We start from the raw sequence: 54,845 nt of genomic DNA on the forward strand, positions 1-54,845 counted from the left end.
GGCTGTGAGGTTGAGTTGGCGCTCAACGGTTTAACCCGTGCCTTCAGCCCCCGCAAGCCCTCCAGACTTTCCCCGATAAATATTCCGGACAGTAGTGCGCGTTCGCGGGAATGACGAGGGTGAGGATTGGAGCGCGGGATAAAGGTTCGCGAGCAAGCTCGCGCCTACAGGAAGGACATGCCCGGCAGGAATGAAAAACGCCGTTTCCCCTGCTGGAAGAAACGGCGTTTTCAGATGAACGACAAGAGGCTTACTTGAGGCTCTTCAGGTCCCGCTGGGCCAGTTGGGCGGCGGAGCTGCCCGGGTACTGGGCGACCACCTGCTGGAGGATGCCACGGGCCTTGTCGTTGTTGCCCAGGCGGCGCTCCACATCGGCCAGCTTGTACAGTGAGTCCGGCACCTTGGGGCTGCTCGGATAGGCCTGGCTGACCTTGGCGAAGGCCTGGCCGGCGCCCTGCAGGTCACCCTTGGCCAGGTTCACCTCGCCCAGCCAGTACTGCGCGTTGCCGGCGTACTGGCTGCTGGGGTACTTGCGCAGGAAGGCGCCGAAGGCCTGGCTGGCCTTGTCGAAGTCCTTGGCCTTGATCAGGTCGAAAGCCGCGTCGTAGTAGAGCTTCTCTTTCGCCGGATCGCCCGGCTCGCTGCTCGCGGGCTGGGCCTGTTGCTGCTGGGCGGCAGCGGCGCCGGCCGCTGCGCCCGCACCGGCGGCGCTGCCGTCGGTGGAGGGGTTCTGGGCTGCCGGAGCGGAGGAAAGGCGGCGGTCGAGGTCCTGGTAACGCTCGAGGCTTTCCTGCTTCAGCTGCTGGATCTGGTTCTGCTGTTCTTCGAGGGTGCCGCGCAGGCGGGCGATCTCGTCCTGCATCTGCTGCAGTTGCAGGAACAGCTGGGCTTGCCCGGAGACGGGAGCGGCCGAAGCCGCCCCGCCACCGGCATAAGCACCATCAGCACCTGCGGTGCCGTACCCCGCGGGCGGCGCGCTGGCGTAGCCGCCATCGTTACCATCCACCACCGGAACCGCGGCCGCCGCCATCAGCGGCAGGCCGCAGACCATCAAGGTCAGGAGTCGCAGGCGCATAGGGTCTTACTTCTTCAGCTCAACGCGACGGTTCTGAGCCCAGGACTGTTCGTCGTGGCCGGTGGCAACCGGACGCTCTTTACCGTAGGAAACCAGTTCCAGCTGAGCCGGGGACACGCCCTGCAGTACCAGGTAGCGCTGAACGGCCTTGGCGCGACGCTCACCCAGAGCCATGTTGTACTCGCGGGTGCCGCGTTCGTCGGTGTGGCCTTCCAGGACGACGTGCTGGCCGCTGCCTTTCAGGTCTTTGGCGTGTACGTCCAGAGCGCGCATGGCTTCCGGCTTCAGGTCGGAGCTGTCGTACTCGAAGTAGAAGGTGGTGATCGCACGCAGAGCGGCTTCGTCGCTCAGGCTGCCGTCAACGGCACCGCTGTTGGCGCCGTAGCCAGCGTTCGGGTCAACGCCGCCATTGGCGCCTTCACCAGTAGCATCGCCTTTCTTGGACGAGCAACCTACGGCTACGGCCATGGCGAGGGCGATAACGGCAAATTTGCCGAATTTCAGCATTTCCATCATGTAACTCCTAATGAACCCCAGTGTATAAGTTTGGAACAGTTGGCAACCGTCAGTTCAGGTAAGGGGACCAGGATGGCTCGCGCACGTCGCCCTGAGCGGTGGGTAGCGGTAACCGAACACGTCCGTTGATGCTGGCGAGCATCAACACGCCCCGGTCCTGCTGGCGGGTGGCGTATATTAGCATCGTGCCATTTGGCGCAACAGTGGGCGAATCGTTCAGCGTGGTGTTCGAAAGCACCCGCAGATTGCCGCGTTGCAGGTCCTGGGCGGCGATCTGGAAGTTGGTGAAACCTTCCTGGCGGTGGACCATCACCAGGGTCTTCTCGTCGGCCGAGAGTTTCGGGTTGGCGTTGTAGTTGCCGGTGAAGGTCACGCGGTCGGTGGCGCCGCTGTTGACGTTCATCTTGTAGATCTGCGGCTTGCCGCCGCGGTCCGAGGTGAAGTACAGGGTCGAGCCGTCCTTGCCCCAGAAGGGTTCGGTGTCGATGGCCGCGTTGTTGGTCAGGCGGCGCAGCTGGCGCGAGCCCAGGTCCATCAGGTAGATCTCCGGGTTGCCGTCGCGCGACAGCACCAGGGCCAGACGGTTGCCGTCCGGGGAGAACGCCGGGGCGCCGTTGAGGCCTTCGAAGTTGGTCAGTTGCTCGCGGCGGCCGGTATCCACGTACTGCATGAAGATGCGCGGGCGCTTCTGCTCGAAGGACACGTAGGCAATGCGCCGGCCGTCCGGCGAGAAGCGCGGCGAGAGGATCGGCTCGCGCGACTGCAGCAGGGTCACCGGGCGGGCGCCGTCGTAGTCGGCGCGCTGCAGGGTGAAGCGGGTGTTGTCGGCGGAGAAGCGCTCGGCGGTCACGTAGAGCAGCTTGGTGGAGAAGGCGCCCTTGATGCCGGTGAGCTTCTCGAACGACTGGTCGGCGATGAAGTGCGACATGTCGCGCAGCTGCTCGACGCTGCCGCCGACGCTGCCGGTGACGATCTGCTGCTGGGTGGCGACGTTGAACAGGCCGTACTGCACCTGCAGGCGGCCGCCGGCCGGGGTGATGTTGCCGATCAGCACGTATTGCGCGCCCAGGGCCTGCCAGTCGCGGTAGATCACCTCGCTGGCCTGGGCCGGCAGGCTGATCATGTTCTGCCGCGGGATCGGCTCGAAGTAGCCGGAGTTGCGCAGGTCGTTGCCGATGATGTTGGCCATGTCGTCGGGCAGGACGTTGCCGCCCTGCCAGCCGAAGGGCACCACGGCGATCGGCACGGCGCGATCGGCGCCGCTGGTCACCAGAATGTTCTTCTCATCTGCCATCGCCACGCCTGCCACGCAGAGCAGGGCGACGAGCAATCCTCTGAAAATCTTGATCACAGCGTGAGGTCCTCAGGCGTGAAGGTCATCTTGAAGGAACGGTAGGGATTGAAGTCCTTGGGACTCAGGCCCTGCATTTCAGTAATGCGACCGACGTTCCTCACGGCGTTCACCGCGGAACTGTCGAACGCCTTGTCGCCGCTGGAGCGGACGACGGTCGCATTGGTGATGGTGCCATCGGGCAGCATGTTGATCTGCACGGTAACACTCATGCCGTTACGGGCCGATGGCGGACGCGACCAGCCCTCGGATACCCGGGAGCGGATCAGGTCGTCGAAGTTGCCTGCCACCTCGTTGCCCTGTTCGTCGGCCAGGGCCTGCTGCCGCTGCGTGTCGTCGGACAGCAGTTCGGCCAGGGCCTGGGCCTTCTTGTCTTCCTGAGCCTTCTTCGCTGCAGCTTGGGCCGCGGCCTTCTTCTTCGCGGCGTCAGCGGCCGCCTTCTTCTTGGCGTCCTCCGCGGCGGCGAGTTTCTTGGCCTGCTCCGCAGCTTTCTTCCTGGCCTCTTCGGCGGCCTTCTTCTTGGCCTCCTCCGCGGCTTGTTTCTTGGCTTCTTCCTCGGCTTGCTTCTTGGCCTCTTCCTCGGCCTTCTTCTTGGCGATGTCGGCCTGCTGCTTCTGCGCCGCAGCCTTGGCCTCGGCCGCCTTCTTGGCGGCGTCCGCGGCCTTCTTCGCCTCGGCGGCCTTGGCTGCTTCCGCAGCTTTCTCGGCCTCCGAAGCCTTTCGAGCATCATCGGCTTTCTTTTGTTCCGCAGCTTTCGCTTCGGCTATGGCTTGCTGCTCGACCTTCTTTTGCTCCAGCTGTTCCTGCTCGTACTGCTTGGCAGAGGTCTTCTTCGCCTCCCCGGCGATCTTCTGGTTGGTCTGCTGCGTGGCCTGGCTCTTGGACTTGAGCTGGTAGAGCGTAGCCTGGACGATCGGACGCGCAGGCGGCAGCTCGGGCGTCATGGCCCAGCTGACGAAGAGCATCGCGAAAATCAGGACGTGCAGCGCTACCGCCAGTACGACCGGCCAGAAGTAGCTTTCCGATGGAGAGCGTTCGAGTTGGTGCATATCAGCTTCCGGGCGCCTCGGTGATCAGCCCGACGTTACCCACACCGGCCTTCTGCAACCCGCCCATGACAGCCATGACGGAGCCGTAGTCGACAGCCTTGTCGCCACGCACGAAGACCTGCACTTTCTTACCCTGACGGCTGTTCTCGGCCATGATGCCGGTGGCTGCGCTCACCAGCTGGTCGAGATTGATCGCGGTCTGACTGCCCTTGCCCTGGTCGGGATCGACTTCCGAACCCATGTTCCAGTAGTAGGTCTTGTCGGCCTTGATCGATATGGTCAGCACCCGCGAATCGTTGTCCTGCGGGAGCACTTCGCTGGAAACCTTGGGCAGGTCGACCTTGACCCCCTGGTTCAGCATCGGTGCGGTCACCATGAAAATGACCAGCAGTACCAGCATCACGTCGATGTATGGCACCACGTTCATTTCCGCGACCGGCTTGCGTTTATGACGGACCCTTGCCATGTCGGCTTACCTCTCTGGTCAATCGTCGCTGGCGTGGACTTTGCGGTGCAGGATGGCCTGGAACTCGTCGGCGAAGGTGTAGTAGCGGCCGATCAGCATTTCCGAACGCGCGGCGAAGCGGTTGTAGGCGATGACCGCGGGGATCGCTGCGAACAGGCCGATGGCGGTGGCGACCAGGGCCTCGGCGATGCCGGGGGCGACGGTGGCCAGGGTGGCCTGCTGCACGGCGGCCAGGCCGCGGAAGGAGTTCATGATGCCCCAGACGGTGCCGAACAGGCCGATGTACGGGCTGGTGGAACCGACGGTGGCGAGGAACGGCAGGCTGGTTTCCAGCTTCTCTTCCTCACGGGAGATGGCCACGCGCATGGAACGGGCCACGCCTTCCATCACCGCGTCCGGGTCGACGCCGGGCTGCTGGCGCAGGCGCGAGAATTCCTTGAAGCCGGCGCGGAAGATCTGCTCCACGCCCGAGTCCGGGTCGGGGTTGCTGCCGGCCTGGCGATACAGCTTGGACAGGTCGATGCCCGACCAGAAGCGTTCTTCGAAGCCATCCAGGGCTTTCTTGGCTGAGCGCATCATGTTGCTGCGCTGGAAGATCATGATCCAAGAAGTGACCGAGGCGGCCACCAGGGTGAGCATGACCAGCTGCACCACGATACTGGCGTTGCTGATCAGGCTCCACATGGAGGTATGGTCGACGACGTTCGGTTCCACGTTATTCTCCTGCTGAAAGGGTGTCCGGAGTGCCGGCAAATGCCGCACGCAACGCTTCGGGGATGGCGCGGGGCTTGAGGTTGTCGGCCCGCACGCACGCCACCAGGAAGCGGCCCTCGCATAACAGGGCCGAATCCGACGCTCGACGAACCTGTTGACGGAACCGCAGGCTCGCACGGTTCAACTCCTCGACCTCGGCGCTGACGACCAGTTCGTCGTCCAGGCGAGCCGGCGCGTGGTAGCGCGCTTCGGCCGAATGAACGACGAAAAGCAGGTTCTCACCTGCCAGCTGGGATTGGGCGAAGCCCAAAGCCCGCAGCCGCTCGGTGCGAGCCCGCTCCATGAACTTGAGGTAGTTGACGTAGTAGACGATGCCGCCTGCATCGGTGTCCTCGTAATAGACCCGGAATCGATGCTCGAACGGCTGACCCCCGTGTTGCGCGCGCATACTCTAGAACCAAGTTGGGGCTTTGCCAATCGGCAATCAGCCACAAATGCAATTAATTACCATCTTCAGGGGAGAAAAGATCCGGCATCGCCCCCTCGCCCATCCGCTTCGGCAACTTCAGGCCGAAATGCAGGTATGCATGCCGGGTGACCACCCGTCCCCGCGGCGTGCGCATGATATAGCCTTGCTGGATCAAATAGGGCTCCAGCACGTCCTCGATCGTATGTTTTTCTTCGCCGATGGCCGCGGCGATGTTGTCCAGCCCCACCGGCCCGCCGTCGAACTTGTCGATCATGGTCAGCAGTAGACGCCGGTCCTGGTGGTCGAAGCCACGTTCGTCGACGTCCAGCAGGTTCAGCGCCTTGTCCGCCACCTCGCTGCTGATCGCCCCGCTGGCGCGCACTTCGGCGAAATCGCGCACGCGGCGCAGCAGGCGGTTGGCGATGCGCGGCGTGCCACGGGCGCGGCGGGCGATCTCGAAGGCGCCGGCCGGGTCCATGTCCAAGCCGAGGATGCCGGCCGAACGGGCGACGATGGTCGCCAGGTCGTCGACGCTGTAGAACTCCAGGCGCTGGACGATGCCGAAGCGGTCGCGCAGCGGGTTGGTCAGCATGCCGGCGCGAGTGGTCGCGCCGACCAGGGTGAAGGGCGGCAGGTCGAGCTTGATGGAGCGCGCCGCCGGCCCTTCGCCGATCATGATGTCGAGCTGGAAGTCTTCCATCGCCGGGTACAGCACTTCTTCGACGATGGGCGAGAGGCGATGGATCTCGTCGACGAAGAGCACGTCGCCCGGCTCGAGATTCGTCAGCAGCGCGGCGAGATCGCCCGGGCGCTCCAGCACCGGGCCGGAGGTGCTCTTGATGGCCACGCCCATCTCCTGGGCGATGATGTTCGCCAGGGTGGTCTTGCCCAGGCCCGGTGGGCCGAAGATCAGCGTGTGGTCCAGGGCCTCCTTGCGGCCGCGGGCGGCGCTGATGAACAGCTCCATCTGCTCGCGCACGCTGGGCTGGCCGATGTAGTCGGACAGGCTCAGCGGGCGGATGGCGCGGTCCAGCTGCTCCTCGCGCTCGCGAGGGCCGGCGGTGGCGGCCGAGATCAGGCGATCGGTCTCGATCATGCGCGGCTACCTAGACCATGCCCTTGAGCGAGCGGCGGATGAGTTCTTCGCTGGACAAATCTTTTTCCTCCACGGCGGCCACGGCGCGGCTCGCCTCCTGGGGCTTGAAGCCTAGCGCGATCAGCGCGCTGACGGCATCGGCCTCGGCGCTTGAGACTGTTGCGGCCAGTTTCGGTTCCGCCACCAGGGGGGCGATGGTCGGCATGTTCTCCCAGGCCTTGAAGCGGTCCTTGAGCTCCACCAGCAGGCGCTCGGCGGTCTTCTTGCCGACCCCGGGGATCTTCACCAGGGTGGAAGTATCCTGCGCCTGCACGCAACGCACCAGCTCATCCACTTCCAGGCCCGACATCAGGGCCAGGGCCAGCTTGGGGCCGACGCCGTTGAGGCGGATCAGTTCGCGGAACAGCTCGCGCTCGCGCTTTTCGGCGAAGCCGTAGAGCAGGTGGGCATCTTCGCGCACCACCAGGTGCGTGTGCAGGGTCACCGGTTCGCCGAGGGCGGGCAGGCGATAAAGAGTGGTCATCGGCACTTCCAGCTCGTAGCCGATGCCATTGACGTCGAGGATCAGGTGCGGCGGCTGCTTTTCCGCCAGGGTGCCACGCAGGCGTCCAATCACGGCTCAGGGTCCTTGCAGGTTGTCGGTCAAAGGCGCAGGCGCCCGCCGCGGCGGCGCGCGGTGGACAGGCCATGGGGCACCAGGCTCTGCCGGGTGTGGGCGTGGCACAGGGCGATGGCCAGGGCGTCGGAGGCGTCGATCTGCGGTTTCTGCGTCAGTTTCAGCAGGTGCATGACCATCATCTGGACCTGCAGCTTGTCGGCCCCGCCGGTGCCGGCGATGGCCTGCTTGACCTGGCTGGCGGTGTATTCGGCGATCTCCAGCCCCTCCTCCGCCGCCGCGACTATGGCCGCGCCGCGGGCCTGGCCGAGCTTGAGCGCGGAGTCGGCGTTGCGCGCCATGAACACCTGCTCGATGCCCATCATGCTCGGGTGGTAGGTCTGGATGACCTCGCGCACGCCGCGGAAGACGATCTGCAGGCGTTCGTGCAGGGCGCCGCTGCCGGTGCGGATGCAGCCGGAGGCGACATATTCGCAGCCGCGGCCGGTGTCCCTCACCACGCCGAAGCCGGTGATGCGCGAGCCGGGGTCGATGCCTAGGATCAGGGTCATGTGCCGGATACCAAAAGCCGGAAGCCGGAGCGGTCGAATCCGACGGCTCCGGCTTCCGGCGCGAGGCCCATGTCGGGGATGGCGTCAGCCAAGCTGCGCCATCACCTCTTCGGGGATGTCCGCGTTGGAGTAGACGTTCTGCACGTCGTCCAGGTCCTCGAGCATGTCGATCAGCTTGAGCACCTTCTGCGCGGTCTCCAGGTCCAGGGTCGCGGTGGTCGAGGGGATCATCGAGATCTCCGCTTCCTCGCCCTTGAAGCCGGCGGCGGTCAGCGCCTCGTTCACCGCGATGAAGTCGGCGAAGCTGGTGAAGACGTCGATGGAACCGTCGTCATTGGTCACCACGTCGTCGGCGCCGGCCTCCAGGGCCGCTTCCATCAGGGCATCCTCGTCGACGCCGGGGGCGAAGCTGATCTGCCCCTTGCGGTCGAACATGTAGGCCACCGAGCCATCGGTGCCGAGGTTGCCGCCGCACTTGCTGAAGGCATGGCGCACTTCCGCCGCGGTGCGGTTGCGGTTGTCGGTCATGGCCTCGACGATGATCGCCACGCCGCTGGGCGCGTAACCTTCGTAGGTCAGTTCTTCCATGTTGTCCGCGTCGTTCGAGCCGGCGCCACGGGCGATGGCGCGATCGATGGTGTCGCGGGTCATGTTGGCGGTCAGCGCCTTGTCCACGGCCAGGCGCAGACGTGGGTTGTCAGCCGGGTTGCCGCCGCCCTGCTTGGCGGCGACCGTCAGTTCGCGGATCAGCTTGGTGAAGATCTTCCCGCGCTTGGCGTCCTGACGCTCCTTGCGGTGCTTGATGTTGGCCCATTTGGAATGACCAGCCATAACTCACTCCGTCTAGCTTGTTGCGGCGGCGGCGCAGGCTGTGCGCCGCCGCGGTTCATCTGGAATTACTCGGCGGCCTTCTGCTGCTCGCGCAGGCGGATGTGCAGCTCGCGCAGGGCCTTGCCGTCCACGGTGCCCGGAGCCTGGGTCATGACGTCGCCGGCGCTCTGGGTTTTCGGGAAGGCGATCACTTCGCGGATCGACGCGGCGCCGGTCATCAGCATCACCAGGCGGTCCAGGCCGAAGGCCAGGCCACCGTGCGGCGGGGCACCGTACTTGAGGGCGTCGAGGAGGAAGCCGAACTTCTCTTCCTGCTCCGCATCGTCGATGCCCAGCACGCGGAACACCGCCTGCTGCATGGCCTTGTCGTGGATACGGATGGAACCGCCGCCCAGCTCGGTGCCGTTGAGCACCATGTCGTAGGCGCGGGACAGCGCAGCGGCCGGGTTGGCCTCCAGCTCTTGCGGGCTGCACTTGGGCGAGGTGAACGGGTGGTGCAGCGAAGTCAGGCTGCCGTCGTCGTTCTCTTCGAACATCGGGAAGTCCACGACCCACATCGGCGCCCACTCCTTGGTGAGCAGCTTGAGGTCATGGCCCACCTTGATGCGCAGCGCGCCCAGGGCGTCGCAGACGACCTTGGCCTTGTCGGCGCCGAAGAACACGATGTCGCCATCGACCGCACCGACGCGATCGAGGATCACGTTCAGGTTCGGCTCGGCGATGTTCTTGACGATCGGCGACTGCAGGCCTTCCACGCCCTTGGCGCGTTCGTTGACCTTGATGTAGGCCAGGCCCTTGGCGCCGTAGATGCCGACGAACTTGGTGTAGTCGTCGATCTGCTTGCGCGGCATGCTCGCCCCGCCCGGAACGCGCAGGGCGGCGACGCGGCCCTTGGGATCGTTGGCCGGGCCGGAGAAGACCTTGAACTCGACATCCTTCAGCTGGTCGGCGACGTCGACCAGTTCCAGCGGGATGCGCAGGTCCGGCTTGTCCGAACCGTAGCGGCGCATGGCTTCTTCGAAGGGCATGTGCGGGAATTCGTCGAACTCCACGTCCAGCACTTCCTTGAACAGCTGGCGCACCATCTTCTCGGTGATGGCGATGATGTCGCTCTCGTCGAGGAAGCTGGTCTCGATGTCGATCTGGGTGAATTCCGGCTGGCGGTCGGCGCGCAGGTCCTCGTCGCGGAAGCACTTGGCGATCTGGTAGTAGCGGTCGAAGCCGGCGACCATCAGCAGTTGCTTGAACAGCTGCGGCGACTGCGGCAGGGCGAAGAAGTGGCCCGGGTAGGTGCGGCTGGGCACCAGGTAGTCGCGCGCGCCCTCGGGGGTCGGGCGGCCGAGGATCGGCGTCTCGACATCGAGGAAGCCGTTGTCGTCCAGGTAGCGGCGGATGCTGCTGGTGATGCGCGCGCGCAGCTTCAGCTTGGCGGCCATTTCCGGACGGCGCAGGTCGATGAAGCGGTAGCGCAGGCGGGTTTCCTCGCCCACATCGGAATATTCGTCCAGCGGGAACGGCGGAGTCTCAGCCTGGTTCAGCACGTCCAACTCGTAGCCCAGCACCTCGATGGCGCCGGAGGCCATGTTGGCGTTGCGCGCGCCTTCCGGACGCATGCGCACCTTGCCGGTGACCTTGACCACGTACTCGCTGCGCACGCGGTCGGCCTTGGCGAAGGTCTCGGCGCGATCCGGGTCGAACACCACCTGAGCCAGGCCTTCGCGGTCACGGATGTCGAGGAAGATCACCCCGCCGTGGTCGCGGCGGCGGTGCACCCAACCGCAAAGCGTGACTTCCTGGCCGTCCAGGCTCTCGTTCAATTGGCCGCAATAGTGGCTGCGCATCATGGTGTGTTTCGCTTCTCGCAAGTCTTGGATTCGAGGGAACCGCTCATTCGCCGGCGGCACAGGCGCCCGAGCCGCAGCCCGTGGCGGGGCAGGCGGACTCGGCGGACGCCAGGTTCTTCTTCGCGCCGGTCTTGAAGTCGGTTTCGTACCAGCCGCCGCCGCTCAGGCGGAAGCCGGGGGCGGAGACCATCTTCTTCAATTCCGGGGCCTGGCAGGCCGGGCAATCGACCAGCGGCGCATCGCTGAGCTTCCGCATGGCTTCCAGCTGATGGCCGCAGGAACGGCATTGGTATTCGTAAATCGGCATCGGGACACCTTGGCTGCTACATGGCCGCGGGCCCGCATCCCGCGGCAAAGGCGCGGATTATAGCCTGAAAAAACCATGACTTGCAGCCGCCCTCCAGCGGCCCCCGCGGCGGGCAGTCGATAGAAATCCACTATCGGAAGCTTTGATTCAAACCAAAAGGCTCCCGTCAAAGCCCGTGCTAGCCTGACCGGGAATTTTCATCAAGAGGAAGACGCCATGGAAATCGACATCGGCATCGCCGAACAGGACCGCGCCGCCATCGCCGAAGGGCTCTCGCGCCTGCTGGCCGATACCTACACCCTCTACCTGAAGACCCACAACTTCCACTGGAACGTCACCGGGCCGATGTTCAACACCCTGCACCTGATGTTCGAGGGGCAGTACACCGAGCTGGCCCTGGCGGTGGACAGCATCGCCGAGCGCATCCGCGCCCTCGGCTTCCCGGCGCCGGGCACCTACGCCGCCTACGCCCGCCTCTCCTCTATAAAGGAAGAGCAGGACGTGCCGGACGCCCAGGAAATGATCCGCCTGCTGGTCCAGGGCCAGGAAGCCGTGGTGCGCACCGCGCGCAGCATCTTCCCGCTGGCCGACAAGGCAGCCGACGAGCCCACCGCCGACCTGCTGACGCAGCGTATGCAGGTCCACGAGAAGACCGCGTGGATGCTGCGCAGCCTGCTCGCCCACTGACACCTCCCCGCCGGGCCCGGCATCATGCCGGGTCCCCCTCTGCTCGCCCAGGCGCTAAGCGGTTGATTTGAGAAGGCTATCGGTTTGCTGTTAAATACCGCCCGTGCGCCTCGCGCATAGGCCGCCGGCTTCTTTCAGGTCATTTTCATCGCTGCGAACCAGACCGCACGACCGGCTGCTTCTCTTTACGCTTATCGCTCAAGGTGAATCCATAACCATGCTGAAAATCGTCCACCTGCTGACGGGCGTTGCCGCCCTCGTGCTGTCATTCGCACCCTCGCTGCGCACCGATGCCATCCCCTACCTGCAGAACCCCGACGCCGTCTACCTGGCCCTGCTCGGCCTGACCGCCCTGCTGCTCACCCCCGCCAGCCAGCGGGTGCAACAGCTGCAGAGCCTGGTATCGGCGCTGATCGCCCTGGCCGTGGTCCTGCAGATTCTCATCCTGCTGGCGCCGCTGCCGTCCATCGGCGACCAGCCGGCCATCGTCCTGCCCCTGCTGATCCTGGCCGTCGCCGTGGTCCTGCAACTCGCCAGCGGCCTGCAGAAGCGCCCCAGCGCCGGCGCAGCCCCCGAAGCCCCGATCAGCGACGAGAACCGCGAGACCGGCACCGTGAAGTGGTTCAACACTTCCAAGGGCTTCGGCTTCATCTCCCGCGATACCGGCGAGGACATCTTCGTGCACTTCCGGGCCATCCGTGGCGAAGGCCACCGCATCCTCATCGAAGGCCAGCGCGTGGAGTTCTCCGTGGTGCAACGCGACAAGGGCCTGCAGGCGGAGGATGTGATCGCCGCCCTGCCCGGCCGCCGCTGAGGAACGAGCCGAAGCGCCGATCGGCGCAATGCCGGTTGCTTGAGACAGATGCCGTTTCCCTCCATGGGGAAACGGCATTTTTCATTTTTGGCTCAAGAGCGCCCTCTCCCAACCCCCGGCTGCGCGCCCTGCCTGGAAGGGAGAGCGGGCTGTTCGTGCCACCGGAGTGTCCGGCGTGGCCGGGGAGTCCAATCGCGGACAAGTCCTACGCCCGCGCTTCCCTGTAACCGTAGGAGCAACTGCCTTGCAAGCCGCGCCGGGGTGCTCTTCGTAGGATGGGTTGAGCTTGCGAACCCCATGCGGTCATGGCGATGGGTATCGCTTCGCTCAACACCATCCTACGGGTCTTGTGCTTGCCGGAGGGTGTAGGAGCGGACTCTGTCCGCGATTCGGCGGATAACGCCGTAGGCGTTATGCGCCCTACGGATTTCCAGAGAAACCTCCGCGCACGCCGAAACGCCCCTTCAGAAGGCCGAGCGAAACCCGCGCTCGCGGAAATGACGAGGGCAGGAGGATGGCGCCAAACCAAGAAGCCGCTCAGAACAACCCCCCTCTCCCTTCGGGAGAGGGGCCTCTTAAACGCCACCGGCAGACACCAGCCCCGTAAACGACGCTGCCTCTACCACCACCACTCAATAATGCGGCGGCGGCACATCATCCTCAGCAATACCGACCTGCCCCTGCAGGTCTTCCAGGCGCTTGAGCAGCACCTGCATCTGCAGGCGCAGGCGCTCGATCAACCGCTCCTGCTCATAGACCACGTCGCTCAGCGTCTGCAGAGCGTCATCCTGGAACGCCAGACGGCTCTCCAGATCGGTTACCCGTTCCTCCAGGCTCATGGCATTCACTCCTCGAAACGAAAGGCGTCGCCCAGGGCCATGCGCAGCTTGCCGCGCACCGCCAGCAACTCCTCGGGCGTGTAGGGGCGCGCCGGATGCCGGCCCCAGACGGGGCCCGGCCAGGCCGCGTCGTCGCGGCGCCGCACGATGACGTGCATGTGCAATTGGCTGACCACGTTGCCCAGGTTGGCGACGTTCATCTTGTCGGCCTTGAAGGTGTCCTTGAGCACTTCCGCCAGATGGGTCGCCTCGCGCCACAGCTCCTGCTGCTCGTCCGGCGCCAGTTGGAAGATCTCGCTGACATCGTCGCGGCGCGGCACGAGGATGAGCCAGGGATATTGCGCATCGTTCATCAGCAGCAGGCGGCTCAGGGGAAAGTCGCCCAGCGCGATGGTGTCCTGCTGCAGGCGGGAATCCAAGACGAACATCTGACTTCTCCTGTTCGACCAGTCTTGAAATAGAAGCTTAGCCCCCTCGGGGGAGCGCTGGGCGCGGAGGATACTAGAGGCAGGCGGGGAACGGCAGCCGTCCCGCGGCGGCGCGGCACCCTATTCGTGCACTGCGCCAAATCGGGGCACTTTCCGACAACAGGGAAGCAGGGGCATCTGCTGCCTACGGAAAGGAACCTGGCAGGAAAACCCCGGCTTCTCGAACGAACCTGCAACCCCGGGCGAGCACCAAGGGAGTAAGGCAAGCCGCAAATATTCTCGCAACATCTTGAAATCTGCGCGCCAACGGCATACACCGTGCAGCATCCGGGACGATGGCGAAACCTTCGAGGGGACGAATCGGGTTTTGAGCACGGATGTTGCTAGATGCTCGCCACCGGGAAGAACAAACAAAAGCGCGGATCGCAACTGAGCAAAAAACAACCAGAAGATACGCGACATCACCAAGGGGAAATAAAAGAAACGAGTGTCAAGTGGTCGCGTAACCAGATTCTCAAGATGAGACCTACTTGGAAGCGACACTTGTCATACATGTTTGCGACAGTGCCATAAAGAAACCGTTTGAAGTTTCCGGCAACTATCGCCAAGACAACACGCGTGCTATAAGTTAGCGCCGACAAGAAGAACGAGCCGTCACCGCGGCACATAGTGATGGCAAATAATTTCAAAACCAAAGGAGCAATCACGATGAAAGTGATGAAGTGGAGCGCCATTGCCCTGGCGATTTCTGCAGCCACCTCGCAACTGGCCATGGCCGAAGCCTTCGTCAGCGACCAAGCGGAATCCAAAGGCTTTGTCGAAGACAGCAGCCTGAACTTCCTGGTTCGCAACTACTACTTCAACCGCAACAAGAAAGATGGCGCCGCTGACGCCCGTGACTGGACCCAAGGTTTCTGGGCCAACTACAACTCCGGCTTCACTCAGGGTACTGTCGGTTTCGGCGTTGACGCCTTCGGCTACCTGGGCCTGAAACTGGATGGCGGCAGCGGTTATGGCGCCACCGGCAACCTGCCGGTCCACGACGACGGCGACAAGGCCGACGACTACGGCAAAGCCGGTGCAGCCGTCAAAGTCCGCGTATCCAAGACCGAGCTGAAATTCGGCGACATGCAGCCCACCGCACCGGTATTCGCCGTTGGCGGTACCCGCCTGCTGCCGCAGACCGCTACTGGCTTCAGCCTGATGAGCAGCGAGATCGCAGGTCTGGACGTCGAGGCAGGTCACTACTATTCCGGCACTGGCCAGACCACCACCAACCGCGATGGTGACATCTGGGCCACCTATGCCGGCATCGACGCCAGCTCCGCCGATTTCGTCGGCGGCAAGTACGCCTTCAACGACAACTTCAGCGCATCGCTGTACGGCGCCAAGCTGGAAGACATCTGGAAGCAGTACTACGTCAACCTGAACTACACCCTGCCGATCGCCGACTCCCAGTCCCTGGGCTTCGACTTCAACTACTACAACACCAAGGATGAAGGCAGCGCGAAAGCTGGCGACATCAGCAACAACACCTTCTCCCTGGCCGCCGCCTACACCCTGAGTGCCCACACCTTCACCCTGGCCTTCCAGAAGGTGAACGGCAACACTCCGTTCGACTACATCGGTATCGGTGACAACAACGAAGCGGCGGACTCGATCTTCCTCGCCAACTCCGTCCAATACTCCGACTTCAACGGCCCGGGCGAAAAATCCTGGCAGGCTCGTTACGACCTGAACATGGCCGAGTACGGCGTACCTGGCCTGACCTTCATGGCTCGCTACATCAACGGTAAGGACATCGACGGCACCAAGATCGATCCGACCAGCGCCTACGCTGCCTACGGCTACGGCGAAGATGGCAAGCACCACGAAACCAACGTGGAAGCCAAGTACGTCGTCCAGAGCGGCCCGGCGAAGGACCTGTCCTTCCGCATCCGCCAAGCCTGGCACCGCGCCAACTCCGACCAGGCCGAAGGCGATATCGACGAGTTCCGCCTGATCGTCGACTACCCGCTGTCCGTTCTGTAACCGGAACGACCGCAGGTCAAGGAAAGCCCGGCCCCGCGCCGGGCTTTTCCTTTTCCGCGTTCCGCGGCATCCGGCTCCCCCGGCCGCGCCCTGTACGGCGCCAGGCACGCACCGTACAATGCCCGCCTACCTCTGTCTCGCAATCGAATAACGGCCAACCATGCGTACCAGTCAGTACCTGCTGTCCACCCTGAAAGAAACCCCTGCCGATGCCGTGGTGATCAGCCACCAGTTGCTGCTGCGCGCCGGCATGATCCGCAAGCTGGCCTCGGGTCTCTACACCTGGCTGCCGATGGGCCTGCGGGTGCTGCGCAAGGCCGAGACCATCGTCCGCGAAGAAATGAACGCCGCCGGCGCCCTGGAAGTGCTGATGCCGGCCGTGCAGCCCGCCGAGCTGTGGCAGGAATCCGGCCGCTGGCAGCAGTACGGCCCCGAGCTGCTGCGCCTGAAGGACCGCCACGACCGCGAGTTCTGCGTCGGCCCGACCCATGAAGAGGTCATCACCGACCTGGCGCGCAACGAGCTGTCCAGCTACAAGCAGCTGCCGATCAACTTCTACCAGATCCAGACCAAGTTCCGTGACGAGATCCGTCCGCGCTTCGGCCTGATGCGCGGCCGCGAGTTCATCATGAAGGACGCCTACTCCTTCCACATGAACCAGGAGTCGCTGCAGCAGACCTACGACGGCATGTACACGGCCTATTGCAAGATCTTCACCCGCCTGGGCCTGGATTTCCGTCCCGTGCAGGCCGACAACGGCTCCATCGGCGGCAGCGGCTCCCACGAATTCCACGTGCTGGCCAACTCCGGCGAGGACGACATCGTCTTCAGCGACAGCTCCGACTACGCCGCCAACATCGAGAAGGCCGAGGCCGTACCGCGTGAAACCGCGCGCGGCGCCGCCACCGAGGAACTGCGCCTGGTCGATACCCCGGACACCAAGACCATCGCCGACCTGGTGGAGAAGTTCGGCCTGCCCATCGAGAAGACCATCAAGACCCTGGTGGTGCGCGGCGCCGAGGAAGGCAAGCTGGTCGCCCTGGTGGTCCGCGGCGACCACGAGCTGAACGAGATCAAGGCCGCCAACCAGCCCCTGGTCGCCAGCCCCCTGCAGATGGCCAGCGAAGCCGAGATCAAGGCCGCCATCGGCGCTGCCCCCGGCTCCCTCGGCCCGCTGAACCTGCCGCTGCCCTGCATCGTCGACCGCTCGGTGGCCCTGATGAGCGACTTCGCCATCGGCGCCAACCTCGACGACAAGCACTACTTCGGCGTGAACTGGGAACGCGACCTGCCGCTGCCGGAAGTCGCCGACCTGCGCAACGTCGTCGCCGGCGACCCCAGCCCCGACGGCAAGGGCACCCTGGTGATCCGCCGCGGCATCGAGGTCGGCCACATCTTCCAGCTCGGCACCAAGTACAGCGAGGCGATGGGCCTTTCCGTGCTCAGCGAACAGGGCAAGCCGGTCACCCTGATCATGGGCTGCTACGGCATCGGCGTATCCCGCGTGGTCGCCGCCGCCATCGAGCAGAACAACGACGAGCGCGGCATCCTCTGGCCGGCCGCCCTGGCGCCTTTCCAGGTCGCCATCGTGCCGCTGAAGTACGAGACCGAAAGCGTGCGCGAGGCCACCGACAAGCTCTACGCCGAGCTGACCGCCGCCGGCTACGAAGTGCTGCTGGACGACCGCGACAAGAAGACCAGCCCCGGCGTGAAGTTCGCCGACATGGAGCTGATCGGCATCCCGCACCGCATCGTGGTCAGCGACCGCGGCCTGGGCGAAGGCACCCTGGAGTACAAGGGCCGTCGCGACAGCGAGTCGCAGAACATCGCCGTGGCCGACGTGATGAGCTTCCTCAAGGCGAAGATCGGCAACTGAGCAGCGCGATGTCCCGAAGCACTACCCGCCTCAAGGTTGCCGCCCTGTGCGGCAGCCTTGTCTTGAGCGGCTGCGCCAACCAGATGTCGCAGCGCAGCGAACACGAGGAGCGCGTCGAGCGCAAGCTGCTCGACCACAGCCTGCAGATCGACGTCGGCGAGCCCGGCGTCCTGCAGCTGCCGCAGCGCCGCGTCCGCGTGCAGGAGCAGAAGACCTTCGAAGTCACCACCTTCGAGGTCACCCGCCGCTACGACCGCTACACGCCCTACCAGGGCTGGCGCGAGTTCTACGAAGTGCCGCTGGGTGCGCTGACCTTCGTCGCCGGCATCGGCGCCAACGTGGTCAACGTGTTCGCCCTGGGCAACCTGCCGGAAAGCGTCACCCGCGGCTGGATCAGCTACGGCATCGACGGCATGAACCCGTTCATGAACGTGCAATCCAACGGCCGCGCCGAGCAGAACCTGGCCAACATCGACGAACAGCGGCGCAACAGGCACACCGAGTACTCCAGCCTGCCCTGGGCCGAGCGCCCGGTGCAGGTGAGCGTCGGCAAGGAGACCCAGGAACTGCTGACCGACCGTCACGGCATCCTGCGCCTGAACCTGCTGGACAGCCCCTTCAGCGACGACGCCGTGTACCGCGCCGGCCGCCTGCAGCTGAGCGTGCGCGATGCCCAGGACAGCGCCCACGCCGAGGCCAGCCTGCTGGTCAGCCCGACGCTGCGGGGCAAGCTGCACGAAGCTCATGCGCTGATCTACGACGACCTCGAAGGCGAGGACGTGCAGCACTGGGTGCACCGCGTCAAGCGCCTGTCCGACCTCGGCCTGGAAGAGGAAGCCAGCGAGCTGGAACAGAGCCTGATCGAACTGACGCGCAACGATCCGGAGCTGCAGAAGGAATTCCTCCAGCGCCTGCTGAGCGACGCCGGCCGCCTGGCCGCGGACCCCGGCGCCAGCAACTGAGCCCGGGCCGACACCGCCGGGGCTCAGCGCCGCACGATGAAGCCGGTGATGCCCTGGGCCGGCATGTCCTGCAACGCCACGTCCGTCACCAGGGCCTTCTCCGGGCCCTGGTGCAGCCACTCGCGCAGCGCGTGGACGGCGCTCTCCTCCCCTTCCATCAGCACCTCGACCCGCCCATCGGGCAGGTTGCGCACCCAGCCGTCGACGCCCAGCCGGTCGGCCTGCTCCTGGGTACCCTGGCGGTAGTAGACGCCCTGCACGCGCCCACTGACGAAGCCGTGCATGCAGATTCTCGCCATCAGCGTTTCTCCCCTTGCAGGGCCAGCAGGCGCGCCTGTACGCCGCTGGCCGTCTGTTCGCCCAGCATGCGCTCGCGCACCTGGCCCTTGGCGTCGACGATGTAGGTCACCGGCAACGCCTCGCTGCGCGGCAGCTTGAAGCGCGGCGCCGGGTCGTCGGCCAGCACCGTGTAGCGGATCCCCAGGTCTTGCGCGGCCTTGCTCAGCTCGGCGTCACGCAGGCCATCGTAGTTGACCCCCAGCACCCGCACGCCCTTGTCCCGGCTGTCCTCCGCCAGGCGGTTGAACTCGGGCACTTCCTTGCGGCAAGGCACGCACCAGTCGGCCCAGTAATTGATGACTAGCCACTGGCCATCTAGGCTTGCTGTAGGTACCTTCTTTCCATGCTGATCGACGCCGTAATCCGCCGAGCAGCCGGCCAGGATCAGGCCGGCCAATAGTCCACTGACAAAACGGAGCCGTACTCCCATGCCTTCAGTCCTCGTGTATGCGGGGTGGTCATGATGCTCTCTGCCCTGCGCCTGGAAGTGCCGGACATTCTCGAAGACAACGGCGACGCGGCGAGCAACCTGTCGGCAGGACTGCTGCAGGCCCGGCGGCTGCCTCTGCACGAAGGCCTGCAGCACTGCCTGGGCGTCCTCTTCAGGCTCAACCGTTGCGCACTGACCTTACTGGAAAGGCAGCGCGCGCTGCAAAGCCTCGCCGAAGAATATCGCCATTACACCCGGCTGATCCGCGCCGAGAAAACGCCGCCGGCTCTCTTCGTGCACCTGTGCGGCGAACTGGCCGCCGGCTTCAAGCGCCTGCTGCTGCAGATACTCAACGGCCACAAGCCCTCGCGCCCGCACCTGGCGTGGTGCCTGTACATGGCCGAGCACTTCCTCGCCCAGGCCCTGCTGCGCCATTACCAGCAGTACCAGCAGCCGCCGGGCTCGCTGTGGCGCGACAGCCACCTGCTGTACTGGATAGGCGAATACCAGCAGTGCCTGGACGAACCCATCGCCGCCGCCTTCGAACCCACCCCGGCCGGCACCCTGCGGGGCCTGTACCAGCAATCCCTGCTGCTGGCGCTGAGCAACCCCTTCCACCTCACCGAAGGCGAGGCGCCGCACCTGTTCAGCGCCCTCGCACCGCTGGCCGGCCTGGCCCGGCTGCAGGACTGGGACGACGAGGAAGAGGAGCAGGAAGGCTACCTGGTCGACCTCGGCGACGACCGCCCCTGCCTGGGCTTCGACCAGAAGCCCGAGGCACCGCCCGAACGCCTGCGCCGCCTGGAACTGGGCGCGCTGCTGATCGCCCTGCACGACCCGGCGCCGCTGCGCCCGGCGGCCGAGAGCCTGCTGCTGGAACGTGTCCGCCCGCACTGGCTGGGCCACCAGCCGCGCCGTCATACGCGCGCCGAGAAGCATGCGAGCTGCCAACTGGTGATCGGCCTGACGGCCATCCAGGCCCACCTGCTGGCCAGCGCCGCCGGCAGCTGCGAGGCGCAGATGGCCGACGCCAGCCCCGGCGGGGCGCGCATCGTCTGCCAGGGCAGCCAGGCACAGCGCCTGCCGGTCGGGCAACTGCTGCTGATCCTCGACAAGCCGGGCTCGCCGATCCTGGCGATGGTGCGCTGGCGTCACCTCAACGGCGACGGCCTGCACCTGGGCCTGCGCTTCCTCAAGGGCCTGCCACGGCCGGCCTGGCTGCGCCGCACGCCTGACGCACAGCGGCACCCGGCGGTCCTGCAGAGCACCCCGGAACCGGGCAACGGCTGGTACCACGGCATCTGGCTGCCCCAGGGGCAATTCGTCGAGGGCGAGAATCTCTGGCTGCAACTGGCCAGCTTCGACAACCAGACCATCCTCCCGCTGCCCGCGGCCAACCTGGTCACGCCCCTGGTCAGCCGGCATCCGCTGCGGCTGGGCTGATGATGTCATTTGGGAAACAGGTCACAGCCAGGATCGCTAACACGCACGTTTTGTGGGCCTGTTGCTCCCTATAATGCGGGGCTTGCGGAAGTTTTCCTTCCGCCAGGCCCTACATCCTGTCAGAACACGCAGGCGCCAAGTACGCCGGCCGAACCCATTCACGGAAGCGACAGACATATGCAGCCCACGGATCAGATCGTCAGCCGGGTGCCCGAACACATAGTGGCCAATGCCAGGCCCCTCGGTACCAGCAACGGTGGGCGGGCTTGCGACTACAACGTCGCCGCCTGGCTGCTGGTGCCGGGCATGGCCCAGTTGCCGGTGACGCTGCTGGCCAGCTACGGCGACGGCGAGCGGCAGCACGAGGTGGTGATCGACCACGGCACCCTCAATGCCAGCGGACGCATACTGCTGTCCGGCATCGCGCGGCTGCCGTATCGCTACAGGATCGACAATCTGCAGATCAGACTGCGTTCGGCGGTGGGACTTTCGCGCCTGACGGTGGAAGAACTCTTCGTCCAGGCGGTGGAACAGATCGCCAGCGACCAGCGGATCAACGCCGGCCAGCTGTCGTAGCGCTCAACCCAACTGGCGGGCGGGTTCGCCGACGGGCTCGGCGGTGCTGGCAGCCCGCTCGTCGAGCGCGGCATGCACGCTGGGCAGCAGCGACTCGGGCCAGCTGCTGAACTGCAGACCGGTGATTCTATTCAGCCGCTCCAGGGCGCTCTGCGGGTCGCGCTGGTGCAGGTGTACAACTTTGTTCAGGTCTTTGTTCATGAAGATGCGGGCCTTCTCGGAACTTCTGGGGAACACCACTGTCCTGAACCGGCTATAGCCAGAAGCGTGCCAAACTTTCGAGGCCCGCGATTCCACGCATTTTCATCTTCGCCCGGCCGCTTCCAGCATTCCGTTTCGCCGCAAACTGACCTTTTACGTCACCTGGAATGTGACGGACTCAACCATTCTGCGAGACTGCCGCCGAACAGCACCTCCCGCTCCGCCTGGTAGCGCTGCAGGGCCTCGCGCAGGGGCGGGTACCAGTCCTCCGCGAGGTTGTCCGGCAGCGTCTCCAGGCACGGCAGCGGCCAGGGGCAGCGGTTCAGCAGGCGATGCAGGCTGTAGCTGCCCAGGTCGCGGCACAGCACCCAGGTATCGTCGCTGCCGCCCGAGCGGCAGACTATCTGCTCGCGTTCGAGGAAGGCCAGCAGCTCCTCCCATTCGTCCTCCGGCAGCATCCAGCCGGCGCGGTGCAGGTGCGCCAGGCGCGTCGCCTCGCCCTGGCGCTGGCGCTCGTAGAACACCCGCAGCACGCCCAGCAGCACCAGCAGCCGCGGCAACGCCCTGCGCCGCCACAGGCGCGTCGAGGACAGGTTGCAGACCAGTTCGGCGCCGAACAGCACGATCAGCCAGGACAGGTAGATCCACAGCAGGAACAGCGGCACCGTGGCGAAGGCGCCGTAGATCAGCTTGTAGCCGGGGAACAGGCCGACGTAGAGGCCGAACAGCGACTTGGCCGCCTCGAACAGGAAAGCCGTCAGGGCGCCGCCGGCCAGGGCATGCAGCGGCGGCACGCGGGCGTTGGGCACCGCGGCGTAGATGAGGGTGAAGGCCGCCACGCTGAACAGCAGCGGCATGAACTTCAGCAGCATGCCGGCGCCGGGCAGCGCATGGGGCCCGGACAGCAGCGACAGCGAAGTGACGTAGGTCGACACCGCGAAGCCGGCGCCCAGCAGCAGCGGCCCCAGGCTGAGGATCGCCCAGTACAACAGGAAGCGCGTCACTCCGCGGCGCGGCTTGCGCACCCGCCAGATCTCGTTGAACACCCGCTCGATGGTCACCAGCATGCTGAACGCGGTGACCGCCAGGAAGGCCACCCCCAGCCAGGTCAGGTGGCGCGCCTGGACGATGAAGGCGCGCAGGTAGGTCTCCACCGCCTCGCCGGTGGACGGCACGAAGTTGTGGAAGATGAACAGCTGGATGCGCTCGCCCATGCCTTCGAAGGTGGGAATGGCCGAGACGATGGCGAAGGTCACGGTCATCATCGGCACTACGGCGAACAGCGTGGTGTAGGTCAGCGCGGCGGCGTGGCTGCTGACGCGGTCGGCATGGAAACGCTGGAGCAGATAACGCCAGAACTCGATCAGGTTCCGCAAGCGCGGGTGCATGCTGTGTCCTTAAGTCGCAGGGCCGCCGGCCCGACCGAACGCCGATGGTTCAGCCAACCCTCGGGAGGCGGTTAGAATAGCCGCCACTTTAACGGCCCAGCGAGCCCATGGATATGAGCCAACTGACACTTTTCCACAACCCGCGCTGCTCCAAGTCCCGCGGCGCCCTCGAACTGCTCGAGGCGCGCGGCCTGGCCCCGACCATTGTGCGCTACCTGGAAACGCCGCCCAGCGCCGCCGAACTGCAGGCGCTGCTCGGCAAGCTGGGCATCAGCGCGCGCCAGCTGCTGCGCACCGGCGAGGAGGAATACAAAGCCCTCGGCCTGGCTGACCCGCAGCTCAGCGACGCCCAGCTGATCGAGGCCATGGCCGCCCATCCGAAGCTGATCGAACGGCCCATCCTGGTGGCCGGCGACAAGGCGGTGATCGGCCGGCCGCCGGAGAAGGTGCTGGAGATCCTGCCTTGAGCGCGCCCTACATCCTGGTGCTCTACTACAGCCGCCACGGCGCCACCGCCGAGATGGCCCGGCAGATCGCCCGCGGCATCGAGCAGGGCGGCCTGGAGGCACGCCTGCGCACGGTGCCGGCGGTGTCCACCGAGTGCGAGGCGGTGGCCCCGGACCTGCCCGAGGAAGGCGCGCTCTATGCCACCCTCGATGACCTCAAGGACTGCGCCGGCCTGGCCATGGGCAGCCCGACGCGCTTCGGCAACATGGCCGCGCCTCTGAAGTACTTCCTCGACGGCACCAGCAGCCTGTGGCTGACCGGCGCCCTGGTCGGCAAGCCGGCGGCAGTGTTCACCTCCACCGCCAGCCTGCACGGCGGCCAGGAGACCACCCAGCTGTCCATGCTGCTACCGCTGCTGCACCACGGCATGCTGGTCACCGGCATCCCCTACAGCGAACCGGCCCTGCTGGAGACCCGCGGCGGCGGCACGCCCTATGGCGCCAGCCACTTCGCCGGCGCCGACGGCAAGCGCGCCCTGGACGAACACGAGATCACCCTGTGCCGCGCGCTGGGCAAGCGCCTGGCCGAGGTCGCCGGCAAACTGGAGCGCTGAATGGCCCGCAAGAAGAAACCCCTGCCCTCCCTCGAGCACCTGCGCCCGCGCCTGGCCGCGAGCCGCGCGGTGAGCCTGGGCAGCCTGCTGGGCCTGGTCCTGCTGATCCTCACCTGGGGCCTGCTGTTCACCGACGCCCGCGGCGCCCCGGATTGGGTGCCGAAGGTGTGGACCGCGCTCAAGCTGCTGCCGCTGCTGATCATCGCCCCGGGCATGCTGATCGGCAGCGCCCGCGGCCACGCCTGGGCCTGCTACGTGGTCAACCTGTACTTCATCACCGGCGTGCTCAACACCTTCGAGCCGGGCCAGCGCATCTACGGCTGGGCCGAGGTGCTGCTCAGCGTGAGCCTGTTCTGCGCGGCGCTGCTGTACACCCGCTGGCGCTTCCAGTACGAGCGCAAGCTGGCGGGGGAGGATTAGACCCTGTAGGAGCGCGCCCTGCGCGCGATTCGCGGGCAGGGCCCGCTCCTACACCTTCCGGCAAAAAAACCCGTAGGATGGTGTTGAGCGAAGCGATACCCATCACCGCGGCCGCATGGGTTTCGCAAGCTCAACCCATCCTACAAAGAGCATCTCGGCGCAGTCGGCAAGACAGTTGCTCCTACAGGTGACCTCGGAGGCGGACGCATCGGAGCGAGCTTGCTCGCGAACAGATTCCGCTGCGGGGCCCATTCGCGAGCAAGCTCGCTCCTACGAAAAGCACCTCGGCGCAACGTCGTAGGGCGAAGAGCATACGGCTCCGGATAACTTGCAGCTTATGGCTTGCGGCTTGCAGCTCCCCCGAAGGGGCCTACCAACCCAGGGTTTCCTTGAGGAAGGGGATGGTCAGCTTGCGCTGGGCCTGCAGCGAGGCCTTGTCCAGTTCGTCCAGCAGGTCGAAGAGGAATTCCATGCTGCGCGCGCCGCGGGTGAGGATGAAGCGCCCGACTTCGTCGGTGAGGTGCAGGCCGCGGCGCGAGGCGCGCAGTTGCAGGGCGCGGAGTTTTTCCTCGTCGGTCAGCGGGTGCAGCTGGAAGATCAGCGAGAGGGTCAGCCGCGACTTCAGATCGGGCAGCTTGACCGGCAATTCGCGCGGCGGCATCGAGGCCGCCAGCAGCAGGCGGCGGCCGGCGTCGCGCAGGCGGTTGAACAGGTGGAACAGCGCCTCTTCCCACTCCGGCAGGCCGGCCAGGGCCTCGATGTCGTCGAGGCAGACCAGTTCCAGTTGTTCCAGATCGTCGAAGATCGCCGGGCCGTATTGCACCAGCTCGGCCATCGGCAGGTACACCGAGGTCTCGCCGTACTGCTCGAAGCGCAGGCAGGCCGCCTGCAGCAGGTGGCTGCGCCCCACGCCCTCGACGCCCCACAGGTAGATGAGGCTCTCCGCCCAGCCGGCGTCGCAGTCGCACAGCCGCTCGACATACCCCAGCGCCGCGGCATTGGTGCCGGGGTAGAAGTTGGCGAAGGTGGCATCGTCGCGCAGACGGATGCCCAGGGGTAGCTGCATAGGTTGTTTCATGCCGGGCGGGGCTTTTCTTCGAAAACGCTTACAGTGAAGCCATACGGATCAAAAGTGTAACCAAATCATCATTTTGGCGCATCCGAAAAGGCGCCGGAGGCGCAGCATACTGCGAATCCGGCGCCAGGCCCACCCGCGGCGTGACTACCAGCGGAAGCGCATGACGTTGCTCGGCGCCGCGGGCTGCGCCGGCAGCGGCTGGCCATTGGCGTCCAGCGCCGGCTGGGCCGGCTCAGTCGGGGCCTCCTGCAGGTGCGCCAGGCCCAGTTGGGCGCGCAGTTGGTCGGGGCTGGCGTTGAGGCGGTATTGCAGGTTGTCGCCCTGGGCCAGGACCAGCTTCGCGCCCATCGGGTCGAGCAGCTTCTGCAGCTGGGCATAGCGTTCGAGGTTGGCGCCCTGCACCTGCAGGGTCAGGGCGCTGGCCGCGCCCGGCGCGCCGACGAAGCGCGGCGCCAGGCGCTGGCTGACCGCCAGCATCACGGCATCGGCCAGGGCGTCCGGGCTGTCGCCCTGAACCTGGCCCTGCTCGCGGGAGTCGCCCAGCCACAGGCGCCATTGCGCCTGCCACTTGCCGCCGTCTTCCTTGGCGTCGACCGCCAGCAGGCCGTCGGCGGAATAGCGCTCGGAGGCGGCGCGCAGCGCGTCGGGCTGCGCGGCGGTGATGTTCTGCGCGGTGCCCACGCCCTGCTCGGAGAGGTCGGCCATCGGCAGCAACAGCGGCAGGCCGCGGCGTTGGGCGGCGCGGTTGAGCGGCGCGGCGCCTTCCTGGCTGTCGCCCACCAGGCTGCTGCCGGCGGCGCTTTCGTTCAGCCACCAGGCCAGCAGGCTCGGACGGTTGGCGCCCCAGACCGGCAGGCCGGCCTGGCGCAGGGCGTTGTTCACCGAGGCGGGGTCGAAGTCCACCACCAGGGCCAGCGGCGGGCCGTTCTCGTAGCCGTACTGGCTGATCAGTTGCTGCGGGTCCTTGAAGTAGCCGGCCAGCGCGCCGCTCTGGGCGGCGCGGGCATCGCCGGTCAGGCGCAGCACCAGGGTCTGCAGCGCGCGGGACAGGCCGGCGCTGCGCTCGTCCGGCTGCTGCGAGGCCACCGGCTCGTGCACCTGGTAGAGGTTGCCCAGCGCGGCGGCGAAGGACGGCAGGCTGAGCAACGACAGGCAGAGGATCAACAGGCGGGCGGTAAATCGCATGACAGGCTCTCGACGAACGGAATAAGGAAGGGAACGGCACCTGGCAAGCCCCTCCGGAAGACCTATACCTTAAACAGCCCTCCGGTCAGCGGCAACAGCGCGAGATGGCCGCTGCCGGGCAAGCCTGATAAAATCCCGCGCCTCCCGCGAGGTCGCCGCGAATCCTTCGCGCCGCGGCCGGCAGACGAATCACTCCTTTCTACAGGCCTGGATACATGAGCAGCAAGCAACCCTCGTTGAGCTACAAGGACGCCGGTGTGGACATCGACGCCGGCGAAGCCCTCGTCGAACGCATCAAAGGCGTCGCCAAGCGCACCGCGCGTCCTGAAGTCATGGGCGGCCTGGGCGGCTTCGGCGCGCTCTGCGAGATCCCGGCCGGCTACAAGCAGCCGGTGCTGGTTTCCGGCACCGACGGCGTCGGCACCAAGCTGCGCCTGGCGCTGAACCTGAACAAGCACGACAGCATCGGCCAGGACCTGGTCGCCATGTGCGTCAACGACCTGGTGGTCTGCGGCGCCGAGCCGCTGTTCTTCCTCGACTACTACGCCACCGGCAAGCTCAACGTCGACGTCGCCGCCACCGTGGTGACCGGCATCGGCGCCGGCTGCGAACTGGCCGGCTGCTCGCTGGTCGGCGGTGAAACCGCCGAGATGCCCGGCATGTACGAGGGCGAGGACTACGACCTGGCCGGCTTCTGCGTCGGCGTGGTGGAGAAGGCCGAGATCATCGACGGCTCGAAGGTGGTCGCCGGCGACGCCCTGGTCGCCCTGCCCTCCTCCGGCCCGCACTCCAACGGCTACTCGCTGATCCGCAAGATCATCGAAGTCTCCGGCGCCGACATCGAAGCCACCCAGCTCGACGGCAAGCCCCTGGCCGACCTGCTGATGGCGCCGACGCGCATCTACGTCAAGCCGCTGCTGCAGCTGATCGAGCAGACCGGCGCGGTCAAGGCCATGGCCCACATCACCGGCGGCGGCCTGCTGGACAACATCCCGCGCGTACTGCCGGACAACGCCCAGGCCGTGATCGACGTGGCCAGCTGGCAGCGCCCGGCGGTATTCGACTGGCTGCAGGAGAAGGGCAATGTCGACGAGCACGAGATGCACCGCGTGCTGAACTGCGGCGTGGGCATGGTCATCTGCGTCGCCCAGGACCAGGTCGAGGCCACCCTCGCCTCCCTGCGCGCCTCCGGCGAGCAGCCCTGGGTCATCGGCCGCATCGACGCCTGCGCAGCGGACGCCGAACGCGTGGTGCTGAACAACCTGAAAGGCCACTGATGTCCCGTCCTTGCAATGTCGTGGTGCTGATTTCCGGCTCCGGCAGCAACCTGCAAGCACTGATCGACAGCCTGGCCGACGGCGCCACGCCGGCCACCATCCGCGCGGTGATTTCCAACCGCGCGGACGCCTACGGCCTGCAGCGCGCCGCCGCCGCGGGCATCGCCACCGAGGTCCTGGACCACAAGGGCTTCGCCGACCGCGAAGCCTTCGACGCCGAGCTGATCCGCCGCATCGACGCCCACGCCCCGGACCTGGTGGTCCTGGCCGGCTTCATGCGCATCCTCAGCTCGGCCTTCGTGCGCCACTACCACGGCCGCCTGCTGAACATCCACCCCTCGCTGCTACCCAAGTACAAGGGCCTGCACACCCACCAGCGGGCGCTGGAGGCCGGTGACGCCGAGCATGGCTGCTCGGTGCATTTCGTCACCGAGGAACTCGACGGCGGCCCTCTGGTCGTACAGGCGGCAATCCCGGTAGAGTCGCAAGACACGCCGGAGACGCTCGCCGCGCGGGTGCACGTGCAGGAGCACCTGATCTACCCGCTGGCCATGCGCTGGTTCGCCGAAGGCCGTTTGCGCCTGGGCGAGCGAGGCGCCATGCTGGATGGCCAGGCGTTGCCGGCCACCGGCTACCCGTTCCGAACCTAGGAGATTCGCGATGCGTAGAGTCCTGCTGTTCCTGATGGCCCTGCTGACGTTGCCGGCGTATGCCGCCTCGTTCCAGATCAAGCCGTTCGAGGCCAGCTACACCGCGGACTGGAAGCAGATGCCGCTGAGCGGGACCGCTTCCCGCAGCCTCAAGCAAGGCGACGGCGGCAACTGGGAACTCGACTTCCAGGCCTCCATGCTGCTCGCCAGCCTGAAGGAGAGCAGTTCCTTCAAGGTCGAAGGCGATACCTACCTGCCGCAGACCTACCACTGGGCCCGCGAGGGCCTGGGCAAGAACAAGTCCACCGACCTGCAGTTCGACTGGGCGCAGAAACAGGTCACCGGCAGCGACCGCGGCGACGCCGTGCGCCTGCCGCTGAACCGCGGCCAGCTCGACAAGTCCACCTACCAGTTGGTGCTGCAGCACGACGTCGCCGTCGGCAAGAAGAGCATGAGCTATCAGGTGATCGAGGGTACCGACACCGATACCTACGACTTCCGCGTGCTCGGCGAGGAGAAGGTCGCCACCCAGGCCGGCCAGATCGACGCCATCAAGGTCGAACGCGTGCGCGACCCGACCAAGAGCAACCGCAAGACCGTCCTCTGGTTCGCCAAGGACTGGGACTACCTGCTGGTGCGCCTGTACCAGCAGGAGACCGACGGCAAGGAGTACCAGATCATGCTCAAGGACGGCACCGTCGACGGCAGGCAGGTCAAGGGCTCGTAACCTCGGGCAGCATGAAAAAAGCCGGGCATCCGCCCGGCTTTTTCGTTTCCGCAGCTGTCACCACATGAGATCGTCGGGCACCACATAGTCCTTGTACGGATCGTCCTCGTCCGGCTCGCCGCTGGGCTCGTTGAGCAGCACCACGCGGCGCTCGTCGCGTTCCTGGACGCGCAGCGCGGCATCGCGCGGGACTATCTCGTAGCGCCCGTCGTAGCTGACGATGGCCAGGCTGCCGCGGCTGAGCTTGTCGCGGATCAGGGCGTTCACCGCGATGCGCTTGACCTTCTTGGCGTCGACGAAGTTGTAGTAGTCGTCGCCCTCCATCCTGGGCAGGCGGGTGCCTTCGATCAGTTGCTTGATCTGCGCGGCGCGGGCCTTCTTCTCGGCTTTCTCCTGCTGCTGGCGGTTCAGCTCCTGGTCGCGGGCCTGCTTCTCGGCCTGGGCCTGCAACGCGGCCTGGCGCTGGCTGTCGTCCTTCTCGGCCTGGCCTTTGTGCTCCAGGCGCTGCTGTTTCTGCTTCTGCTTGCTGGCCTGCTTGGCCTGCTTTTCGTTGACCAGCCCGGCTTTCAGCAACTGGTCACGCAATGACATGCTCATTGGCTAACGACTCTCCGACAGCCTGCGAATATGACGCAGGACAATTCTGACGTGGCGGAAAATTCAGCGGCGACGCGCGCTGAGGGTATAATCCTCGGGCCTGTGTCGGCGTTGCGCAAGTGGCCGGCCGTTTTTCAGCCAAACAGGGCGGACTCGCCATCCCATGATCAAGCTCCTCGTCCTCGCGATCCTCGCCATCTTCCTCATCGCCATTCTCTACGTGCACCTGCGCGGCAAGGTGCGCCTGCCGTTCCTGCGCCAGGTGGTCAACCACTCGGCCTGGTTCGCTCCGTACAACTCGCTGATGTACCTGAACTCCAGCGTACCCTCCAAGCCCTACCTGGACCGTGAGCGCTTCCCGGAACTCGACAAGCTGCGCGACAACTGGCAGATGATCCGCGAAGAAGCCGAGCAGCTGTTCGACGAGGGCTACATCCGCGATGCCCTGAACAACAACGAGGCGGGCTTCGGCTCCTTCTTCAAGAAGGGCTGGACGCGCTTCTACCTGACCTGGTACGACGGCCCCCTGCCCTCCGCGCAGCGCCTGTGCCCGAAGACCGTGGAGCTGGTCAGCAGCATCCCCAACGTCAAGGGCGCGATGTTCACCCGCCTGCCGCCGAACAGCCACCTGAACAAGCACCGCGACCCCTACGCCGGCTCCCTGCGCTACCACCTGGGCCTGGCCACGCCGAACTCGGACAGTTGCCGCATCTTCGTCGACGGCCAACCCTACGCCTGGCGCGACGGCGAGGACGTGATGTTCGACGAGACCTTCGTGCACTGGGTGAAGAACGAGACGGACGAATCGCGCCTGATCCTCTTCTGCGACGTCGAGCGTCCGCTCAAGTCGCCGCTGCTGACGCGCATCAACCGCCGCGTCAGCGCCTTCCTCGGCCGCGCCACCGCGCCGCAGAACGTCGAGGGCGAGCGCGTCGGCGGGATCAACCAGGCCTACTCGGTGCTGATTCGTATCGGCAACGGCGTGGGTGGGCAGGTGAAGAAGTTCAAGCGGCGCTATCCCAAGGCCTACCGCATCGGTCGGCCGATTCTGGCGGTGCTGTTGCTGGTGTTGCTGATTCGCTGGATGTTCACGTAGGAGGTGCCGGCGCGCTTCGCGGATGAGATCCTACGGTTCCAGGAAGCACGGGTTTTCGTAGGATGGCGTTGAGCGAAGCGATACCCATCACCACGGCAGCATGGGTTTCGCAAGCTCAACCCATCCTACGAAGAGCGCCTCGGCGCAAGACAGTTGCTCCTACAGGAAGCCCCGGCGAACCGGGGCTTTTTTCGTAACGCCGACCTAACTAACCACACCCCAGCGGATTCTTCTCCTCCCGCTTGGCCTCGCCCCAGAGCGCATCCAGCTCTTCCAGGCTGCATTCCTCGGCCTTACGGCCCTGGTCGCGCAGGGCGGTCTCGATGTAGCGGAAGCGCCTTTCGAACTTGCCATTCGCCGCGCGCAGGGCGGTTTCCGGGTCGACCTTCAGGTGCCGGGCCAGGTTGACCACCACGAACAGCAGGTCGCCGATCTCCTCTGCCTGGGCTTCGGCGTCGCCGTCGGCCATGGCTTCCAGCACTTCGTCCAGCTCTTCGCGCAGCTTGTCCACCACCGGCAGGGCTTCCGGCCAGTCGAAGCCGACCTGGGCGGCGCGCTTCTGCAGCTTGGCCGCGCGGCTCAGGGCCGGCAACGCCACCGGCACGTCGTCCAGCAGCGACAGTTGCACCGGCTCGGCGGCCTTGGCCGCGCGCTCCTCGGCCTTGAGTTCTTCCCAGCGCTGCTTCACCGCCGCTTCCGCCAGCTTCGCCGCGTCGGGTTCGCCGTACAGGTCGCCGTCGGGGAACACATGGGGATGGCGGCGGACCAGCTTGGCGGTGATGCCGTGGACCACCGCGTCGAAGTCGAAGCGCTGCTCCTCGCGGGCCAGCTGGGCGTAGTAGACCACCTGGAACAACAGGTCGCCGGCCTCCTCGCGCAGGTGGTCGAAGTCGCCGCGCTCGATGGCGTCGGCGACCTCGTAGGCCTCCTCGATGGTGTAGGGGGCGATGCTCGCGTAGTCCTGCTTGAGGTCCCAGGGGCAGCCGTGCTGCGGGTCGCGCAGGCGCGCCATGAGGTACAGCAGGTCGTCGAGCTTATACATCCTTGCCACCCGCGCGGTCGCGCCGCGCCTCGATGATGTTGGGCAACTGCGAGATGCGCGCCAGCAGGCGGCCCAGGGAATCCAGGCCGGGGATCTCGATGGTCAGGCGCATGGTCGCGGTGTTGTCGTCCTTGTCCGAGCGGGTGTTCACCGCCAGCACGTTGATGCGTTCGTTGAGCAGTACCTGGGACACATCGCGCAGCAGGCCGGAACGGTCGTAGGCGCGGATGACGATGTCCACCGGGTAGGTCTGCACCGGCACCGGGCCCCAGCTCACCTGGATCATCCGCTCCGGCTCGCGGCCGGCCAGTTGCAGCACGGTGGCGCAATCCTGGCGGTGGATGGTGACGCCGCGGCCGAGGGTGATGTAGCCGACGATCGGGTCGCCCGGCAGTGGCTGGCAGCAGCCGGCCATCTGCGTCAGCAGGTTGCCCACGCCCTGGATCTGGATGTCGCCGCGCTTGCCGTGGCCGAGGCGGCTGGGCTTGCGCGGGATGAGTTCGAGCTGCTCGTTGCCGCGCTCCGGCTCCACCAGGGCCTGGGCGTAGTTGACCACGTGGGCCAGGCGCAGGTCGCCGGCGCCTAGGGCCGCAAACAGGTCCTCGCCGGTCTTGTAGTTGGCCTTCTCGGCCAGCTTCTCGAAGTCCACCGGCGGCAGCGCCAGGCGCCCCAGTTCGCGTTCGAGCATGGCCTTGCCGGCGGCGACGTTCTGGTCGCGGGCCTGCAGCTTGAACCAGTGGACGATCTTCGCCCGCGCCCGCGAGGTGGTGACGTAGCCGAGGTTCTGGTTCAGCCAGTCGCGGCTCGGGCCGCTGTGCTTGCCGGTGATGATTTCCACCTGCTCGCCGGTCTGCAGGCTGTAGTTCAGCGGCACGATGCGCCCGTTGATCTTGGCGCCGCGGCAGTTGTGGCCCACCTCGGTGTGCACGCGGTAGGCGAAGTCCAGCGGCGTGGAACCCTTGGGCAGGTCGATGGCGTGGCCGTCGGGGGTGAACACGTACACCCGGTCCGGCTCGATGTCCACGCGCAGCTGTTCGGCCAGGCCGCCGATGTCGCCCAGCTCCTCGTGCCACTCCAGGACCTGGCGCAGCCAGGAGATCTTCTCCTCGTAGTGGTTGGAGCCGGACTTGACGTCGGTGCCCTTGTAGCGCCAGTGCGCGCACACGCCCAGCTCGGCTTCCTCGTGCATGGCGTGGGTGCGGATCTGCACTTCCAGCACCTTGCCCTCGGGGCCGATCACCGCGGTGTGCAGCGAGCGGTAGCCGTTTTCCTTGGGGTTGGCGATGTAGTCGTCGAATTCCTTGGGGATGTGCCGCCACAGGGTGTGCACGATGCCCAGTGCGGTATAGCAGTCGCGCATCTCCGGGACCAGCACGCGCACCGCGCGCACGTCGTAGATCTGGCTGAAGTCCAGGCCCTTGCGCTGCATCTTCCGCCAGATCGAGTAGATGTGCTTGGCGCGGCCGGACAGGTCGGCCTTGATGCCGGTGGCGGCCAGGGCGTCCTTGAGCTGCTGCATCACGGTGGCGATGTACTGCTCGCGGTCCAGGCGGCGCTCGTGCAGCAGCTTGGCGATCTGCTTGTACTGGTCGGGCTCCAGGTAGCGGAAGGACAGGTCCTCCAGCTCCCACTTGATGTGGCCGATGCCCAGGCGGTGCGCCAGCGGCGCATAGATGTCGAACACCTCGCGGGCGACGCGCATGCGCTTCTCCTCGTCGGCGTTCTTCACCGCGCGGATGGCGCAGGTGCGCTCGGCCAGCTTGATCAGCGCGACGCGCACGTCGTCGACCATGGCCACCAGCATCTTGCGCAGGTTCTCAATCTGCGCCTGGGTGCCGAGCACCATGGACTGCCGCGGGTTGAGGCTGGCGCTGATCGCCGCCATGCGCAGCACGCCCTCGATCAGCTTGGCCACCACCGGGCCGAAGCGCTGCTGCACTTCCTCCAGCTTGACCTTGCCCTCGCGGACGCCACGGTAGATCACCGCGGCCACCAGCGACTCCTGGTCCAGCTTGAGGTCGGCGAGGATCTCGGCGATCTCAAGGCCGGTCTGGAAGCTCGAAGTGCCATCGGCCCAGGCGGCTTCCACCTGGCTGACCGCCTTGTTCTCGGCCTCGCGGGCGAACTCGCAGGCCTCCAGCAGGACCTTGCGATCCAGCACCGGGACCAGGGTCTGGACGTGGTCCAGCCAGGCCTCGAGGTTGATGCTGCCGTCGGTGTTGACCGGCTGGTGCGCTCTCACCTGTACCATCTTGTCTACCCTTCCCCACGGTGTGCCGTGGCACACCGCTCGACTGCGCCGGCCTTTCTGGCGTGGGCCGGTCGGATTGCGCAGGTCGTCCTAACCTGCCTCGAACAGAGCCATCGCCTCCACATGCGCCGTCTGCGGGAACATGTCGAGGATTCCGGCACGCTTCAGGCGATAGCCCTGACGGGCCAGTTCGCCGGCGTCGCGCGCCAGGGTCGCCGGGTTGCAGGACACATAGAGTACCCGCTCGGCGCCCAGTTCACGCATGCCCCGCGCCATCTCGAACGCGCCGTCACGCGGCGGGTCGAGCAGCACGGCGGAAAACCCCTTGGCCGCGTCCCCGGCGAACCAGCGCGCCGCGGACAGCGGCTGCGCCAGGTCGGCCTGGTGGAACACGGCGTTGTCCAGGCCATTGGCCCGGGCGTTGGCCGCGGCGCGCGCGACCATGCTTTGCACGCCTTCCACGCCCACCACGCAGGCGGCGCTTCGGGCCAGCGGCAGGGCGAAATTGCCCAGGCCACAGAACAGGTCTAGCACCCGTTCCGCCGGTGCGGGGGCCAACCAGTCCAGCGCCTGCGCGACCATGGCCGCGTTGACCGGCTCGTTGACCTGGACGAAGTCCCCCGGCCGGTAGGCCAGGGTCAGGTCCCAGGCGTCCAGGCGGTAGCCCAGGCGCCCTTCGCCGTCGGCCGGCGTCGGTTCGCCGTCGCCCTGCAGCCACAGCAGCACATCCCGTGCCGAACAGAAGGCCCGGAGGCGTTCGAGGTCGGCGGCGGGCAGAGGTTCGGTGTGGCGCAGCAGCAAGGCGCAGGCGGTGCCGTGGAACAGCTCGACGTGGCCGATGGCCCGCGGCCGCTGGAAGCCCTGCAGCATCGCCGGCAACGCGCGGGCCAGCGCCTGCAGTTCGGGCACCAGCACCAGGCAATCGTCGAAGGCGACGATGGCCTGGCTGGCGGCGGCGCGGAACCCCACCTCCAGGCGCTGGGCCTTGGCATCCCAGCGCACGGCGATGCGGGCCCGGCGGCGGTAGCCGAATTCGGGGCCGGCCAGGGGCGCTGCCCACTCTTCCGGGACGATGTCGCCGAAGCGCTGCAGCTGCTCGGCCAGGGTGCGCTGCTTGAGCGCCAATTGTCCGGCGTGGGGCAGGTGCTGCAGGGTGCAGCCGCCGCACTTGCCGGCCACCGTGCAGGGCTCGGCGCGGCGCTCCGGCGCGGCGGTCAGGATGCGTTCGCCGCGGGCGTCCACCACCTGGCTGCGCGCGGCCAGCACGCGGGCCTCGACCTCTTCCCCGGGCAGCGCGCCGGCGACGAACCAGGTGCGCCCTTCCAGGTGCGCGATGCCGCGGCCGTCATGGGCCAGGCGCTCGATGCGCAGGCGCTGCTTCTTGCCCACCGGCACGCCGGCGTTGCGGGCGCCGCCGCTGGGCTGGAAGCGCAGGCCGCTTCTGTGCTTGGCCATGTCAGCTGGGGTCGTAGATTCCGGAGGACAGGTAGCGGTCGCCGCGGTCGCAGATGATCGCCACCAGCACCGCGTTCTCCAGTTCGCGGGACAGGCGCAGCATGGCCGCCACCGCACCGCCGGAGGACACGCCGCAGAAGATGCCTTCCTCGCGGGCCAGCCGGCGCATCACGTCCTCGGCCTCGCTCTGGTGCATGTCCACCACGCGGTCGACGCGGCTAGCGTCGAAGATCTTCGGCAGGTATTCCTGCGGCCAGCGGCGGATGCCGGGGATGGACGAGCCTTCCATCGGCTGCAGGCCGACGATCTGCACCGCCGGGTTCTGCTCCTTGAGGTAGCGCGACACGCCCATGATGGTGCCGGTGGTGCCCATGGAGCTGACGAAGTGGGTGATCTCGCCGTTGGTCTGGCGCCAGATCTCCGGGCCGGTGCCCTGGTAGTGGGCCACCGGGTTGTCGCCGTTGGCGAACTGGTCCAGCACCTTGCCCTTGCCTTCGCGCTGCATCTGGTCGGCCAGGTCGCGGGCGCCTTCCATGCCCTGCTCCTTGCTCACCAGGATCAGCTCGGCGCCGTAGGCGGTCATGGCCGCCTTGCGTTCGGCGGTGGAGTTGTCCGGCATGATCAGGATCATGCGGTAGCCCTTGATCGCCGCGGCCATCGCCAGGGCGATGCCGGTGTTGCCGGAGGTGGCCTCGATCAGGGTGTCGCCGGGGCGGATGTCGCCACGCAGCTCCGCGCGGGTGATCATCGACAGCGCCGGGCGGTCCTTCACGGAGCCGGCCGGGTTGTTGCCTTCGAGTTTCACCAGCAGGGTGTTGGAGGTTTCCCCGGGCAGGCGCTGCAGGCGCACCAGCGGAGTATTGCCGATGCACTCGGCGATGGTGGGGTACTGCACGGTCATGGAGTCGCTCGTCGTCAGCAAGGCCAATCTGGATAGCGGCCTATGATACCGGTAAACCGCCGCCGGCCATATCGGCAAGCGCAGCGAGTGGCATCGGCGGCGGCATCCGCATCTGCCTCGCCGTCCCGGATTCCTTGCTCGGAGACCGGAACATCCGCGTAGGAAATCTCCGCAATTAACATGCTGCCACAATGCGTTCCAGCCCCCATGAGCCGGGCGCTGCAGTGCGATTTCAGGCCTCTGCGGACATATGCAGTAACTTTCATGAAGATGAAAATGATTTGCGTTACCGACAGGCTCCGCCGCCATCACGAGCAGTCAGGAGCCTACCGATGTCCATTCCTCTTTCCCGCACTTCCCTGGCCGGCGCCATCGCCCTGGCCATGGCCGGCCAGGCCCAGGGCAACGACACCCTGAGCCTGGGCGACACCGTGGTCACCGCCGCCGGCTACGAACAGAAGGTCACAGAAGCGCCGGCCAGCATCAGCGTGCTGACCCGCGAGGAACTGCAAGAGAAGCGCTACAGCAACCTGGCCGAGGCCCTGGAAGACGTCGAAGGCGTCGACATCGGCCAGAGCACCGGCAAGACCGGCGGCCTGAACATCAGCATCCGCGGCCTGCCCAGCGACTACACCCTGGTGCTGATCGACGGCCGCCGGCAGAACAGCGCCGGCAACATCACCCCCAACGGCTTCGGCGAGACCTCCACCAGCTTCATGCCGCCGCTCTCGGCCATCGAGCGCATCGAGGTGATCCGCGGCCCCATGTCCACCCTCTACGGCTCCGACGCCATGGGCGGGGTGGTCAACATCATCACCCGCAAGGTGGCCCGCGAATGGGGCGCCAGCCTCAGCCTCGACCACACCGTCCAGGAACACCGCGACTACGGCGACAGCAGCGGCACCAGCCTCTACGCCAGCGGCCCGCTGGTGGCCGACCGGCTCGGCCTGAACCTGCGCGGCAGCTTCTTCGACCGCAGCGCCTCGGACCTGAGCTTCGACGACGGCGCCACCGTCAGCCGCCGCGGCGCCTCCCCGGTGGAAGGCCAGAACTACAACATCGGCAGCCGCCTGACCTTCACCCCCAACGCCGAGCACGACATCTCCCTGGACTTCGAGCGTGGCCGCCAGGCGTACAACAACGACGACTGCCAGTTGGGCACCCTCGACGGCAAGGCCGGCGGCAGCGCCACCGACGGTTGCAACCGCGACGCACCGACGCGCGCCAACGGCTACAAGGACGAACTGCGCTTCGAGCGCGACCAGTTCGCCCTCTCCCACACCGGCCGCCTGGGCTTCGGCACCCTGGACAGCAGCCTGACGCACAGCACCACCGAGACCATCGGGCGCACCATCCCCGGCACCGTCGGGCGGCCCTACAGCGGCTACCCGTCGATCGTCGGCGGCGACGACCGCACCCTCAAGTCCACCGACCTGGTGCTGGACAGCAAGCTGGTGATGCCCCTGGGCGAGGCGCACATGTTCACCCTCGGCGGCCAGTACTGGGACGCGAAGGTCGAGGACGGCATCGCCACCGAGGAATTCCAGCAGAGTTCCTGGGCGCTGTTCGCCGAGGACGAGTGGCGCCTGCGCCAGGACCTGGCGCTGACCCTCGGCGGCCGCTACGAGGACCACGAGGCCTTCGGCGGGCACTTCAGCCCGCGCGCCTACCTGGTGTGGAACACCACCGACAGCTGGACGCTCAAGGGCGGCGTCAGCCAGGGCTACAAGACGCCCACGCTGAACCAGTTGCACGACGGCATCAACGGCGTCAGCGGCCAGGGCCAGATCCTCACCATCGGCAGCCCCGACCTGGACCCGGAAACCAGCACCAACACCGAATTCGGCGTCTACTACGACAACCTCGCCGACTTCAACGCCAACCTCACGCTGTTCCACACCCGCTTCAAGGACAAGATCGACAGCGGCACCCCGATCCCCAACTGCAACTGGCCGGACGCGCCGAACCAGGCCGGCTGCATCGACATGGGCAGCAGCTTCCTGCAGGAGAACTTCGCCCAGCAGGTGAACATCGGCAAGGCCCGCACCCAGGGCGTGGAACTGGCAGGGCGCTGGGCTTTCGCCCCGGCCTTGAGCGCCTCGCTGAACTACACCTACACCGACAGCGAGCAGCTCAGCGGCGACGACAAGGGCGCCCCGCTGACCAACACCCCGCGACACATGGCCAACCTGCGCCTGGACTGGCAGGCCAGCGAGCGCCTGAAGCTCTGGCTGAAGGGCGAGTACCACGGCGAGCGGGCGCGCTTCACCGCGCGCTACGCCAACCTCAACGCGACCAACCAGGCCATCGCCGACCAGTTGGGCGACCTCGACGCCTACCAGGTGTTCCACCTCGGCGGCTCGTTCAAGGCCACGCGCAACCTGACGCTGAACGCCACCCTGTACAACCTGTTCGACAAGGACTTCCTCGGCGGCGACTCCTACACCCCCGCCAACGGCACCACGGGCTGGGCCTCGCACTACATCCAGGGCAGCGCGGGGACCAGCGGCACCCTGGAGGAAGGGCGCCGGTTGTGGCTGTCGGCGGTGATGGAGTTCTGACGGCCGCTGGTCGCCTGGCGCCGCACGGCGTCAGGCGGCCGGCAGGCGCAGGTGCATGCGCAGGCCGGGGTTGCCGCGCTCGGCCCAGAGCTCGCCGCCCTGCAGGCGGATGGCGCTGCGGGCGATGCTCAGGCCCAGGCCGAAGCCCTCGCCGGAACGCGCCGCGGAAAGGCGGGTGAAGGGCAGGAAGATGCGTTCCAGGTCGGCGGCCTCCACCCCCGGCCCCCGGTCGGCCAGGCACAGGTGCCAGTAGTCGCCTTCGCGCTGGCCGAGCAGGCGGACGCAACCGCCCTCCGGGGAATGCCGGATGGCATTGCGCAGCAGGTTCTCCAAAGCCTGCGCCAGGCCATTGAGGTGGCCGCGGACGACGCAGTCCGCCGGCACCTCGCAGTGGAAGCGCGAAGGCGCCCAGCCGGACTCGAAGCCGGCGTCCTCCACCAGCAGTTCCCACAACGGCAGGATGGCGACGTCCTCCAGCGGCAGGCGCGGCCGCTCGGTGTCCATCCAGGCCAGCTCCAGGGTGTTGGCCACCAGCCGCTGCATGACTTCCACCTCGCGCTCCAGGCGCAGGCGCAGCGGGTCCTCGGCCGGCGCGCTCTCGGCGGCGACGCGCAGGCGGCTGAGCGGCGTGCGCAGCTCGTGGGACAGGTCGCGCAGCAACTGGCGCTGGAACTCCACGTGGCCGCTCAGGCGCTGGGCCATGTGGTCGAAGGCGCGGCCCAGCTCGCCCAGCTCGTCGCGGCGGACGCTGACCTCGCGGGCGGCGCCCGAGCCCAGGTCGTCGGCGCGCAGCGCGTTGGCGTGCTCGCGCAGGCGCGCCAGCGGGTGGATCAACTGGCGATAGAGCAGCCCGCACAGCAGCAGCGCCAGCGCGGCGGGCACCACCCCATGGGTGAAGATGCGCGCCAGCGTGGAGTAGCCGGCGGGCTTGAAGCGTTGCGGCAGTTGCAGCACCAGGCGGCCGTCGGCGGGGTGCTCGGGGAAGGGAATGCCGATGTAGGGCAGGCTCCGGCTGCGGTTGCTAACCGGCCAGTCCAGGCCGCGCTGGAAGGTCAGGCGCGTGGCCTCCTCGATGCTCAGCGGCTGGCTGCCCAGGGGCTGCAGGCGGCCGTCCAGCGCCACCATCCAGGTCTGCTCGCTGGCCCGCATGCGTGCCAGCCAGTCGTCCACCGCGGCCTCGCCGCCGGCGTTCCAGGCCCGTTCCAGGTCGGCCGCGTAACCACGGAGCACGGACTGGGCCTGGGTATCGAGGAAATAGCCGCGGCGCTCGACCTGGCGGCCCCAGGTCCAGGACAGCCAGATCAGCACCAGGCAGAGCAGCACCACCGGCACCGCCAGGCGCCAGAACAGCGAATGGCGGCTGGGCAGTACCTGGCGCGCGCGCCGCTCACTCGGCACTAGCGAAAACATAGCCCTTGCCCCAGACCGCGCGCAGTTGATGGCGCGCATAACCGATGGACTGCAGCTTGCGGCGCAGGTGGCTGACGTGCATGTCCAGGCCGCGGTCGTGGGCGGTGTAGCCACGGTTCAGCACGTGCTGGTAGAGGAACGGCTTGCTCAGGGTTTCGTCGACATTGCCGAGGAAGGTTTCCAGCAGGCGCTGCTCGGTGGCGGTGAGCGCCGCGGACTGACCTTCCCAGGCCACCTCGCAGGGTTCCTCGCTCAGCCGCAGCCCGGCGTCCGCGGGGCCGGCCGGCAGCAGGCTGCCGCGCTCCAGGGCGACGCGGCGGAGGATGGCGTCGATGCGCACGTTCAGCTCCGCCAGGCTGAAGGGCTTGGGCAGGTAGTCGTCGGCGCCCTGGGAGAAACCGGCGATGCGGTCCTGCTCGGCGCCCAGGGCGGACATCAGGATCACCGGCACGCGCTGCTCGCGGCGCAGCTGGCGCAGGGCCTCCAGGCCGCTGCAGCCGGGCAGCATGACGTCCAGCAGGACCAGGTCGAAGGCCTCGCTCAGCGCCTGGTCGAGCCCCTCGCGGCCGTCGCGGCACCAGGTCACGGCGAAGCCGCGCTGGCTCAGGTGGCTGTGCAGGTGGGCGCCCAGGGTAGGGTCGTCCTCGATGGTCAGCAGGCGGGGTTGGCTGGTGGCGGTCGGCGTCATGACAAACAAGACTTATTCGCGAACGACAAGTATTCATGACAGCGCCTGCCCAGGGCAAGCGCAGCCGTCCGGCGGTCAATGTTCGGGATTCCCGCCCGGCGACCCGCTAAACTGCCCCGAAACCGTTTGGGAGGACGCGCGTGTTCAAGGATCTCGGCATCAAGGGGCGGGTGCTGCTGCTCACCCTGCTGCCCACCAGCCTGCTGACGCTGGTGCTGGGCGGCTACTTCACCTGGGTGCAGCTGTCGGACATGCGCGTGCAACTGATCGAGCGCGGCCAACTGATCGCCGAACAGCTCGCTCCGCTGTCGGCCTCCGCGCTGGACCATGGCGACCTGCCGCTGCTGGAGCGGATCGCCAACGAGGCCCTGGACCAGCCCGACGTGCGCGCGGTGACCTTCCTCAATCCCGAGCGCGTGCGCCTGGTGCATGCCGGGCCGAGCATCCTCACCCCCATGCCCAGCGGCGACGGCAGCCACCTGAGCCTGGTCAGCAGCCTGGACACCACGCACTTCCTGCTGCCGGTGCTGGGCCGCCACCGCAGCCTGTCCAGCACCCCGGAAGAAGACGCCAACCGCCTGCTCGGCTGGGTCGAGCTGGAACTCTCGCACCACGGCACCCTGCTGCGCGGCTACCGCAGCCTGTTCACCAGCCTGCTGCTGATCGTCACCGGGCTGGTGGTCACCGCCCTGCTCTCCCTGCGCATGAGCCGCGCCATCAGCGCGCCCCTGGGGCAGATCGCCCAGGGCGTCGCGCAGCTCAAGGAAGGCCGCCTGGAAACCCGCCTGCCGGCCCTGGGCAGCCACGAGCTGGACGAGCTGGCCGCGGGCATCAACCGCATGGCCGAGGCGCTGCAGAGCGCCCAGGAAGAGATGCAGCACAACATCGACCAGGCCACCGAGGACGTGCGGCAGAACCTGGAGACCATCGAGATCCAGAACATCGAGCTGGACCTGGCGCGCAAGGAGGCCCTGGAGGCCAGCCGCATCAAGTCCGAGTTCCTGGCCAACATGAGCCACGAGATCCGCACCCCGCTCAACGGCATCATCGGCTTCACCAACCTGCTGCAGAAAAGCGACCTGACCGTGCGCCAGCAGGACTACCTGGGCACCATCCAGAAGTCCGCCGAGAGCCTGCTGGGGATCATCAGCGAGATCCTCGACTTCTCCAAGATCGAGGCCGGCAAGCTGATCCTCGAGAACATCCCGTTCAACCTCCGCGAGCTGGTCCAGGACACCCTCACCATCCTCGCCCCGGCCGCCCACGAGAAGCGCCTGGAGCTGGTCAGCCTGATCTACCGCGACACCCCGCTGAACCTGGTGGGCGACCCGCTGCGCCTGAAGCAGGTGCTGACCAACCTGGTGAGCAACGCCATCAAGTTCACCCACGAAGGCACCATCGCCGTGCGCGCCATGCTCGAGGACGAGAACGACGAGCGCGCGCAACTGCGCATCAGCGTGCGCGACACCGGCATCGGCCTGACCAACGCCGACCTGCGCGCGCTGTTCCAGGCCTTCAGCCAGGCCGACAACTCGCTGTCGCGGCAGGCCGGCGGCACCGGCCTGGGGCTGGTGATCTCCAAGCGCCTGATCGAGCAGATGGGCGGCGAGATAGGCGTGGACAGCAGCTCCGGCGAGGGCTCGGAATTCTGGATCAGCCTGAGCCTGCCCAAGGCCCGCGAGGACAGCGACGACAACCTGCCGGCGCCGCCCAGCGGCCACCACGTGGCGCTCTGCGAACCCCATGAGCTGACCCGCGCCGCGCTGCACCACCAGCTGGAGGACTGCGGCCTGGAAGTGCACGAGTTCGAGGACCTCGACGCCCTGCGCGCGGCCCTGGACAAGCCCGCCGACGCCGGCAGCGCGCCGATCGGGCTGGCGGTGCTCGGCGTCAACCTCGCCGACAGCCAGCCGGACGTGCTGCGCCAGACCATCCGCGACTTCGAGTTCAAGGGCTGCAAGACCCTGGTGCTCTGCCCCACCGTCGACCAGTCGCAGTACAACGCCGTGCTGCCCGAGGGTCAGGTGCAGAGCAAACCGGCCTGCACGCGCAAGCTGCAGCACGCCCTCGACCAGCTCCTGCACCTGCGCCCGGCGCGCCAGGACAAGCCCTCGCCGCGGGCCGAGCGCCAGGTGCCGCACCTGCTGTGTGTCGACGACAACCCGGCCAACCTGCTGCTGGTGCAGACGCTGCTTTGCGACCTGGGCGCGGAAGTCACCGCGGTGGACAACGGCCTGGCCGCGGTGGAAGCGGTGCAGCGCGAGCGCTTCGACCTGGTCTTCATGGACGTGCAGATGCCCGGCATGGACGGCCGCCAGGCCACCGAGGCGATCCGCCACTGGGAAGCCCAGCGCGAGGTCAGCCCGGTGCCCATAGTCGCCCTCACCGCCCACGCCCTGGCCAACGAGAAGCGCGCCCTGCTGCAGGGCGGCATGGACGACTACCTGACCAAGCCCATCGACGAGCGCCAACTGGCCCAGGTGGTGCTCAAGTGGACCGGCCTGGCCCTGGCCGGCCGCGGCGTGGCGGCCCAGGGCGCGCGCTTCGCCGCCGACGGCCTGGCCGTGCTCGACCCCGAGGAAGGCCTGCGCCTGGCCGCCGGCAAGGCCGACCTGGCCGCCGACATGCTGGCCATGCTGCTCGCCTCCCTGGCCGCCGATCGCCAGGCCATCCGCCTGGCCCGCGAGCGCAACGACCGCGCCACCCTGATCGAGCGCGTGCACCGCCTGCACGGCGCCACCCGCTACTGCGGCGTGCCGCAACTGCGCGGCGCCTGCCAGCGCGCGGAAACCCTGCTCAAGCAGAACGACCCGCAGGCCGGCGCCGCGCTGGAGGACCTGGACCACGCCATCGGCGAACTGACCCGCGCCACCGAAAGCCACACCGGGCAGCGCACGCCCCACGACACCCATTGAGGCCGGCCATGCGCATCATCCTGTTCAGCAGCCAGAACTACGACCGCGAGAGCTTCCTCGCCGCCAACCCCGGGCACGGCTTCGAACTGCATTTCCAGCAGAGCCCGCTGCGCCCGGACACCGCCGCCCTGGCCATGGGCTTCGAGGTGGTCTGCCCGTTCGTCAACGACGACCTCTCGCGGCCGGTGCTGGAGCAACTGGCGGCCGGCGGCACGCGGCTGATCGCCCTGCGCTCGGCCGGCTACAACCACGTCGACCTGGCCGCCGCCCACGCCCTGGGCCTGACCGTGGTGCGGGTGCCGGCCTACTCGCCGCACGCGGTGGCCGAGCACGCCGTGGGGCTGGTCCTGGCCCTGTGCCGGCACCTGCACCGCGCCTACAACCGCACCCGCGAAGGCGACTTCTCGCTGCACGGCCTGACCGGCTTCGACCTGCACGGCAAGACCGTCGGCGTGGTCGGTAGCGGCCAGATCGGCCAGGTGTTCGCGCAGATCATGCGTGGCTTCGGCTGCCAGGTGCTGGCCTACGATCCCTACCCCAACCCGGCCATCGAGGCCCTCGGCGGGCGTTTCGTCGGCCTTGACCAACTGCTGGCCGAGTCCGACATCATCAGCCTGCACTGCCCGCTCAACGACGCCACCCGCCACCTGGTCAACGCCGACAGCCTGCAGCGCATGAAGCGCGGCGCCATGCTGATCAACACCGGCCGCGGCGCCCTGGTGGACACCCCGGCGCTGATCGAGGCGCTCAAGAGCGGCCAACTGGGCTACCTGGGGCTGGACGTCTACGAGGAGGAAGCGGAAATCTTCTTCGCCGACCGCTCCGACCTGCCGCTGCAGGACGACGTGCTGGCGCGCCTGCTGACCTTTCCCAACGTGATCATCACCGCGCACCAGGCCTTCCTCACCCGCGAGGCGCTGGCGGCCATCGCCGGGACTACGCTGGACAACATCGGCGCCTGGCGCCAAGGTGCCCCTGTCAACCTCGTCGCCCCCTGAGCCCCGGGGCCGTGGCCACGCCGCCACGGTCGCGAGTCCGGGCCACTTCCCCTACTATGGGCGGACTTTCGGAGGACCCATGGCTCAACACGATTTCCGCTACAACCTGCTCAACCCACAACACACGCTGAACGAATGCCGCGCGCTCGGGCCGGGCCTCTACCAGGTCACCGGCAACGGTGGCTCGATCCAGAACGGCGACACCCTGCTGGTCAGCCTCAAGGGCAGCCGCGACCTGAGCATGACGCTGACGGTGGACAAGGTGCGCCACCTGATCAACCCGCCGGGGCAATGGACCGCGGTGGCCAAGGGCCCGGTGTTCAAGGAACTGTCGATCCTCAACTGGCAGGTCAAGTGCGACGGCTGCGGGACCATGCTGGACTTCGAGTTCGCCGTCGACGCCAGCCTCGGCAAGCCCGCCCATGCCCCCGCCGCCATCGCGCGCATCGCCGAACTGGGCTGGACGGTGGACGGCGACCGCCACCTCTGCCCCGCCTGCCAGGCCTGGGGGAACCCATGAACAAGACGCTGACGACCCTGCTTGGCGCCCTGCTGCTGGCCGGCTGCGCCCAGCACCCGACGGAACCCGAAAGCGACCAGGCCTACCGCGTGGAATGGATCGGCAAGCGCCCGCTGGTGGGCCGCAGCCACGTCAGCCTGACCTTCGACGGCCAGGGCCGCGCCTTCGGCAACGCCGGCTGCAACCACTGGTTCGCCAGCTACCAGCTGGACGGCGAAACCCTGAGCTTCGGCCAACCCGGCAGCACCCGAAGGATGTGCGCGCCGGCGCTGATGGAGCAGGAGCAGCGGTTCTTCCAGGCGCTGGGCGAAGTGCAGCGCTGGGAAATAACAGACAAGGGCGAACTGCGCCTGCTCTCGGCCGACAGCCGCGTGCTGCGGATGTGGCCGGAGGATTGAGGCGCCCAGCGGCTCTTCGTAGGATCGAGGGGGACGCCTAGTTCTTGCTCGCGAACGAGGCTCATTCTTGGCTTTGATGCTTTGGATTGACTCCGCGCCCTCTCCCCAGCCCTCTCCCTGAAGGGAGAGGGGGCTTTGTCCGTGCCGAGAGAGGGTATGGCTCCAGTCGGAAACCAACGGTGCTGCCGGCTGACTCCAAACTGCCCGAACACACCGAACGGTCCCCTCTCCCTTCAGGGAGAGGGTTAGGGAGAGGGTGCTCTCAGGCCTGGCGCCGAAGTCCCCGGAAGCCTCGTTCGCGAGCAAGCTCGCTCCTACGAAAACCACCAGCAGCGTAGGACTCCGTCCGTGATGCTCTTCAGCCGCGGTAATACCGCTGCGGCACGAACGGCGTGCGCGCCACCTTCATCGGCACGCGCTTGCCGCGCACCATGGCGAAGACTTCGCTGTCCAGCGCCGCATGGGCGCTGGCCACGTAGCCCATGGCCACCGGCGCGCCCAGGCTCGGGCCGAAGCCGCCGCTGCTGACCTTGCCGATCACCGCGCCTTGCGCATCGACGATCTCCGCCCCTTCACGCACCGGCACGCGCTCCTGCGGCAGCAGGCCGACGCGCTTGCTCGGCACGCCTTCGCGCTGCTGGGCGAAGATGCGCTCGGCGCCGGGGAAGCCACCGGCGCGCTCGCCATCGGCGCGGCGCACCTTGGAGATGGCCCAGCCCAGGCTCGCTTCCACCGGGGTGGTGGCGCTGTCCATGTCGTGGCCATACAGGCACAGGCCGGCTTCCAGGCGCAGCGAGTCGCGCGCGCCAAGGCCGATCGGCTGCACTTCTTCCTCGGCCAGCAGCGCGCGGGCCAGGGCTTCGGCCTGGGCCACGGGCACGGAAATCTCGTAGCCGTCCTCGCCGGTGTAGCCGGAGCGGCTGACGTTGCATTGCGCGCCCAGCAGCTCGACGCTCGCCACCTGCATGAAGGTCAGGTCCTTCACCGCCGGGGCGAAGCGCGCCAGCACCTCGACCGCGGCCGGGCCTTGCAGGGCCAGCAGGGCGTGGCTGTCGAACAGCGACTCGATCTCGCAGCGCGCGCCGATGTGTTGGCGCAGGTGCGCCAGGTCCTGGTCCTTGCAGGCGGCGTTGACCACCAGGAACAGGTGGTCGCCGGCGTTGGCCACCATCAGGTCGTCGAGGATGCCGCCCTCGGCGTTGGTGAACAGCGTGTAGCGCTGCTGGCCAAGCGGCAGGTCGAGGATGTCCACCGGCACCAGGCTTTCCAGCGCAGCCGCGGCGTCGGCGCCGCGCAGGCGCAGCTGGCCCATGTGCGACACGTCGAACAGGCCGGCCCGGGCGCGGGTGTGCAGGTGCTCCTTGAGCACGCCCAGCGGATATTGCACCGGCATCTCGTAGCCGGCGAAGGGAACCATCTTCGCACCCAGTTCCAGGTGCAGGTCGTACAGCGGCGTCTTGGCGAGGCTCATGGCGTCTCCTTGGCGAAAAAAAGGCCGCGCCGGCGCATCCGGCGCCCACCGCGGCCACGGCGCCCGCAGGAGCGGGCACAGGGACTTAAGGGTTCACGCGTCCTGGTAGTCGGCGATCGACGGGCAGGAGCAGGCCAGGTTGCGGTCGCCGTAGACGTTGTCCACACGGCCCACCGGCGGCCAGTACTTGCCGTCCACCAGGCTCGCCAGCGGGTACACCGCCTGCTCGCGGCTGTAGGGGTGCGACCACTCGCCGACCAGCTCCGCCGCGGTGTGCGGGGCGTTCTTCAGCGGGTTGTCGTCCTTGTCCAGCTCGCCGCGTTCCACCGCGCGGATTTCCTCGCGGATGCGGATCATGGCGTCGCAGAAGCGGTCCAGCTCCTCTTTCGACTCGCTCTCGGTGGGCTCCACCATCAGCGTGCCGGCCACCGGGAAGGACATGGTCGGGGCGTGGAAGCCGAAGTCGATCAGGCGCTTGGCCACGTCGTCGACGTTGATCCCGCTGGTTTCCTTGAGCGGGCGCAGGTCGAGGATGCACTCGTGGGCCACCAGGCCGTTCTCACCGGTATAGAGCACCGGGTAGTGCTCTTCCAGGCGGCGGGCGATGTAGTTGGCGCCGAGGATGGCCGCCTGGGACGCGCGCTTGAGACCGGCGCCGCCCATCATGCGGATGTACATCCAGGTGATCGGCAGGATGCTGGCGCTGCCGAAGGGCGCCGCGCTGACCGCGCCCTGCTTGCGCTCCAGCTGCTCGCCGTGACCGGGCAGGAAGGGCGCCAGGTGCGCCTTCACGCCGATCGGGCCGACGCCCGGGCCGCCGCCGCCGTGGGGGATGCAGAAGGTCTTGTGCAGGTTCAGGTGCGAGACGTCGCCGCCGAACCTGCCCGGTGCGCACAGGCCGACCATGGCGTTCATGTTGGCGCCGTCGATGTACACCTGGCCGCCGTTGTCGTGGACGATGGCGCAGATGTCGCGCACCGCTTCCTCGAACACGCCGTGGGTCGACGGGTAGGTGATCATGATCGCCGCCAGGCGCTCGCGGTGTTCCTCGGCCTTGGCCTTGAGGTCGGCCAGGTCGACGTTGCCGCGCGCGTCGCAGGCGGTGACCACCACGCGCAGGCCGGCCATCTGGGCGGTGGCCGGGTTGGTGCCGTGGGCCGAGGACGGGATCAGGCAGATGTCGCGGTGCCCTTCGCCACGGCTGGCGTGGTAGGCGCGGATGGCCAGCAGGCCGGCGTACTCGCCCTGGGAGCCGGCGTTGGGCTGCAGCGACACGGCGTCGTAGCCGGTGGCGGCGCAGAGCATGGCCTCCAGTTCCGCGGTCATGGCCCGGTAGCCTGCGGCCTGCTCGGCCGGGGCGAAGGGATGCAGGTTGCCGAACTCGGCCCAGGTGATCGGGATCATCTCGCTGGCGGCGTTCAGCTTCATGGTGCAGGAGCCCAGCGGGATCATGCTGCGGTCCAGCGCCAGGTCCTTGTCGGCCAGCTTGCGCAGGTAGCGCATCAGCTCGGTTTCCGAGTGGTAGCGGTTGAACACTTCGTGGCGCAGGAAGGCCGAGGTGCGCAGCAGCGCTTGCGGCAGCTGGTCGCCGACACTGGCGGCCAGGGCGGCGAAGTCCGGCAGCGCCTGGCCGGCGGCGAACACCGCCCACAGGGCTTCGACGGCGGCCTGCTCGCAGGTCTCGTCGAGTGAGACGCCGACGCGGCCGTCGTCGATCACCCGCAGGTTGAGGCCGGCGGCCTGGGCGGCGGCGTGGACTTCGGCGGCCGGGCGCGCGGTGGCGACGCTCAGGGTGTCGAAGAAGTATTCCTGCTCGACCTTGTGGCCCAGCTGCGCCAGGCCGGCGGCGAGGATGGCGGTCAGCCGGTGCACGCGCCGGGCGATGTCGCTCAGGCCCTGCGGGCCATGGTAGACCGCGTACATGCTGGCGATGTTGGCCAGCAGCACCTGGGCGGTGCAGATGTTGCTGGTGGCCTTCTCGCGGCGGATGTGCTGCTCGCGGGTCTGCATGGCCAGGCGCAGCGCCGGGTTGCCGAAGCGGTCGATGGAGATGCCGACCAGGCGGCCGGGCATGTCACGCTTGAAGGCGTCGCGGGTGGCGAAGTAGGCCGCGTGCGGGCCGCCGAAGCCCAGCGGCACGCCGAAGCGCTGGGCGCTGCCCAGGACCACGTCGGCGCCGAATTCGCCCGGCGGGGTGAGCAGGGTCAGCGCCAGCAGGTCGGCGGCTACGCCCACCAGGGTGCCGGCGGCGTGGGCGCGCTCGATCAGCTCGCGGTAGTCGATGACCGCGCCGGTGCTGGCCGGGTATTGCAGCAGCACGCCGAAGTAGGCGGAAAAGTCCTGCAGCGCGGCTTCGTCGCCGACCACCACTTCGATGCCCAGCGGCTCGGCGCGGGTGCGCAGCACGTCGAGGGTCTGCGGGTGGCAGTGCGCGGAGGCGAAGAAGGCCTGGGCGGCCTTGTTCTTCGACAGGCGCTTGCAGAAGGTCATGGCCTCGGCGGCGGCGGTGGCTTCGTCCAGCAGCGAGGCGTTGGCGATCTGCATGCCGGTGAGGTCGCCGATCAGCGTCTGGAAGTTCAGCAGCGCTTCCAGGCGGCCCTGGGAGATTTCCGGCTGGTAGGGCGTGTAGGCGGTGTACCAGGCCGGGTTTTCCAGGAGGTTGCGCAGGATCGGCGCCGGGGTGTGGCAGGGGTAGTAGCCTTGGCCGATGTGGTTGCGCAGCAACTGGTTCTGCGCGGCGATGGCGCGCAGGTCGGCCAGGGCCTGGGCCTCGCCCTGCCCCGCGCTGCCGTCGAGCACGCTGGTGCCCTTGATGCTGTTGGGGATGACGCTGTCGGTCAGGGCGTCGAGGCTGGCGTAGCCGACCAGCTCGAGCATGGCCTGGGTGTCGGCCTCGCGCGGGCCGATGTGGCGGGCGATGAATTCGTTGCGGGTGCTCAGTTGGACCTTGCTCATGCGGGCTCCCCGGTTCAGGCGCGGGCGGACAGGTAGGCTTCGTAGCCGGCCTGGTCCATCAGGGTGTCGAGGGCGGCGGCGTCATCCAGGCGGATGCGGAAGAACCAGCCGTCGGCCAGCGGCGCCTGGTTGACCAGCTCCGGGCCGTCGACCAGCGCGGGGTTGACCTCGGTGACCTCGCCGGCCAGCGGCATGACGATGTTGCTGGCGGCCTTCACCGACTCCAGCACCGCCACTTCGGCGCCCTGCTCATGGCGGCCGAGCTCCGGCAGCTGGACGTAGACCACGTCGCCCAGGGCCTCCTGGGCATAGTCGGTGACGCCGACGGTCACTTCGCCGGAAGCTTCGAGGCGCAGCCATTCATGGTCGGGTGTGAAGCGCAGGGTGGTCATGGGTCGTCCTCTTGGTCTCGAATCGAGCCGTCGGGTGGCTCGCGATTTTTCCCGGCACGAGAGCAAGGGTGATGCCAAAACCAACAAAACACTTATAAATCAATTAGTTGATTAATATAACCGCCAGGTACGATCCAGCCTTTGGAACGAAATCATTCCACAAAAACCAACCAGTCTCCTGGCCTTTAGCGCATCAGGGCCCCGGCTGGCGCGGCCGCCGCCAAATGGAACGAAAACGCTCCACCGGAGCGAAATCGTTCCACTCTCAGCGCTCGCCGATCCCGTACTTGCGCAGGCGCTGGCCGATGGCGGTGTGCGAGGTGCGCAGCCGCGCGGCCAGCTGGCGCGTCGAGGGGTAGGCCGCGTAGAGCCGTTGCAGCAGCGACTTCTCGAACTGCTGCACGGCTTCCTCCAGGCTGGTGACCTCCTCGTCGGCGGCCTGGCGGGTGTCCAGCTCGGTGCCGGCCACTTCCAGGTCCTCGACGCCGATCACCTCGCCCTCGCCGATGGCCGCGGCGCGGAAGATCTTGTTCTGCAACTGGCGCACGTTGCCGGCCCAGCGGTTGCCCAGCAGCAGCGGGTGGGTTTCCGGCGCCAGGCGGCAGGGCGGGCGCTGGATCTGCGTGCAGGCCAGGCGCAGGAAGTGCTCGGCCAGCAGCAGGATGTCCTGGCCGCGCTCGCGCAGCGGCGGCACCTGCAGGTTGAGCACGTTGAGGCGGTAGTAGAGGTCTTCGCGGAAGCTGCCCTCGCCGACCATCTTCGCCAGGTTGCGGTGGGTGGCGCAGAGCACCCGCACGTTCACCCGCACCTCGCGCTCGCCGCCGATGCGGCGGAAGCAGCCGTCGCTGAGGAAGCGCAGCAGCTTGGCCTGCAGGTAGGGCGACATCTCGCCCACTTCGTCGAGGAACACCGTGCCGCGGTCGGCCAGCTCCAGCAGGCCCGGCTTGCCGCCGCGCTGGGCGCCGGTGAAGGCGCCGGAGGCATAGCCGAACAGCTCGCTCTCGGCCAGGCTTTCCGGCAGCGCCGCGCAGTTCAGCGCCAGGAAGGGTTCCTCGCGGCGTGCGCTCAGGGCATGGCAGGCGCGCGCCACCAGTTCCTTGCCGGTGCCGGTCTCGCCCTGGATCAGCAGCGGCGCGTCCAGCCCGGCGACCTTGCGCACCCGCGCCTTGAGTTGCATCAACGGAGCGGAACGGCCGATCAGGCCCTGCAGGCCCTCGGCGTGGTCGTGGTGCAGCAGCGACAGACGTTCGCCGATGCGGCTCGGCGGGTAGAGCGTCAGCAGGCCGCCGTCCAGCGCATCTCCGGTGCCGCGGATCGGCGTGGCGTCCAGCAGCAGCGGCTGGCCACCGAGGCTGACCTCGTGCATCGGCAGGCGGAAGCCCTTCTCCACCAGGTGCTCGGCCAGGCCCGGTTCGTCGAACAGGGTGGACAGCGACTCGCCGGCCGGCTGGCGGCCGCACAGGTCGATGAGCCGCGGATTGGCCAGCAGCACCCGGGCCTGGGCGTCCACCGCCAGAACCGGGTCGCCCATGGCCGCCAGCAGCGCGTCCAGGTGCAGGCTGCGGCGCTGGCCGGGGAGCATGTCGACGATCTGCACCGAGAGCACGCCGCGCACCCGCAGCAGCGCGCCGTGCAGTTCGTGGAGCACTTCCTGGCGCAGCTCGGGGGCATCTATATAGACGTTCGGCGGCACCATCTCCACCGCGTCCAGGTTCAGGTTGCGCGCACCCAGCAGCGCCAGGACTTCCTGGGTGATGCCGACGCGGTCGGTGAAGGTGACGTGGATTCGCATGCTCGGGGCCCTGGCTACGCGCTGCGCATGATCGGGCTTTTACCCAACGCCGGCAACGCTCAGAACCCGTTGACGCAGTTATGCCGACGCGCAGCAGATCGTAGGCAGGTTCTCAGAACAGGCTGAGTTGCTCGGCCCTGCCACGCAGGTCTTCCAGGCGCACGCCCACGCCGATCAGCCGCACCGGCCGCTCGCCACGCTGGAAGGCCTGGGCCAGCAGCAGCCGGTAGCTGTCCAGGTCGCGGCTGGCGTTGGCCTGCTCCAGGGTGGTCTGGGTGAAGTCGTGGAACTTCAGCTTGACGAAGGGCTTGCCCGGCCGGTAGCTGGCGTCCAGGCGCTGCATGCGCCGCTGCAGTTCGTCGAGCAGGCCGGGCAGCTCGGCCAGGCAGGCGTCGACGTCGGGCAGGTCGCGGTCGAAGGTGTTCTCCACGCTGATCGACTGGCGCCGGCTATCCACCTGCACCGGGCGCTCGTCGATGCCGCGGGCGAGGTTCCACAGGCGCTCGCCGAAACCGCCGAACTCGCGCACCAGCGCCAGGCGCGACCAGTCGCGCAGTTGCCGGCAGTCCTGTACGCCCAGGCGCGCCAGCTTCTCGGCGGTGACCTTGCCCACGCCGTGGAGCTTCTTCACCGGCAGCGCGGCGACGAAATCCTCGACCTGATCCGGGGTGATGACGAACTGCCCGTTGGGCTTGCGCCAGTCGCTGGCGATCTTGGCCAGGAACTTGTTCGGCGCCACCCCGGCGGACACCGTGATGCCCAGCGACGACCAGACGCGCCGGCGGATGTCCTGGGCGATCAGCGTGGCGCTGCCGGAAAACTGCTGGCAGTCGCTGACGTCGAGGTAGGCCTCGTCCAGGGACAGCGGCTCGATGAGGTCGGTGTAGTCGCGGAAGATCCCGTGGATTTCCCGCGACACGCCTTTATAGACGTCCATGCGCGGGCGCACGATGGTCAGGTCCGGGCACAGCTTCACCGCGGTGCGCATGGCCATGGCCGAGTGCAGGCCGTAGACGCGTGCCTCGTAGTTGCAGGTGGCGACCACCCCGCGCTTGTCCGGCGAGCCGCCCACGGCCAGCGGCTTGCCCGCAAGGCTCGGGTCGTCGCGCATCTCGATGGCGGCGTAGAAGCAATCGCAATCGATGTGGATGATCTTTCGCTGCCGGGAACTCAACGCGGAACCTGCTCGGAGGGGATAGCGCCGGAACTCGGAGGAGATGCCCCGTCCGTTCCTGCGCATTAGCTGAAGGCATCCATGGTAATGCAAAACGGCGCGAACGCCTGCGCCGCCCGCCCGCTGCGGCCCCGCTTCGCTAAGCATCTGAAGAAAAACCAGTTTTTCTGAAAAAACGGTTGACAGGGTAGCCGTCCTGAGTAGAATGGCCGCCGCGGGATGGAGCAGTCTGGTAGCTCGTCGGGCTCATAACCCGAAGGTCGTTGGTTCAAATCCAGCTCCCGCAACCAGACACAAGAAAAAGGCCACTCTTCGGAGTGGCCTTTTTCGTTTGCGCTCAATTTAAATAATTGATCGGAAAGCAGAAATCGATTGACAGGGTGCTCATCCCGAGTAGAATGGCCGGCGCGGGATGGAGCAGTCTGGTAGCTCGTCGGGCTCATAACCCGAAGGTCGTTGGTTCAAATCCAGCTCCCGCAACCAACATAGAAAAAAGCCACTCTGCGGAGTGGCTTTTTTCGTTACAGCGGAAAAAGACCGAGCCTGATCCAGGCCGCGGCCCCCATAATTGCAGTCATTTGTTCCCATGGACTTGGGAATTCGCGCGGGTGCCCCCACCTGTCGCGCAACAGCCATTGAGGTGCCCGATGCGCGTCGACTCCACCGCGCCTGAGACTCCGGAAACTGCCAGCGCCCCTTCCCGCCCCCGCCTGATCGAACGGCTCGGCGCCCACCGCCAGGCCATCGGCGTCGGCGTCACCCTGTTGCTGTTCGCCCTGGCGCTGGTGGCCTGCTACCACCTGCTGCGCGACATCGATCCCTATTCCCTGCACGACGCCCTGCTGGACATCCCCGGCAACGCCCTGCTCGGCGCCCTGGCCGCCACCGTGGCCGGCTTCGTCTGCCTGCTCGGCTACGAATGGTCGGCCACCC

53 protein-coding genes, 2 tRNA genes and 1 pseudogene (1 of these 56 running past the window's edge) are annotated in these 54,845 nt (G+C 67.2%); 23 read left to right on the forward strand and 33 right to left on the reverse strand.

Going from position 1 to position 54,845, the window contains the following annotated elements; translation table 11 throughout:
* Positions 1 to 250 precede the first annotated feature (250 nt).
* The 13 genes from ybgF to RN02_RS25170 all read right to left on the reverse strand — a co-directional run bounded on the left by ybgF (position 251) and on the right by RN02_RS25170 (position 10,885).
* On the reverse strand, positions 251 to 1,075 hold the full coding sequence (ybgF, locus tag RN02_RS25110) for a tol-pal system protein YbgF (RefSeq protein WP_009616944.1): 825 nt from the start codon (positions 1,073 to 1,075) through the stop codon (positions 251 to 253).
* Between the two features lie 6 nt (positions 1,076 to 1,081).
* Entirely contained in the window at positions 1,082 to 1,588 is a 507-nt protein-coding gene (gene pal / locus RN02_RS25115; RefSeq protein WP_009616943.1) for a peptidoglycan-associated lipoprotein Pal, read from the reverse strand.
* Between the two features lie 52 nt (positions 1,589 to 1,640).
* On the reverse strand, positions 1,641 to 2,885 hold the full coding sequence (tolB, locus tag RN02_RS25120; RefSeq protein ID WP_218585322.1) for a Tol-Pal system beta propeller repeat protein TolB: 1,245 nt from the start codon (positions 2,883 to 2,885) through the stop codon (positions 1,641 to 1,643).
* Between the two features lie 53 nt (positions 2,886 to 2,938).
* On the reverse strand, positions 2,939 to 3,991 hold the full coding sequence (gene tolA / locus RN02_RS25125; protein WP_043317740.1) for a cell envelope integrity protein TolA: 1,053 nt from the start codon (positions 3,989 to 3,991) through the stop codon (positions 2,939 to 2,941).
* A gap of 1 nt (position 3,992) precedes the next feature.
* Positions 3,993 to 4,457 (reverse strand): protein TolR, encoded by a 465-nt coding sequence (tolR, locus tag RN02_RS25130; protein WP_009616940.1) that lies wholly within the window; start codon positions 4,455 to 4,457, stop codon positions 3,993 to 3,995.
* Between the two features lie 18 nt (positions 4,458 to 4,475).
* A complete protein-coding gene (tolQ, locus tag RN02_RS25135; protein ID WP_009616939.1) occupies positions 4,476 to 5,171 on the reverse strand; it encodes a protein TolQ in 696 nt (231 codons plus the stop codon).
* A gap of 1 nt (position 5,172) precedes the next feature.
* Positions 5,173 to 5,619, reverse strand: a complete 447-nt coding sequence (gene ybgC / locus RN02_RS25140) for a tol-pal system-associated acyl-CoA thioesterase (protein WP_009616938.1) — start codon at positions 5,617 to 5,619, stop codon at positions 5,173 to 5,175.
* 52 nt (positions 5,620 to 5,671) lie between these two features.
* On the reverse strand, positions 5,672 to 6,736 hold the full coding sequence (ruvB, locus tag RN02_RS25145; RefSeq protein WP_009616937.1) for a Holliday junction branch migration DNA helicase RuvB: 1,065 nt from the start codon (positions 6,734 to 6,736) through the stop codon (positions 5,672 to 5,674).
* A 10-nt stretch (positions 6,737 to 6,746) separates the two neighbouring features.
* A complete protein-coding gene (gene ruvA, locus RN02_RS25150; protein WP_009616936.1) occupies positions 6,747 to 7,352 on the reverse strand; it encodes a Holliday junction branch migration protein RuvA in 606 nt (201 codons plus the stop codon).
* A 26-nt stretch (positions 7,353 to 7,378) separates the two neighbouring features.
* Entirely contained in the window at positions 7,379 to 7,903 is a 525-nt protein-coding gene (gene ruvC / locus RN02_RS25155) for a crossover junction endodeoxyribonuclease RuvC (protein ID WP_009616931.1), read from the reverse strand.
* 84 nt (positions 7,904 to 7,987) lie between these two features.
* Entirely contained in the window at positions 7,988 to 8,734 is a 747-nt protein-coding gene (locus tag RN02_RS25160; protein ID WP_009616929.1) for a YebC/PmpR family DNA-binding transcriptional regulator, read from the reverse strand.
* Positions 8,735 to 8,799: 65 nt separating this feature from the next.
* The gene (gene aspS, locus RN02_RS25165) at positions 8,800 to 10,578 is read right to left on the reverse strand and encodes an aspartate--tRNA ligase (RefSeq protein ID WP_099049038.1); all 1,779 of its coding nucleotides are present in this window, start codon (positions 10,576 to 10,578) and stop codon (positions 8,800 to 8,802) included.
* A 43-nt stretch (positions 10,579 to 10,621) separates the two neighbouring features.
* Positions 10,622 to 10,885: an FmdB family zinc ribbon protein gene (locus tag RN02_RS25170; RefSeq protein ID WP_043267539.1), complete on the reverse strand. Its 264-nt coding sequence runs from the start codon at positions 10,883 to 10,885 to the stop codon at positions 10,622 to 10,624.
* A 216-nt stretch (positions 10,886 to 11,101) separates the two neighbouring features.
* Between RN02_RS25170 and RN02_RS25175 the strand changes: the two genes are divergently transcribed.
* From RN02_RS25175 to RN02_RS33505, 3 genes and pseudogenes are all read left to right on the forward strand, one after another.
* Entirely contained in the window at positions 11,102 to 11,572 is a 471-nt protein-coding gene (locus tag RN02_RS25175) for a Dps family protein (RefSeq protein ID WP_009616923.1), read from the forward strand.
* 217 nt (positions 11,573 to 11,789) lie between these two features.
* Positions 11,790 to 12,047 (forward strand): annotated as a pseudogene (locus tag RN02_RS34600) (cold shock domain-containing protein membrane protein); the annotation flags it as partial.
* Positions 12,048 to 12,155: 108 nt separating this feature from the next.
* Positions 12,156 to 12,386 carry a cold-shock protein gene (locus RN02_RS33505; protein WP_134163507.1) on the forward strand — a complete coding sequence of 77 codons (231 nt, stop codon included), beginning with the start codon at positions 12,156 to 12,158 and terminating at the stop codon, positions 12,384 to 12,386.
* Positions 12,387 to 13,018: 632 nt separating this feature from the next.
* Here the strand turns inward: RN02_RS33505 and RN02_RS25185 are convergent.
* Both RN02_RS25185 and RN02_RS25190 read right to left on the reverse strand, forming a co-directional pair.
* Positions 13,019 to 13,225: a SlyX family protein gene (locus RN02_RS25185; protein ID WP_009616920.1), complete on the reverse strand. Its 207-nt coding sequence runs from the start codon at positions 13,223 to 13,225 to the stop codon at positions 13,019 to 13,021.
* Positions 13,226 to 13,230: 5 nt separating this feature from the next.
* On the reverse strand, positions 13,231 to 13,653 hold the full coding sequence (locus tag RN02_RS25190; RefSeq protein WP_009616918.1) for an HIT family protein: 423 nt from the start codon (positions 13,651 to 13,653) through the stop codon (positions 13,231 to 13,233).
* 708 nt (positions 13,654 to 14,361) lie between these two features.
* Here RN02_RS25190 and RN02_RS25195 point away from each other — a divergent pair.
* The 3 genes from RN02_RS25195 to RN02_RS25205 all read left to right on the forward strand — a co-directional run bounded on the left by RN02_RS25195 (position 14,362) and on the right by RN02_RS25205 (position 18,522).
* Complete coding sequence (locus tag RN02_RS25195) at positions 14,362 to 15,684, forward strand: OprD family porin (RefSeq protein WP_009616916.1); 1,323 nt, start codon at positions 14,362 to 14,364, stop codon at positions 15,682 to 15,684.
* A gap of 160 nt (positions 15,685 to 15,844) precedes the next feature.
* Positions 15,845 to 17,560, forward strand: coding sequence for a proline--tRNA ligase (locus RN02_RS25200; protein WP_043317744.1), 1,716 nt, complete (start codon positions 15,845 to 15,847; stop codon positions 17,558 to 17,560).
* 8 nt (positions 17,561 to 17,568) lie between these two features.
* Positions 17,569 to 18,522 (forward strand): hypothetical protein, encoded by a 954-nt coding sequence (locus RN02_RS25205; protein ID WP_043317746.1) that lies wholly within the window; start codon positions 17,569 to 17,571, stop codon positions 18,520 to 18,522.
* A gap of 23 nt (positions 18,523 to 18,545) precedes the next feature.
* Here RN02_RS25205 and RN02_RS25210 read toward each other — a convergent pair whose 3' ends face one another.
* Both RN02_RS25210 and RN02_RS25215 read right to left on the reverse strand, forming a co-directional pair.
* Positions 18,546 to 18,821: an acylphosphatase gene (locus RN02_RS25210; protein WP_043317748.1), complete on the reverse strand. Its 276-nt coding sequence runs from the start codon at positions 18,819 to 18,821 to the stop codon at positions 18,546 to 18,548.
* Positions 18,821 to 19,291, reverse strand: coding sequence for a TlpA disulfide reductase family protein (locus RN02_RS25215; RefSeq protein WP_043317750.1), 471 nt, complete (start codon positions 19,289 to 19,291; stop codon positions 18,821 to 18,823). The genes RN02_RS25210 and RN02_RS25215 overlap by 1 nt, the downstream gene beginning before the upstream one ends.
* Positions 19,292 to 19,321: 30 nt before the next feature.
* Between RN02_RS25215 and RN02_RS25220 the strand changes: the two genes are divergently transcribed.
* On the forward strand, positions 19,322 to 20,734 hold the full coding sequence (locus RN02_RS25220) for a PilZ domain-containing protein (RefSeq protein WP_043317751.1): 1,413 nt from the start codon (positions 19,322 to 19,324) through the stop codon (positions 20,732 to 20,734).
* A 177-nt stretch (positions 20,735 to 20,911) separates the two neighbouring features.
* A complete protein-coding gene (locus RN02_RS25225) occupies positions 20,912 to 21,310 on the forward strand; it encodes a hypothetical protein (RefSeq protein ID WP_009616910.1) in 399 nt (132 codons plus the stop codon).
* 3 nt (positions 21,311 to 21,313) lie between these two features.
* Here RN02_RS25225 and RN02_RS25230 read toward each other — a convergent pair whose 3' ends face one another.
* Positions 21,314 to 21,511: a hypothetical protein gene (locus RN02_RS25230; protein ID WP_024128548.1), complete on the reverse strand. Its 198-nt coding sequence runs from the start codon at positions 21,509 to 21,511 to the stop codon at positions 21,314 to 21,316.
* 158 nt (positions 21,512 to 21,669) lie between these two features.
* On the reverse strand, positions 21,670 to 22,899 hold the full coding sequence (locus RN02_RS25235) for a YihY family inner membrane protein (RefSeq protein WP_043317753.1): 1,230 nt from the start codon (positions 22,897 to 22,899) through the stop codon (positions 21,670 to 21,672).
* 113 nt (positions 22,900 to 23,012) lie between these two features.
* On the opposite strand from RN02_RS25235, the gene arsC reads away from it, so the two are divergent.
* Genes arsC through RN02_RS25250 form a run of 3 tightly spaced genes read left to right on the forward strand, consistent with a single transcriptional unit; the run spans position 23,013 to position 24,379 of the window.
* On the forward strand, positions 23,013 to 23,366 hold the full coding sequence (gene arsC, locus RN02_RS25240) for an arsenate reductase (glutaredoxin) (protein WP_043317755.1): 354 nt from the start codon (positions 23,013 to 23,015) through the stop codon (positions 23,364 to 23,366).
* Positions 23,363 to 23,959 carry an NAD(P)H:quinone oxidoreductase gene (gene wrbA, locus RN02_RS25245; protein ID WP_009616906.1) on the forward strand — a complete coding sequence of 199 codons (597 nt, stop codon included), beginning with the start codon at positions 23,363 to 23,365 and terminating at the stop codon, positions 23,957 to 23,959. The genes arsC and wrbA overlap by 4 nt, the downstream gene beginning before the upstream one ends.
* Complete coding sequence (locus tag RN02_RS25250; RefSeq protein ID WP_043267557.1) at positions 23,960 to 24,379, forward strand: DUF2069 domain-containing protein; 420 nt, start codon at positions 23,960 to 23,962, stop codon at positions 24,377 to 24,379.
* Between the two features lie 370 nt (positions 24,380 to 24,749).
* Here RN02_RS25250 and hda read toward each other — a convergent pair whose 3' ends face one another.
* Positions 24,750 to 25,457 carry a DnaA regulatory inactivator Hda gene (gene hda, locus RN02_RS25255; protein ID WP_009616904.1) on the reverse strand — a complete coding sequence of 236 codons (708 nt, stop codon included), beginning with the start codon at positions 25,455 to 25,457 and terminating at the stop codon, positions 24,750 to 24,752.
* A 144-nt stretch (positions 25,458 to 25,601) separates the two neighbouring features.
* Positions 25,602 to 26,642, reverse strand: a complete 1,041-nt coding sequence (locus tag RN02_RS25260) for a DUF2066 domain-containing protein (protein ID WP_043317757.1) — start codon at positions 26,640 to 26,642, stop codon at positions 25,602 to 25,604.
* A 215-nt stretch (positions 26,643 to 26,857) separates the two neighbouring features.
* On the opposite strand from RN02_RS25260, the gene purM reads away from it, so the two are divergent.
* From purM to RN02_RS25275, 3 genes are read left to right on the forward strand one after another with little or no spacing between them, the layout of a single operon-like run.
* Complete coding sequence (purM, locus tag RN02_RS25265; RefSeq protein WP_043271266.1) at positions 26,858 to 27,919, forward strand: phosphoribosylformylglycinamidine cyclo-ligase; 1,062 nt, start codon at positions 26,858 to 26,860, stop codon at positions 27,917 to 27,919.
* On the forward strand, positions 27,919 to 28,569 hold the full coding sequence (purN, locus tag RN02_RS25270; protein WP_009616901.1) for a phosphoribosylglycinamide formyltransferase: 651 nt from the start codon (positions 27,919 to 27,921) through the stop codon (positions 28,567 to 28,569). The genes purM and purN overlap by 1 nt, the downstream gene beginning before the upstream one ends.
* Before the next feature lie 10 nt (positions 28,570 to 28,579).
* Entirely contained in the window at positions 28,580 to 29,296 is a 717-nt protein-coding gene (locus tag RN02_RS25275) for a DUF3108 domain-containing protein (protein WP_009616899.1), read from the forward strand.
* Positions 29,297 to 29,353: 57 nt separating this feature from the next.
* On the opposite strand, the gene RN02_RS25280 is transcribed toward RN02_RS25275, so the two are convergent.
* Positions 29,354 to 29,893: a DUF2058 domain-containing protein gene (locus tag RN02_RS25280; protein ID WP_043317759.1), complete on the reverse strand. Its 540-nt coding sequence runs from the start codon at positions 29,891 to 29,893 to the stop codon at positions 29,354 to 29,356.
* A gap of 163 nt (positions 29,894 to 30,056) precedes the next feature.
* Between RN02_RS25280 and RN02_RS25285 the strand changes: the two genes are divergently transcribed.
* Complete coding sequence (locus RN02_RS25285; protein WP_043317760.1) at positions 30,057 to 30,989, forward strand: aspartyl/asparaginyl beta-hydroxylase domain-containing protein; 933 nt, start codon at positions 30,057 to 30,059, stop codon at positions 30,987 to 30,989.
* 208 nt (positions 30,990 to 31,197) lie between these two features.
* Here RN02_RS25285 and mazG read toward each other — a convergent pair whose 3' ends face one another.
* From mazG to cysM, 4 genes are all read right to left on the reverse strand, one after another.
* The gene (gene mazG, locus RN02_RS25290) at positions 31,198 to 32,031 is read right to left on the reverse strand and encodes a nucleoside triphosphate pyrophosphohydrolase (protein WP_043317762.1); all 834 of its coding nucleotides are present in this window, start codon (positions 32,029 to 32,031) and stop codon (positions 31,198 to 31,200) included.
* The gene (gene relA / locus RN02_RS25295; RefSeq protein WP_009616890.1) at positions 32,024 to 34,282 is read right to left on the reverse strand and encodes a GTP diphosphokinase; all 2,259 of its coding nucleotides are present in this window, start codon (positions 34,280 to 34,282) and stop codon (positions 32,024 to 32,026) included. Before relA ends, mazG begins: the two co-directional genes overlap by 8 nt.
* 90 nt (positions 34,283 to 34,372) lie before the next feature.
* A complete protein-coding gene (gene rlmD / locus RN02_RS25300; protein ID WP_043317764.1) occupies positions 34,373 to 35,737 on the reverse strand; it encodes a 23S rRNA (uracil(1939)-C(5))-methyltransferase RlmD in 1,365 nt (454 codons plus the stop codon).
* Between the two features lies 1 nt (position 35,738).
* Complete coding sequence (cysM, locus tag RN02_RS25305; RefSeq protein ID WP_043271274.1) at positions 35,739 to 36,638, reverse strand: cysteine synthase CysM; 900 nt, start codon at positions 36,636 to 36,638, stop codon at positions 35,739 to 35,741.
* A gap of 332 nt (positions 36,639 to 36,970) precedes the next feature.
* On the opposite strand from cysM, the gene RN02_RS25310 reads away from it, so the two are divergent.
* On the forward strand, positions 36,971 to 39,199 hold the full coding sequence (locus RN02_RS25310; protein WP_043317766.1) for a TonB-dependent receptor domain-containing protein: 2,229 nt from the start codon (positions 36,971 to 36,973) through the stop codon (positions 39,197 to 39,199).
* A 30-nt stretch (positions 39,200 to 39,229) separates the two neighbouring features.
* Here RN02_RS25310 and RN02_RS25315 read toward each other — a convergent pair whose 3' ends face one another.
* Both RN02_RS25315 and RN02_RS25320 read right to left on the reverse strand, forming a co-directional pair.
* Positions 39,230 to 40,609: a HAMP domain-containing sensor histidine kinase gene (locus RN02_RS25315; protein ID WP_051878968.1), complete on the reverse strand. Its 1,380-nt coding sequence runs from the start codon at positions 40,607 to 40,609 to the stop codon at positions 39,230 to 39,232.
* Positions 40,587 to 41,297, reverse strand: a complete 711-nt coding sequence (locus tag RN02_RS25320; RefSeq protein ID WP_009616884.1) for a response regulator transcription factor — start codon at positions 41,295 to 41,297, stop codon at positions 40,587 to 40,589. The genes RN02_RS25315 and RN02_RS25320 overlap by 23 nt, the downstream gene beginning before the upstream one ends.
* A 140-nt stretch (positions 41,298 to 41,437) precedes the next feature.
* Between RN02_RS25320 and RN02_RS25325 the strand changes: the two genes are divergently transcribed.
* From RN02_RS25325 to RN02_RS25340, 4 genes are all read left to right on the forward strand, one after another.
* Positions 41,438 to 44,212 carry a response regulator gene (locus RN02_RS25325; protein WP_024128544.1) on the forward strand — a complete coding sequence of 925 codons (2,775 nt, stop codon included), beginning with the start codon at positions 41,438 to 41,440 and terminating at the stop codon, positions 44,210 to 44,212.
* Positions 44,213 to 44,220: 8 nt separating this feature from the next.
* Positions 44,221 to 45,210 (forward strand): 2-hydroxyacid dehydrogenase, encoded by a 990-nt coding sequence (locus RN02_RS25330; RefSeq protein WP_043317768.1) that lies wholly within the window; start codon positions 44,221 to 44,223, stop codon positions 45,208 to 45,210.
* 79 nt (positions 45,211 to 45,289) lie between these two features.
* Entirely contained in the window at positions 45,290 to 45,730 is a 441-nt protein-coding gene (locus tag RN02_RS25335; protein WP_043317770.1) for a hypothetical protein, read from the forward strand.
* The gene (locus tag RN02_RS25340; protein ID WP_009616877.1) at positions 45,727 to 46,128 is read left to right on the forward strand and encodes an META domain-containing protein; all 402 of its coding nucleotides are present in this window, start codon (positions 45,727 to 45,729) and stop codon (positions 46,126 to 46,128) included. The genes RN02_RS25335 and RN02_RS25340 overlap by 4 nt, the downstream gene beginning before the upstream one ends.
* Before the next feature lie 358 nt (positions 46,129 to 46,486).
* On the opposite strand, the gene gcvT is transcribed toward RN02_RS25340, so the two are convergent.
* From gcvT to dinB, 5 genes are all read right to left on the reverse strand, one after another.
* Entirely contained in the window at positions 46,487 to 47,599 is a 1,113-nt protein-coding gene (gcvT, locus tag RN02_RS25345) for a glycine cleavage system aminomethyltransferase GcvT (protein ID WP_043317772.1), read from the reverse strand.
* A gap of 93 nt (positions 47,600 to 47,692) precedes the next feature.
* Complete coding sequence (gene gcvP / locus RN02_RS25350) at positions 47,693 to 50,554, reverse strand: aminomethyl-transferring glycine dehydrogenase (protein WP_043317774.1); 2,862 nt, start codon at positions 50,552 to 50,554, stop codon at positions 47,693 to 47,695.
* 14 nt (positions 50,555 to 50,568) lie between these two features.
* A complete protein-coding gene (gene gcvH, locus RN02_RS25355) occupies positions 50,569 to 50,946 on the reverse strand; it encodes a glycine cleavage system protein GcvH (protein WP_009616869.1) in 378 nt (125 codons plus the stop codon).
* A 265-nt stretch (positions 50,947 to 51,211) separates the two neighbouring features.
* Positions 51,212 to 52,738 carry a sigma-54-dependent transcriptional regulator gene (locus RN02_RS25360; RefSeq protein WP_043317776.1) on the reverse strand — a complete coding sequence of 509 codons (1,527 nt, stop codon included), beginning with the start codon at positions 52,736 to 52,738 and terminating at the stop codon, positions 51,212 to 51,214.
* 112 nt (positions 52,739 to 52,850) lie between these two features.
* On the reverse strand, positions 52,851 to 53,978 hold the full coding sequence (dinB, locus tag RN02_RS25365; RefSeq protein WP_257784552.1) for a DNA polymerase IV: 1,128 nt from the start codon (positions 53,976 to 53,978) through the stop codon (positions 52,851 to 52,853).
* Positions 53,979 to 54,125: 147 nt separating this feature from the next.
* Here dinB and RN02_RS25370 point away from each other — a divergent pair.
* From RN02_RS25370 to mprF, 3 genes are all read left to right on the forward strand, one after another.
* Positions 54,126 to 54,202 (forward strand) — tRNA-Met (locus tag RN02_RS25370).
* 116 nt (positions 54,203 to 54,318) lie between these two features.
* Positions 54,319 to 54,395: transfer RNA gene (locus tag RN02_RS25375), tRNA-Met, on the forward strand.
* Positions 54,396 to 54,559: 164 nt separating this feature from the next.
* Positions 54,560 to 54,845, forward strand: the beginning of a protein-coding gene (gene mprF / locus RN02_RS25380; RefSeq protein ID WP_043317780.1) for a bifunctional lysylphosphatidylglycerol flippase/synthetase MprF. Its footprint extends 2,348 nt past the window's final position; the window shows 286 of its 2,634 coding nt (coding positions 1–286); it begins with the start codon at positions 54,560 to 54,562; its stop codon lies off the right edge, out of view.

Source organism: Pseudomonas sp. PI1 (assembly GCF_000812405.1).
GTDB lineage: Bacteria > Pseudomonadota > Gammaproteobacteria > Pseudomonadales > Pseudomonadaceae > Pseudomonas > Pseudomonas citronellolis.

What these genes read in the sequence shown, in the direction of transcription:
- ybgF (WP_009616944.1), bottom strand. Translation starts at nt 1,075, where the DNA reads ATGCGCCTGCGACTCCTGACCTTGATGGTCTGCGGCCTGCCGCTGATG.
- pal (WP_009616943.1), bottom strand. Translation starts at nt 1,588, where the DNA reads ATGGAAATGCTGAAATTCGGCAAATTTGCCGTTATCGCCCTCGCCATG.
- tolB (WP_218585322.1), bottom strand. Translation starts at nt 2,885, where the DNA reads ATGGCAGATGAGAAGAACATTCTGGTGACCAGCGGCGCCGATCGCGCC.
- tolA (WP_043317740.1), bottom strand. Translation starts at nt 3,991, where the DNA reads ATGCACCAACTCGAACGCTCTCCATCGGAAAGCTACTTCTGGCCGGTC.
- tolR (WP_009616940.1), bottom strand. Translation starts at nt 4,457, where the DNA reads ATGGCAAGGGTCCGTCATAAACGCAAGCCGGTCGCGGAAATGAACGTG.
- ybgC (WP_009616938.1), bottom strand. Translation starts at nt 5,619, where the DNA reads ATGCGCGCGCAACACGGGGGTCAGCCGTTCGAGCATCGATTCCGGGTC.
- ruvB (WP_009616937.1), bottom strand. Translation starts at nt 6,736, where the DNA reads ATGATCGAGACCGATCGCCTGATCTCGGCCGCCACCGCCGGCCCTCGC.
- ruvC (WP_009616931.1), bottom strand. Translation starts at nt 7,903, where the DNA reads ATGACCCTGATCCTAGGCATCGACCCCGGCTCGCGCATCACCGGCTTC.
- RN02_RS25160 (WP_009616929.1), bottom strand. Translation starts at nt 8,734, where the DNA reads ATGGCTGGTCATTCCAAATGGGCCAACATCAAGCACCGCAAGGAGCGT.
- aspS (WP_099049038.1), bottom strand. Translation starts at nt 10,578, where the DNA reads ATGATGCGCAGCCACTATTGCGGCCAATTGAACGAGAGCCTGGACGGC.
- RN02_RS25170 (WP_043267539.1), bottom strand. Translation starts at nt 10,885, where the DNA reads ATGCCGATTTACGAATACCAATGCCGTTCCTGCGGCCATCAGCTGGAA.
- RN02_RS25175 (WP_009616923.1), top strand. Translation starts at nt 11,102, where the DNA reads ATGGAAATCGACATCGGCATCGCCGAACAGGACCGCGCCGCCATCGCC.
- RN02_RS25185 (WP_009616920.1), bottom strand. Translation starts at nt 13,225, where the DNA reads ATGAGCCTGGAGGAACGGGTAACCGATCTGGAGAGCCGTCTGGCGTTC.
- RN02_RS25190 (WP_009616918.1), bottom strand. Translation starts at nt 13,653, where the DNA reads ATGTTCGTCTTGGATTCCCGCCTGCAGCAGGACACCATCGCGCTGGGC.
- RN02_RS25195 (WP_009616916.1), top strand. Translation starts at nt 14,362, where the DNA reads ATGAAAGTGATGAAGTGGAGCGCCATTGCCCTGGCGATTTCTGCAGCC.
- RN02_RS25200 (WP_043317744.1), top strand. Translation starts at nt 15,845, where the DNA reads ATGCGTACCAGTCAGTACCTGCTGTCCACCCTGAAAGAAACCCCTGCC.
- RN02_RS25205 (WP_043317746.1), top strand. Translation starts at nt 17,569, where the DNA reads ATGTCCCGAAGCACTACCCGCCTCAAGGTTGCCGCCCTGTGCGGCAGC.
- RN02_RS25210 (WP_043317748.1), bottom strand. Translation starts at nt 18,821, where the DNA reads ATGGCGAGAATCTGCATGCACGGCTTCGTCAGTGGGCGCGTGCAGGGC.
- RN02_RS25215 (WP_043317750.1), bottom strand. Translation starts at nt 19,291, where the DNA reads ATGGGAGTACGGCTCCGTTTTGTCAGTGGACTATTGGCCGGCCTGATC.
- RN02_RS25220 (WP_043317751.1), top strand. Translation starts at nt 19,322, where the DNA reads ATGATGCTCTCTGCCCTGCGCCTGGAAGTGCCGGACATTCTCGAAGAC.
- RN02_RS25225 (WP_009616910.1), top strand. Translation starts at nt 20,912, where the DNA reads ATGCAGCCCACGGATCAGATCGTCAGCCGGGTGCCCGAACACATAGTG.
- RN02_RS25230 (WP_024128548.1), bottom strand. Translation starts at nt 21,511, where the DNA reads ATGAACAAAGACCTGAACAAAGTTGTACACCTGCACCAGCGCGACCCG.
- RN02_RS25235 (WP_043317753.1), bottom strand. Translation starts at nt 22,899, where the DNA reads ATGCACCCGCGCTTGCGGAACCTGATCGAGTTCTGGCGTTATCTGCTC.
- arsC (WP_043317755.1), top strand. Translation starts at nt 23,013, where the DNA reads ATGAGCCAACTGACACTTTTCCACAACCCGCGCTGCTCCAAGTCCCGC.
- RN02_RS25250 (WP_043267557.1), top strand. Translation starts at nt 23,960, where the DNA reads ATGGCCCGCAAGAAGAAACCCCTGCCCTCCCTCGAGCACCTGCGCCCG.
- hda (WP_009616904.1), bottom strand. Translation starts at nt 25,457, where the DNA reads ATGAAACAACCTATGCAGCTACCCCTGGGCATCCGTCTGCGCGACGAT.
- RN02_RS25260 (WP_043317757.1), bottom strand. Translation starts at nt 26,642, where the DNA reads ATGCGATTTACCGCCCGCCTGTTGATCCTCTGCCTGTCGTTGCTCAGC.
- purM (WP_043271266.1), top strand. Translation starts at nt 26,858, where the DNA reads ATGAGCAGCAAGCAACCCTCGTTGAGCTACAAGGACGCCGGTGTGGAC.
- purN (WP_009616901.1), top strand. Translation starts at nt 27,919, where the DNA reads ATGTCCCGTCCTTGCAATGTCGTGGTGCTGATTTCCGGCTCCGGCAGC.
- RN02_RS25275 (WP_009616899.1), top strand. Translation starts at nt 28,580, where the DNA reads ATGCGTAGAGTCCTGCTGTTCCTGATGGCCCTGCTGACGTTGCCGGCG.
- RN02_RS25280 (WP_043317759.1), bottom strand. Translation starts at nt 29,893, where the DNA reads ATGAGCATGTCATTGCGTGACCAGTTGCTGAAAGCCGGGCTGGTCAAC.
- RN02_RS25285 (WP_043317760.1), top strand. Translation starts at nt 30,057, where the DNA reads ATGATCAAGCTCCTCGTCCTCGCGATCCTCGCCATCTTCCTCATCGCC.
- mazG (WP_043317762.1), bottom strand. Translation starts at nt 32,031, where the DNA reads ATGTATAAGCTCGACGACCTGCTGTACCTCATGGCGCGCCTGCGCGAC.
- relA (WP_009616890.1), bottom strand. Translation starts at nt 34,282, where the DNA reads ATGGTACAGGTGAGAGCGCACCAGCCGGTCAACACCGACGGCAGCATC.
- rlmD (WP_043317764.1), bottom strand. Translation starts at nt 35,737, where the DNA reads ATGGCCAAGCACAGAAGCGGCCTGCGCTTCCAGCCCAGCGGCGGCGCC.
- cysM (WP_043271274.1), bottom strand. Translation starts at nt 36,638, where the DNA reads ATGACCGTGCAGTACCCCACCATCGCCGAGTGCATCGGCAATACTCCG.
- RN02_RS25310 (WP_043317766.1), top strand. Translation starts at nt 36,971, where the DNA reads ATGTCCATTCCTCTTTCCCGCACTTCCCTGGCCGGCGCCATCGCCCTG.
- RN02_RS25315 (WP_051878968.1), bottom strand. Translation starts at nt 40,609, where the DNA reads ATGTTTTCGCTAGTGCCGAGTGAGCGGCGCGCGCGCCAGGTACTGCCC.
- RN02_RS25320 (WP_009616884.1), bottom strand. Translation starts at nt 41,297, where the DNA reads ATGACGCCGACCGCCACCAGCCAACCCCGCCTGCTGACCATCGAGGAC.
- RN02_RS25330 (WP_043317768.1), top strand. Translation starts at nt 44,221, where the DNA reads ATGCGCATCATCCTGTTCAGCAGCCAGAACTACGACCGCGAGAGCTTC.
- RN02_RS25335 (WP_043317770.1), top strand. Translation starts at nt 45,290, where the DNA reads ATGGCTCAACACGATTTCCGCTACAACCTGCTCAACCCACAACACACG.
- RN02_RS25340 (WP_009616877.1), top strand. Translation starts at nt 45,727, where the DNA reads ATGAACAAGACGCTGACGACCCTGCTTGGCGCCCTGCTGCTGGCCGGC.
- gcvT (WP_043317772.1), bottom strand. Translation starts at nt 47,599, where the DNA reads ATGAGCCTCGCCAAGACGCCGCTGTACGACCTGCACCTGGAACTGGGT.
- gcvP (WP_043317774.1), bottom strand. Translation starts at nt 50,554, where the DNA reads ATGAGCAAGGTCCAACTGAGCACCCGCAACGAATTCATCGCCCGCCAC.
- gcvH (WP_009616869.1), bottom strand. Translation starts at nt 50,946, where the DNA reads ATGACCACCCTGCGCTTCACACCCGACCATGAATGGCTGCGCCTCGAA.
- RN02_RS25360 (WP_043317776.1), bottom strand. Translation starts at nt 52,738, where the DNA reads ATGCGAATCCACGTCACCTTCACCGACCGCGTCGGCATCACCCAGGAA.
- dinB (WP_257784552.1), bottom strand. Translation starts at nt 53,978, where the DNA reads ATGCGCAGGAACGGACGGGGCATCTCCTCCGAGTTCCGGCGCTATCCC.